57 protein-coding genes (2 of these 57 only partly in view) are annotated in these 55,037 nt (G+C 63.4%); 37 read left to right on the plus strand and 20 right to left on the minus strand.

The genetic code is table 11. The annotated features are described in order from the left end of the window. The 4 genes from GGQ99_RS03910 to GGQ99_RS03925 all read left to right on the plus strand — a co-directional run. Nucleotides 1-438: the 3' end of an MlaE family ABC transporter permease gene (locus GGQ99_RS03910; protein WP_108607943.1), read on the plus strand. Its footprint begins 750 nt before the window's first position; the window shows 438 of its 1,188 coding nt (coding positions 751-1,188); its start codon lies off the left edge, out of view; its stop codon occupies nt 436-438. Nucleotide 439: 1 nt separating this feature from the next. Further along, the gene (locus GGQ99_RS03915) at nt 440-1,261 is read left to right on the plus strand and encodes an ABC transporter ATP-binding protein (protein ID WP_108607944.1); all 822 of its coding nucleotides are present in this window, start codon (nt 440-442) and stop codon (nt 1,259-1,261) included. 14 nt (nt 1,262-1,275) lie between these two features. Continuing rightward, on the plus strand, nt 1,276-2,649 hold the full coding sequence (locus GGQ99_RS03920) for an MlaD family protein (RefSeq protein WP_108607945.1): 1,374 nt from the start codon (nt 1,276-1,278) through the stop codon (nt 2,647-2,649). An 80-nt stretch (nt 2,650-2,729) separates the two neighbouring features. After that, nucleotides 2,730-3,329 (plus strand): ABC-type transport auxiliary lipoprotein family protein, encoded by a 600-nt coding sequence (locus GGQ99_RS03925; protein ID WP_318761539.1) that lies wholly within the window; start codon nt 2,730-2,732, stop codon nt 3,327-3,329. A gap of 248 nt (nt 3,330-3,577) precedes the next feature. On the opposite strand, the gene GGQ99_RS03930 is transcribed toward GGQ99_RS03925, so the two are convergent. Beyond that, on the minus strand, nt 3,578-10,033 hold the full coding sequence (locus tag GGQ99_RS03930) for a kinesin (protein WP_183260807.1): 6,456 nt from the start codon (nt 10,031-10,033) through the stop codon (nt 3,578-3,580). Nucleotides 10,034-10,318: 285 nt separating this feature from the next. Here GGQ99_RS03930 and GGQ99_RS03935 point away from each other — a divergent pair, with 285 nt between their 5' ends. The 3 genes from GGQ99_RS03935 (at nt 10,319) to GGQ99_RS03945 (ending at nt 12,222) form a co-directional block, all read left to right on the plus strand. Beyond that, entirely contained in the window at nt 10,319-10,687 is a 369-nt protein-coding gene (locus GGQ99_RS03935) for an Hpt domain-containing protein (protein WP_406874003.1), read from the plus strand. A gap of 100 nt (nt 10,688-10,787) precedes the next feature. Beyond that, complete coding sequence (locus tag GGQ99_RS03940) at nt 10,788-11,108, plus strand: 2Fe-2S iron-sulfur cluster-binding protein (protein ID WP_183260811.1); 321 nt, start codon at nt 10,788-10,790, stop codon at nt 11,106-11,108. An 85-nt stretch (nt 11,109-11,193) separates the two neighbouring features. Beyond that, on the plus strand, nt 11,194-12,222 hold the full coding sequence (locus GGQ99_RS03945; protein ID WP_183260813.1) for an NAD(P)/FAD-dependent oxidoreductase: 1,029 nt from the start codon (nt 11,194-11,196) through the stop codon (nt 12,220-12,222). An 8-nt stretch (nt 12,223-12,230) separates the two neighbouring features. On the opposite strand, the gene GGQ99_RS03950 is transcribed toward GGQ99_RS03945, so the two are convergent. Continuing rightward, the gene (locus GGQ99_RS03950) at nt 12,231-12,845 is read right to left on the minus strand and encodes a DUF922 domain-containing Zn-dependent protease (RefSeq protein WP_183260816.1); all 615 of its coding nucleotides are present in this window, start codon (nt 12,843-12,845) and stop codon (nt 12,231-12,233) included. A gap of 149 nt (nt 12,846-12,994) precedes the next feature. Between GGQ99_RS03950 and folP the strand changes: the two genes are divergently transcribed. The 3 genes from folP to folK are packed head-to-tail and all read left to right on the plus strand — an operon-like array spanning nt 12,995 to nt 14,716. Further along, nucleotides 12,995-13,843: a dihydropteroate synthase gene (gene folP, locus GGQ99_RS03955; protein ID WP_183260818.1), complete on the plus strand. Its 849-nt coding sequence runs from the start codon at nt 12,995-12,997 to the stop codon at nt 13,841-13,843. 5 nt (nt 13,844-13,848) lie between these two features. Then, a complete protein-coding gene (folB, locus tag GGQ99_RS03960) occupies nt 13,849-14,208 on the plus strand; it encodes a dihydroneopterin aldolase (protein ID WP_108607951.1) in 360 nt (119 codons plus the stop codon). Then, nucleotides 14,192-14,716, plus strand: coding sequence for a 2-amino-4-hydroxy-6-hydroxymethyldihydropteridine diphosphokinase (folK, locus tag GGQ99_RS03965; protein ID WP_108607952.1), 525 nt, complete (start codon nt 14,192-14,194; stop codon nt 14,714-14,716). The genes folB and folK overlap by 17 nt, the downstream gene beginning before the upstream one ends. Nucleotides 14,717-14,725: 9 nt before the next feature. On the opposite strand, the gene GGQ99_RS03970 is transcribed toward folK, so the two are convergent. After that, nucleotides 14,726-15,379, minus strand: coding sequence for a hypothetical protein (locus GGQ99_RS03970; protein ID WP_183260820.1), 654 nt, complete (start codon nt 15,377-15,379; stop codon nt 14,726-14,728). Beyond that, on the minus strand, nt 15,376-15,669 hold the full coding sequence (locus GGQ99_RS03975; protein WP_183260822.1) for a DUF3572 domain-containing protein: 294 nt from the start codon (nt 15,667-15,669) through the stop codon (nt 15,376-15,378). The genes GGQ99_RS03970 and GGQ99_RS03975 overlap by 4 nt, the downstream gene beginning before the upstream one ends. 214 nt (nt 15,670-15,883) lie before the next feature. Between GGQ99_RS03975 and GGQ99_RS03980 the strand changes: the two genes are divergently transcribed. The 3 genes from GGQ99_RS03980 to GGQ99_RS03990 all read left to right on the plus strand — a co-directional run bounded on the left by GGQ99_RS03980 (nt 15,884) and on the right by GGQ99_RS03990 (nt 18,754). Then, nucleotides 15,884-16,255: a response regulator gene (locus tag GGQ99_RS03980; RefSeq protein WP_108607955.1), complete on the plus strand. Its 372-nt coding sequence runs from the start codon at nt 15,884-15,886 to the stop codon at nt 16,253-16,255. Nucleotides 16,256-16,286: 31 nt separating this feature from the next. Further along, nucleotides 16,287-17,660 (plus strand): PleD family two-component system response regulator, encoded by a 1,374-nt coding sequence (locus tag GGQ99_RS03985; protein ID WP_108607956.1) that lies wholly within the window; start codon nt 16,287-16,289, stop codon nt 17,658-17,660. Nucleotides 17,661-18,094: 434 nt separating this feature from the next. Further along, nucleotides 18,095-18,754, plus strand: a complete 660-nt coding sequence (locus GGQ99_RS03990) for an esterase/lipase family protein (RefSeq protein WP_246389501.1) — start codon at nt 18,095-18,097, stop codon at nt 18,752-18,754. 65 nt (nt 18,755-18,819) lie between these two features. On the opposite strand, the gene rpmG is transcribed toward GGQ99_RS03990, so the two are convergent. The 6 genes from rpmG to topA all read right to left on the minus strand — a co-directional run bounded on the left by rpmG (nt 18,820) and on the right by topA (nt 26,488). Next, nucleotides 18,820-18,987 carry a 50S ribosomal protein L33 gene (gene rpmG / locus GGQ99_RS03995; RefSeq protein WP_019173400.1) on the minus strand — a complete coding sequence of 56 codons (168 nt, stop codon included), beginning with the start codon at nt 18,985-18,987 and terminating at the stop codon, nt 18,820-18,822. A gap of 103 nt (nt 18,988-19,090) precedes the next feature. Continuing rightward, nucleotides 19,091-20,287, minus strand: a complete 1,197-nt coding sequence (locus tag GGQ99_RS04000; RefSeq protein ID WP_183260826.1) for an MFS transporter — start codon at nt 20,285-20,287, stop codon at nt 19,091-19,093. 9 nt (nt 20,288-20,296) lie between these two features. Beyond that, a complete protein-coding gene (locus tag GGQ99_RS04005; protein WP_183260827.1) occupies nt 20,297-21,037 on the minus strand; it encodes an NUDIX hydrolase in 741 nt (246 codons plus the stop codon). A gap of 73 nt (nt 21,038-21,110) precedes the next feature. Continuing rightward, complete coding sequence (locus GGQ99_RS04010; protein WP_183260828.1) at nt 21,111-21,548, minus strand: DUF983 domain-containing protein; 438 nt, start codon at nt 21,546-21,548, stop codon at nt 21,111-21,113. 2 nt (nt 21,549-21,550) lie between these two features. Continuing rightward, nucleotides 21,551-23,869: a ribonuclease R gene (gene rnr / locus GGQ99_RS04015; RefSeq protein ID WP_108607962.1), complete on the minus strand. Its 2,319-nt coding sequence runs from the start codon at nt 23,867-23,869 to the stop codon at nt 21,551-21,553. Nucleotides 23,870-23,875: 6 nt separating this feature from the next. Continuing rightward, nucleotides 23,876-26,488, minus strand: a complete 2,613-nt coding sequence (gene topA / locus GGQ99_RS04020) for a type I DNA topoisomerase (protein ID WP_108607963.1) — start codon at nt 26,486-26,488, stop codon at nt 23,876-23,878. A 290-nt stretch (nt 26,489-26,778) separates the two neighbouring features. Between topA and GGQ99_RS04025 the strand changes: the two genes are divergently transcribed. Continuing rightward, the gene (locus GGQ99_RS04025) at nt 26,779-26,985 is read left to right on the plus strand and encodes a hypothetical protein (protein WP_108607964.1); all 207 of its coding nucleotides are present in this window, start codon (nt 26,779-26,781) and stop codon (nt 26,983-26,985) included. Here GGQ99_RS04025 and dprA read toward each other — a convergent pair. The 4 genes from dprA to GGQ99_RS04045 are packed head-to-tail and all read right to left on the minus strand — an operon-like array spanning nt 26,947 to nt 30,964. Further along, nucleotides 26,947-28,080, minus strand: a complete 1,134-nt coding sequence (gene dprA, locus GGQ99_RS04030) for a DNA-processing protein DprA (protein ID WP_183260830.1) — start codon at nt 28,078-28,080, stop codon at nt 26,947-26,949. The two genes, GGQ99_RS04025 and dprA, sit on opposite strands and share 39 nt — an antisense overlap. Next, nucleotides 28,077-28,688, minus strand: a complete 612-nt coding sequence (gene plsY / locus GGQ99_RS04035) for a glycerol-3-phosphate 1-O-acyltransferase PlsY (protein ID WP_108607966.1) — start codon at nt 28,686-28,688, stop codon at nt 28,077-28,079. The genes dprA and plsY overlap by 4 nt, the downstream gene beginning before the upstream one ends. 27 nt (nt 28,689-28,715) lie before the next feature. After that, entirely contained in the window at nt 28,716-30,002 is a 1,287-nt protein-coding gene (locus GGQ99_RS04040; protein WP_183260832.1) for a dihydroorotase, read from the minus strand. Beyond that, nucleotides 29,999-30,964: an aspartate carbamoyltransferase catalytic subunit gene (locus GGQ99_RS04045; protein WP_183260835.1), complete on the minus strand. Its 966-nt coding sequence runs from the start codon at nt 30,962-30,964 to the stop codon at nt 29,999-30,001. The genes GGQ99_RS04040 and GGQ99_RS04045 overlap by 4 nt, the downstream gene beginning before the upstream one ends. A gap of 184 nt (nt 30,965-31,148) precedes the next feature. On the opposite strand from GGQ99_RS04045, the gene GGQ99_RS04050 reads away from it, so the two are divergent. Together GGQ99_RS04050 and GGQ99_RS04055 are read left to right on the plus strand one after the other, a co-directional pair. Then, nucleotides 31,149-32,777 carry an acyl-CoA dehydrogenase family protein gene (locus GGQ99_RS04050; protein ID WP_108609880.1) on the plus strand — a complete coding sequence of 543 codons (1,629 nt, stop codon included), beginning with the start codon at nt 31,149-31,151 and terminating at the stop codon, nt 32,775-32,777. Nucleotides 32,778-32,976: 199 nt separating this feature from the next. Then, entirely contained in the window at nt 32,977-33,288 is a 312-nt protein-coding gene (locus tag GGQ99_RS04055; protein ID WP_183260837.1) for a DUF6105 family protein, read from the plus strand. On the opposite strand, the gene ruvX is transcribed toward GGQ99_RS04055, so the two are convergent. Beyond that, nucleotides 33,255-33,740, minus strand: a complete 486-nt coding sequence (gene ruvX, locus GGQ99_RS04060; RefSeq protein ID WP_183260839.1) for a Holliday junction resolvase RuvX — start codon at nt 33,738-33,740, stop codon at nt 33,255-33,257. The two genes, GGQ99_RS04055 and ruvX, sit on opposite strands and share 34 nt — an antisense overlap. 133 nt (nt 33,741-33,873) lie before the next feature. Here ruvX and GGQ99_RS04065 point away from each other — a divergent pair, with 133 nt between their 5' ends. The 6 genes from GGQ99_RS04065 to GGQ99_RS04090 all read left to right on the plus strand — a co-directional run bounded on the left by GGQ99_RS04065 (nt 33,874) and on the right by GGQ99_RS04090 (nt 38,672). Beyond that, nucleotides 33,874-34,581, plus strand: coding sequence for a metal-dependent hydrolase (locus tag GGQ99_RS04065; protein ID WP_183260841.1), 708 nt, complete (start codon nt 33,874-33,876; stop codon nt 34,579-34,581). 34 nt (nt 34,582-34,615) lie between these two features. Continuing rightward, nucleotides 34,616-35,032 (plus strand): hypothetical protein, encoded by a 417-nt coding sequence (locus tag GGQ99_RS04070; RefSeq protein ID WP_425486790.1) that lies wholly within the window; start codon nt 34,616-34,618, stop codon nt 35,030-35,032. Nucleotides 35,033-35,115: 83 nt separating this feature from the next. Next, nucleotides 35,116-35,403, plus strand: a complete 288-nt coding sequence (gene gatC, locus GGQ99_RS04075; RefSeq protein WP_108607972.1) for an Asp-tRNA(Asn)/Glu-tRNA(Gln) amidotransferase subunit GatC — start codon at nt 35,116-35,118, stop codon at nt 35,401-35,403. A gap of 68 nt (nt 35,404-35,471) precedes the next feature. Beyond that, a complete protein-coding gene (locus GGQ99_RS04080; RefSeq protein ID WP_108607973.1) occupies nt 35,472-37,037 on the plus strand; it encodes an amidase in 1,566 nt (521 codons plus the stop codon). Nucleotides 37,038-37,145: 108 nt separating this feature from the next. Continuing rightward, a complete protein-coding gene (locus tag GGQ99_RS04085) occupies nt 37,146-37,832 on the plus strand; it encodes a YEATS-associated helix-containing protein (RefSeq protein WP_183260845.1) in 687 nt (228 codons plus the stop codon). Nucleotides 37,833-37,874: 42 nt separating this feature from the next. After that, nucleotides 37,875-38,672: a YdcF family protein gene (locus GGQ99_RS04090; RefSeq protein ID WP_183260847.1), complete on the plus strand. Its 798-nt coding sequence runs from the start codon at nt 37,875-37,877 to the stop codon at nt 38,670-38,672. Here GGQ99_RS04090 and GGQ99_RS04095 read toward each other — a convergent pair. Beyond that, nucleotides 38,621-39,376 (minus strand): DUF599 domain-containing protein, encoded by a 756-nt coding sequence (locus tag GGQ99_RS04095; RefSeq protein ID WP_183262347.1) that lies wholly within the window; start codon nt 39,374-39,376, stop codon nt 38,621-38,623. The two genes, GGQ99_RS04090 and GGQ99_RS04095, sit on opposite strands and share 52 nt — an antisense overlap. Nucleotides 39,377-39,667: 291 nt before the next feature. Between GGQ99_RS04095 and GGQ99_RS26270 the strand changes: the two genes are divergently transcribed. From GGQ99_RS26270 to GGQ99_RS04125, 7 genes are all read left to right on the plus strand, one after another. Then, nucleotides 39,668-39,799 carry a hypothetical protein gene (locus GGQ99_RS26270; protein WP_256371676.1) on the plus strand — a complete coding sequence of 44 codons (132 nt, stop codon included), beginning with the start codon at nt 39,668-39,670 and terminating at the stop codon, nt 39,797-39,799. A gap of 197 nt (nt 39,800-39,996) precedes the next feature. Then, on the plus strand, nt 39,997-41,400 hold the full coding sequence (locus tag GGQ99_RS04100) for an L-serine ammonia-lyase (RefSeq protein WP_108607977.1): 1,404 nt from the start codon (nt 39,997-39,999) through the stop codon (nt 41,398-41,400). 54 nt (nt 41,401-41,454) lie between these two features. Continuing rightward, the gene (locus GGQ99_RS04105; RefSeq protein ID WP_210307732.1) at nt 41,455-41,715 is read left to right on the plus strand and encodes a type II toxin-antitoxin system HicA family toxin; all 261 of its coding nucleotides are present in this window, start codon (nt 41,455-41,457) and stop codon (nt 41,713-41,715) included. After that, the gene (locus GGQ99_RS26060; protein WP_183260849.1) at nt 41,712-42,050 is read left to right on the plus strand and encodes a type II toxin-antitoxin system HicB family antitoxin; all 339 of its coding nucleotides are present in this window, start codon (nt 41,712-41,714) and stop codon (nt 42,048-42,050) included. The genes GGQ99_RS04105 and GGQ99_RS26060 overlap by 4 nt, the downstream gene beginning before the upstream one ends. A gap of 67 nt (nt 42,051-42,117) precedes the next feature. Beyond that, a complete protein-coding gene (locus tag GGQ99_RS04115) occupies nt 42,118-42,555 on the plus strand; it encodes a DUF1489 family protein (protein WP_183260851.1) in 438 nt (145 codons plus the stop codon). Nucleotides 42,556-42,621: 66 nt separating this feature from the next. Beyond that, a complete protein-coding gene (locus GGQ99_RS04120; RefSeq protein WP_183260852.1) occupies nt 42,622-43,353 on the plus strand; it encodes a VWA domain-containing protein in 732 nt (243 codons plus the stop codon). Further along, nucleotides 43,350-44,045 carry a DnaJ domain-containing protein gene (locus tag GGQ99_RS04125; RefSeq protein WP_183260854.1) on the plus strand — a complete coding sequence of 232 codons (696 nt, stop codon included), beginning with the start codon at nt 43,350-43,352 and terminating at the stop codon, nt 44,043-44,045. The genes GGQ99_RS04120 and GGQ99_RS04125 overlap by 4 nt, the downstream gene beginning before the upstream one ends. A gap of 43 nt (nt 44,046-44,088) precedes the next feature. Here the strand turns inward: GGQ99_RS04125 and GGQ99_RS04130 are convergent, their stop codons facing one another. Then, the gene (locus tag GGQ99_RS04130) at nt 44,089-45,576 is read right to left on the minus strand and encodes a serine hydrolase (protein WP_183260856.1); all 1,488 of its coding nucleotides are present in this window, start codon (nt 45,574-45,576) and stop codon (nt 44,089-44,091) included. A 269-nt stretch (nt 45,577-45,845) separates the two neighbouring features. Here GGQ99_RS04130 and GGQ99_RS04135 point away from each other — a divergent pair, with 269 nt between their 5' ends. The 3 genes from GGQ99_RS04135 to clpA all read left to right on the plus strand — a co-directional run bounded on the left by GGQ99_RS04135 (nt 45,846) and on the right by clpA (nt 49,260). Beyond that, the gene (locus GGQ99_RS04135; protein ID WP_108607982.1) at nt 45,846-46,175 is read left to right on the plus strand and encodes a phasin family protein; all 330 of its coding nucleotides are present in this window, start codon (nt 45,846-45,848) and stop codon (nt 46,173-46,175) included. A gap of 275 nt (nt 46,176-46,450) precedes the next feature. After that, complete coding sequence (clpS, locus tag GGQ99_RS04140; RefSeq protein WP_055977693.1) at nt 46,451-46,780, plus strand: ATP-dependent Clp protease adapter ClpS; 330 nt, start codon at nt 46,451-46,453, stop codon at nt 46,778-46,780. A gap of 8 nt (nt 46,781-46,788) precedes the next feature. Then, on the plus strand, nt 46,789-49,260 hold the full coding sequence (gene clpA, locus GGQ99_RS04145; protein ID WP_183260858.1) for an ATP-dependent Clp protease ATP-binding subunit ClpA: 2,472 nt from the start codon (nt 46,789-46,791) through the stop codon (nt 49,258-49,260). A gap of 40 nt (nt 49,261-49,300) precedes the next feature. Here clpA and GGQ99_RS04150 read toward each other — a convergent pair whose 3' ends face one another. Continuing rightward, the gene (locus GGQ99_RS04150) at nt 49,301-50,554 is read right to left on the minus strand and encodes a GGDEF domain-containing protein (RefSeq protein ID WP_183260860.1); all 1,254 of its coding nucleotides are present in this window, start codon (nt 50,552-50,554) and stop codon (nt 49,301-49,303) included. 175 nt (nt 50,555-50,729) lie between these two features. On the opposite strand from GGQ99_RS04150, the gene GGQ99_RS04155 reads away from it, so the two are divergent. The 4 genes from GGQ99_RS04155 (at nt 50,730) to GGQ99_RS04170 (ending at nt 54,043) form a co-directional block, all read left to right on the plus strand. Continuing rightward, a complete protein-coding gene (locus GGQ99_RS04155; protein ID WP_246389405.1) occupies nt 50,730-51,476 on the plus strand; it encodes an AzlC family ABC transporter permease in 747 nt (248 codons plus the stop codon). Further along, nucleotides 51,473-51,823, plus strand: a complete 351-nt coding sequence (locus GGQ99_RS04160; protein WP_108607986.1) for an AzlD domain-containing protein — start codon at nt 51,473-51,475, stop codon at nt 51,821-51,823. The genes GGQ99_RS04155 and GGQ99_RS04160 overlap by 4 nt, the downstream gene beginning before the upstream one ends. Before the next feature lie 118 nt (nt 51,824-51,941). Then, entirely contained in the window at nt 51,942-52,910 is a 969-nt protein-coding gene (locus tag GGQ99_RS04165; protein ID WP_183260863.1) for a phosphatase PAP2 family protein, read from the plus strand. Beyond that, nucleotides 52,907-54,043, plus strand: coding sequence for a phosphatase PAP2 family protein (locus GGQ99_RS04170; RefSeq protein ID WP_183260865.1), 1,137 nt, complete (start codon nt 52,907-52,909; stop codon nt 54,041-54,043). The genes GGQ99_RS04165 and GGQ99_RS04170 overlap by 4 nt, the downstream gene beginning before the upstream one ends. 6 nt (nt 54,044-54,049) lie before the next feature. Here the strand turns inward: GGQ99_RS04170 and GGQ99_RS04175 are convergent, their stop codons facing one another. Further along, nucleotides 54,050-54,481: an HIT family protein gene (locus GGQ99_RS04175; protein WP_183260867.1), complete on the minus strand. Its 432-nt coding sequence runs from the start codon at nt 54,479-54,481 to the stop codon at nt 54,050-54,052. Between the two features lie 88 nt (nt 54,482-54,569). On the opposite strand from GGQ99_RS04175, the gene GGQ99_RS04180 reads away from it, so the two are divergent. After that, nucleotides 54,570-54,899, plus strand: a complete 330-nt coding sequence (locus GGQ99_RS04180; RefSeq protein WP_183260869.1) for a DMT family transporter — start codon at nt 54,570-54,572, stop codon at nt 54,897-54,899. Between the two features lie 7 nt (nt 54,900-54,906). Here the strand turns inward: GGQ99_RS04180 and GGQ99_RS04185 are convergent, their stop codons facing one another. Further along, on the minus strand, nt 54,907-55,037 hold the end of the coding sequence (locus GGQ99_RS04185; RefSeq protein ID WP_183260871.1) for a GNAT family N-acetyltransferase. 1,072 nt of this gene lie beyond the right edge of the window; the window shows 131 of its 1,203 coding nt (coding positions 1,073-1,203); its start codon lies beyond the right edge, outside the window — the gene reads right to left on this strand; it ends in the stop codon at nt 54,907-54,909.

The following is a 55,037-nucleotide window of genomic DNA, read 5'->3' on the forward strand; positions in this document are numbered from 1 at the left end:
ACTGCGGAAATCGGCTCGATGAAGATGCGCGAGGAGGTCGATGCGCTGACCGTCATCGGCCTCAACCCAATCGGCGTGCTGGTGTTTCCGCGACTGGTGGCGCTGGTGATTGCGCTGCCGTGCTTGTCGATCCTCGCCAATTTCGCAGCCCTTGGCGGCGGCATGGCCACCGCATGGTTCTATTCGGACATTCCGCCGGCAGCCTTCATCGACCGCCTGCGGGTGGCGATCGACCTCAGCACTATTTTTGCCGGCCTGATCAAGGCGCCGTTCATGGCCATCATCATCGGCACCATCGCTTCCGTCGAAGGCATGAAAGTCGGCGGCAGTGCGGAATCGCTCGGGCGCCACGTCACCGCGTCGGTGGTCAAGGCCATCTTCGTCGTCATCATCCTCGATGGCCTGTTCGCCATGTTCTACGCAGCGATCAATTTCTGACATGGCCAGCCGGACAAAGACCATTCAATCGGAAGGCCAGAGCCTGAATGGCCGGGGCGAGGTCTTGCTGTCGGTGCGGGACCTGACGGTTGCCTTCGAAGAGAAGGTGATCCTCGACAAGCTCGACCTGGACATCAAACGCGGCGAAATCCTCGGCTTCGTCGGTGCGTCCGGTTCGGGCAAATCGGTGCTGTTGCGGACCATACTCGGCCTGATCCGCAAGCGCTCCGGCACGATCAATCTGTTCGGCGTCGATCTCGAGACCGCGAGCGAGGAAGAACGGCTCAGGATCGACATGCGTCTCGGCGTGTTGTTCCAGCACGGCGCGCTGTTTTCGGCGCTGACTGTGCTTGAGAACGTCCAGGTGCCGATGCGCGAGTATCTCGACCTGCCGAGAAAGCTGATGAATGAGCTTGCCATGCTGAAGGTCGAACTGGTCGGCCTGCCGCCGGATGCCGCGAGCAAATATCCGTCCGAGCTTTCCGGCGGCATGATCAAACGCGCCGCACTGGCGCGGGCACTGGCACTGGACCCCGATATCGTCTTCCTCGACGAGCCGACATCCGGTCTCGATCCCATCGGTGCCGCCGAGTTCGACGAGCTGGTCGCCAAGATGCGCGATACGATGGGCCTGACCGTCTACATGGTGACGCACGATCTCGACAGCCTGTTTTCGGTTTGCGACCGGGTCGCCGTGCTCGGCAACAAGAAGGTGCTGGTCGAAGGCACGATCGCGGACATGCTGAAGAGCGAAGAACCATGGGTACGGTCGTATTTCCGCGGAAAACGCGCGCGGCAACTTGATCTTGCCGCAAGGGCATAGAATGGAATGATGTGATGGAGACCAGGGCCAACTACGTCATCGTCGGTATCTTCACGCTGTTTGCGATCCTGGCCGCTTTTGCTTTCGTCTATTGGACGGCTGCGATCGGCGAGCGTGGCGAGACCGCAACGCTGCGCGTGCGCATACCCGGCTCGGCCTCGGGTCTCGCCAGGGGCAGCTTCGTGCTGTTCAACGGAGTCAAGGTCGGCGACGTCCGCCGCGTCTATCTAGACGTCAGCAATCCCCAGGTGGCGATTGCCGACGCGGAGATCGACAGGCTGACGCCGATCACGCAGTCGACGCAGGCGGATATCGGCCTTGCCGGCCTGACCGGGCAGGCCAACATCGAGCTCAAGGGCGCCAACATCAAGGAACCCAATCTGCTCGACAAGGCCGAAGCTGATGGCACTGTTGCCGAGATCGTCGCCAATCCGTCCGCTGTCACCAACCTGCTGCAAACGGCGCAGGACATTTTCAAGCGCGCCGACACCGTGCTGAACAATCTCGAAGGCTTCACCAACGACGTCCGCGGCCCGCTTACCGCAACCGTCGGCAATGCCCAGAAGTTTTCGGAGTCTCTGGCTCGGAATGCCGACGGCGTCGACAAGTTCCTGGCCAGCGTGAGCGCGCTCTCGGAACAGCTTTCCACCGTTTCTGGCAAGCTTGACGGCACCATCGAGGCGGCGGAAGGGCTGCTCAAGTCGGTCGACCGCGACAAGGTGAAGAACATTGTCGCCAGTGTCGACACTTTCACCAAGAACCTCAGCGCCCAGAGCGACCAGATCGACGACATCGTCAAGGGCGTCAACACCACCGTCGCCTCGATCAACGACTTCGCCCAAAAGACACAGCAGACCCTGAGCAAGGTCGACGGCGTGCTCGAAGGGGTGGATGCCGCGAGCGTCAAGGAGTCCCTCGACAACATTCGCAAGGCCAGCGAGAACGCCAACAAGGCAGCGGCCGATGTCGCCAAGGTCACTGACAAATTCGGCGATCGCGCCGACGACATCGATCAGATCGTCTCGGACGCCAAGCAACTGGCGTCGCGCCTCAACCAGGCCTCCGTCCGCGTCGACGGCGTGCTTGCCAAGGTCGACAAGCTGCTGGGCTCGGGCGAGGCCGAAGGCGTGATGTCCGATGCAAGTGCGACGCTGAAGGCGTTCAAGCAGGTTGCCGATACACTCAATGCGCGTCTCGGCACGATCACGGACGGGCTCGCCCGCTTTTCGGGACAGGGCCTGCGCGACGTCGAATCGCTTGTCCAGGACAGCCGCCGCTCGATCACCCGCATCGAGCAGGCGATCTCCGACCTGGAGCGCAATCCGCAGCGCATCATCACCGGAGGCGAGGGCACCGTGCGTGAATTCGACGGACGGGTGCGTCGTTGACATCGTTTGCCTGCCGCACCATGAAGTTGCTTGAGGGTGGTTCGCGCAAGGTGCGAGTGAGTCGTATCCGGGGACAGCATGTGAAGTCTGCTAGATCTACATTGCTGCTTGCTGCAGCGGCGCTAACGCTGTCCGGCTGCGCCTCGCTGTTCGTCAGCACACCGCCGCCGCTGGACACCTACGAACTGACGGCGCCTTCGGTGACGGGCCGCAGCGGTTCGAGCCGCCGCCAGATCCTGATTGCCGAACCCTCGGCGCTCAAGTCGCTCGACGGACAGAGCATCGTCATCAAGCCGTCGCCCGGCTCGATCCAGTTCCTCAAGGGCGCGCAGTGGTCCGACCGGCTGCCGCGCATCTTGCAGGCGAGGCTTGCCGAGACCTTCCAGCGTGCCGGCGGCTATGTCGGAATAGGCAAGCCGGGCGAGGGGCTGGCGATCGACTATCAGGTCATCGTCGAGGTCCGCAGCTTCGAGATCAAGGTCGGTGGCGCTGCCCAGGCCGAGGTCGAGCTGTTCGTCAGGTTGCTGAACGACCGCAACGGCCAGGTCCGTGCCTCGCGCGTCTTCAACGCCACAGCACCGGTTTCCGGCGCCGGCAACGACGACTATGTCGCCGCCCTCGACGCTGCCTTCGGCCAAGCGGCCGCCGACATCGTCAAGTGGACCGAAGGCCTGATCTGAAAAGGTAGTAAGGGAATAGGTTAGCAGGGCCGTAAGGACCTGGCTGATGCGATTCCGTTCGCCGACTTTCGCAACGTCAGACGCTTGTGCAGTCGCTCGCTTGCGCTTCAACCGCCGCGCGACCGCTGGAAGCGCGGCGCATTGCCCGCATCAATCTCCGCAAGTCTTCAGGCCCAGACAGCAAAAGGGCAGCAGGTGCGTACCTGCTGCCCTTTTTGCTCCATGGCCTTGTCGCCCTGCGGACAGCCTTACTTCAGCCGGCCCGCCGCGTGCGCCAGCATGGTGTAGACCTTGCCGGTATCCGAGGTCAGATAGGTCTTGGTCATGATGCTGTCGCGGTCGCTGCGCGAGACATCCTTGAGCAGCTTCTCGAAGTCGTCGCAGTAACGGTCGACGGCCGTGCGGAACTCACCGTCTGACTGATACTTGCGGCGGATTTCGTCGAAGGTCTGCTGGCCCTTCAGCGTGTAGAGCCGGCGGGTGAAGACGTCGCGTTCACCGCGGCGATAGCGATCCCAAAGCTCGATCGAGGCCTCGTGGTCGATGGCGCGGGCGATGTCGACGGACAGCGAGTTGAGCGATTCCACCACATGCATCGGCGAACGCTGTGCAGGCACGGCGCGCGGCTCGGGCTGGGCTGCCGGGCGGGCAGGCTGCTCCTCACGCGAGGCACCGGTCAACAGGTCGCGCACCCATCCACCCTGCTGGCCACGGCCGGCAGGCTCGCGAACCGGTGGCTGCGGCTGGGCAGCCGGACGCTCGATGTCGAGCGTGCCGCGCAGGCCGGTGTTACCGGCCAGCGGTGCCGGCGGCTCGCGACGTTCGGGCTGAGGGGCCGGACGGCGAGGCTGCTGCGCCGGCTGCGTGTTGCGCAGGGTGGCGTCGGAAACGTCCACGCCGCGGCCGGACTTGGCGACGATCGCCGACAGTTCCTTGAGCGCGTTGATCTGCTCGGACACGGCACGACGGATGGCCGTGGTCGATTCCCTGGCCTCTTCCGGCATGTCGAGCACGCCCTTCTTGAGCTCGGCGCGGGTGCTTTCGAGCTCGGTCTTGATGGAGCCGGCGGTGCGGCGCATGTCCTCGGTGGCGTCGGCGAAGCGCTTGGTGGCGGTCTCGACGACATCGGAGATGGCGGCGCGGATCTTTTCTGCCGACTCCATGGTCTTGCCTTCGGCGCTTTCCAGCGTCTGGCCAACGAGGCGCTCGAACGACTGCATGACGCGCTCGAGGTCTTCCGACTTCTTGACCAGCCCAACGGCAAGGTCTTCCAGCGACGACTGGCGCTCAAGCGTGTGCTCGAGGTTGCTCTGCGCCGAGGAAAGCAGGTTGGAAGCGCTCGACAGCAGGCGGCTGTGCTCATCGAACTTGGTGGCGATGGAGGCCACCTCGCGCAGCGTGCTGGACGACAGGTCGGTGAGGCGGTTGGTGTTCGAGTCCACCAGGCGCGCAGCGCTGGCAAAGGTCTGCGCCGCCTTCTCGGTGGTGGCCGAGAAGTTCGTCGTGCTGCCGGTGAGGCGATCGTCGACGGTGGCGAGGTTCTGCGCCGCGCGTTCGATCAATTCGCCGAGCTGGGAGCTCGAAGTCGTCATCCGGCCGATGAGATCGGCCACGCTGTCGGCAAGCGTCGAGCGTGCGCCCTCGACCGCGGACAGCGTCTCGGCGGTGCGGCTGGCGAGCGCGTCGACCAGGGTCGCGTTTTCGGTGCGCAGCTTTTCGGTCGCGCGGGCGGTTGCCTCCTCCATCGAGCGGTGCAGGTCGTTGCCGCTTTCGGCGAAGCGATCGACCAGCGGGCGCGCCGTCTCGTCGAGGATCTTGGCGATCTCGTTCGAGCGTTCAGCCAGCATGGCGTTGAGTTCGCGCGTGTTGGTGCCGATGGTGCGGGCGGCCTCGTTGGTGCTCTGGCCGATATGCTGGCCAACGGCGGTGAAGGTCTCGGCGATCACATTGGCGCGGGCGACGAGTTGCGCTTCAGCCTGGGCAACCTGCTCGTTGAGCTTCTGGCCCATCGATTCCGCGCCATAGGCGAGGCGGTTCTCGGCGCTCGATAGGTGCTCGCCGATGCGGGTCGCCACACCTTCGGCGCCAGCAGCCAGGCGCTCGTCGACGTTGGCCAGCGTTTCTTCGATGGCGCGGGCGCGGGCGTCGAGGTCGGCCGCCGTGCGCTGGGCACGGGCAACGACGCGCTGCTCGGTTTCGGTGAAGGCGCTGGCGATCAACGCTGCATGCTCGCCAATGCCCGAGGTACTCTCGGTGACGCGGGCGGCAAGCTGCTGGCCGGCTTCGTCAAAAGCCTGGCCGATTTCCGAGGCGCGGCCGAGCAGCGACTGCGACGTGAGGTCGACGCGGGCGGTGATCCTGCCGTCGGCTTCCTCGAAGGCGCGGCTGATTTCGGCAGCACGGCCAAGCAGCGATTCCGCCGTCTGGTCGACGCGTGCCGCGATCCGGCTGTCGGCTTCCTCGAAGGCGCGGCCGATTTCGGCGGCACGGCCAGACAGGGTGTCGGCCGTCTGCGCTGCGCGCGCCGCAAGACGTTCGTCGGCTTCCTCGAAGTTGCGGACGATTTCGCCGGCACGGCTGCCGAGCGTGGCCGAACTGTCGGCGACGCGGGCGGCAATGCGCTCGTCGGCGGCGTCGAAGATGCGGCTGAGTTCGCCGGCACGGTCGCCGAGCGAGTCTGCGCCTTCGGCAATGCGCGTGGCGAGCTTCTCGTCGGCAGTGTCGAAGATGCGGCCGAGTTCGGCAGCACGGGCTGCCAGTGCGTCGGCCGATTCGCCGATGCGCAGGCCGAGCCGTTCGTCGGCTGTGTCGAAGTTGCGCAGGATGTCGCCGGCACGGGCCGACAGCGATTCCGCGGTCTCGATGGCACGGGCAATGAGCGAGCGATCGGCTGCGTCGAAGGTCTGGGCGATCTCGCCAGCCTTGGCCGACAGTGTGTCGGCTGTTTCTTCGGCGCGGGCCAGCAACGAACTCGAAGTCTCGTGTGCCCTGGCGGCGAGACGGCCGTCGGCCTCCTCGAACGCACGGGCAATGTCTTCGGCCCGGGCGAGCAGGGCACTCGACGTCTGTTCGGCACGCTCGGCGATGACGCGGTCGGCATCGCTGAAGGCCTGGCCGGCCTGCTCGTGCAGAGCGGCTGTGACTTCCATGACCTTGTCGCGCAGGGCGCCGGCGACAAAGACGGCACTCTTTTCGAGCACGCCGCGGACATTGTCGACGCCGAGCGACAGCGCGCGCTCCATGGTGCCGGTACGCTCTTCGATGACGCCGGTCTGGCGGCGGAAGGCGTCTTCGATCTTTTCGATATCGCCGGCGATCGCGTCGGAGATGTCGACACGGCGGGCGGCGATCTGGTCGATGTGGCCGGAAATGGCGAGGTCGATCTCGCGGCGGGCGTCGCCCAGCTTGCCGAGATCCGCATCCAGCGCGCGGGCAAAGGTGTCGCGGCCTTCGGCGAGCTTGCCGACGTGACCGACCACCATGCCGTCGATGTTGGTACGGCTGTCGTTCAGCAGGGCGAGGTCAGCTTCGAGCGCCCTGGTCAGGGCGTCGCGCCCGGCGGCCAGCTTGTCGACCTGGCCGGCAACGATGCCGTCGAAGTTGGCGCGGCTTTCGTTGAGCATGGCGAGGTCGGCCTCCAGCGCCTTGGTCAGCGCATCGCGGCCGGCGGCCAGCTTGTCGACCTGGCCGAGCATCATGCCGTCGATCTTGGAGAGGTCGGCTTCCAGTGCGCGGCGGAGGATGTCGCGGCCTTCGGCCAGCTTCTCGACCTGGCCGGCAACGAGCCCGTCGATGCCCGAGCGGCTTTCCGCCAGCTTGGCGAGGTCGTCCTCGAGCGCCCTGGACAGGGTGCCACGTTCTGCGACCAGGCGCTCGGCATGGCTCGACACCAGGCCCTTGACGCCGTCGAGGTCGGCTTCGAGCGAACGGGCGAGCATCGCGCGGTCTTCTGCAAGCTTCTCCGACTGGGAGGCGACGGTGCTGCGGATGGTGTTCAGGTCCGATTCGAGCGCACGCTTGAGGATGTCGCGGCCTTCAGCGAGCTTCTCGACCTGGCCTGCGACCAGCCCGTCGATGCCCGAGCGGCTTTCAGCCAGCTTGGCAAGATCGTCTTCCAGTGCCTTGGACAGTGCGCCGCGTTCGGCGACGAGACGTTCGGCATGGCTGGAGACCAGGCCCTTGACGCTGTCGAGATCGGCCTCGAGCGAGCGAGACAGCAAGGAGCGGTCTTCGGCAAGCTTGTCCGACTGCGCAGCGATGGTGCTGCGGATCGCGTTGAGGTCGGTTTCGAGCGCACGCTTGAGGATGTCGCGGCCTTCGGCGAGCTTCTCCACCTGGCCGGCGACCAGACCGTCGATGCCGGCGCGGCTGTCGGCCAGCTTGGCGAGGTCGGATTCCAGCGTCTTCGAGAGCACGGCGCGTTCTTCGGCAAGCTTGCCGGCATGGCCTTCAATCAGGCCGTGGATGTTCGAGATGTCGGACTCGAGGCTGCGCGACAGTTCGGCGCGGTCGATCGCGATCTTCGACGCATGTCCGTCGACAAGCGCCTTGATGCCGTCGAGATCGGTTTCGAGTGCCTTGGCCAGGATGGCGCGGCCTTCGGCGATCTTCTCGACCTGACCGGCGACCAGTCCGTCGATGCTGCTGCGGCTGTCGGAGAGCTTGTTGAGGTCGGCTTCCAGCGCGCGCGTCAGGATACCGCGGCCTTCGGCCAGCTTGCCGACATGACCGGCAACCATTTCGTCAATGTTCGTACGGGCTTGGACAAGTCTCTCAGAGTCTTCGACGAGCGCCTGGGCGAGCTGCTCGCGGCCCTGGGCGAGCTGGCGGAACTGGCCGGTGAGGGTTTCGTCGATTGCCTGGCGCGACTGGTCCAGCTTGCGCATGTCGTCGTCGAGGGCCCGGGTGATCAGGCTGCGGCCTTCGGCGAGCTTCTGCACCTGGAAGCCGACGGCGGCCTCGATGCTGGCGCGGCCTTCGGCGAACTTGCTGAGGTCGTCCTTGAGGGCCGCGGCCATGCGGTCGCGGGCGTCGGAGAGCTTGCGGGTATGGTCTTCGACCGCCTGCTCGATGCCGACGCGGGCGTCCGAAAGGCGCTGGATGTCGCCGTCGAAGGCACGAGACACCTGGTGACGGGCAGCCTCCATGCGGCCGGCGAAATCGGTCGCGCGGGCTTCGAGCATGGTCGAGGTCGAGGTGATGATATCGGCGAGGTCGGTGCCGATCTGGGTCTTGCCCTGGTCGATCATCGCCGACAGCGAATCGCGGCCCTCGACGAAGGTCGTGGCGATCTCGCGGGCACGTTCGACCAGCGTCTCGTTGATCTGGCGGGCGCGGGCTTCGAGCGCGGCGTTGAGCTTTGCCGTGCCGGTGTCGAGTGCTTCGGCGCGCGTCTGGAACTCACCGATGAGCGCCTGGCCGCGTTCGGCCAGAGTGCGTTCGATGCCATGCAGGCTCGCCTCGAACTCGGAATTGATCGTCTTGGCGGCGCCGCCAAGCAGCGAGACCATGCCCGAGGTGCGGTCGTCGAGCATGTCGGTCAGCGACCGGGTAACCTCGTCGGTGCTCTGGGTCAGCTTGGCGATGCGCGTGTCGAGCAGGCTGGCGAATGCCTCGCCCGAGGTGGACAGGCGGTCGCTGATCGAATCCATGCGGTTGTCGATCGCTTCGAACAGGCCCATGCCGCCTTCGTTGATGCGGTCGATCAGCGTGTCGCCGGAATTGGTGATCGTCATCGACAGCTTGGTCGATGCGTTGAGGATGCTGTCGCGGATGATGTCGCTTGCCGAGCCGAGCTCGTCGCGCAGCGTCTCATGCGCTCCGGCAATGGAGGCACGGACGCGTTCGGCGTGCGACACCACGGCTTCGCGCTCGCTGCCGAGACCATCGACCAGCGAACGGATGCGGGCGGAGTTTTCCGAATAGGAGCGCTCGATCTGGTTGACTTCGGTGTGAACGAGCGTTTCGAGCTCGACGGCACGAGCCAGAGTGCGCTCGATGCCTTCGCCCATGGCGGCCACTTCGCGGCGCACGGCCTGGCCGACCATCATGACGCGATCCTGTGCCATGTTTTCGGGTTCGGCGAGGCGGAAGGCCACTTCGGTCATCGATTGGGCTGCAATGCGCATTTCCTGGGCGCGGCGGATCATCGCGGCAAAGGCCCAGAACAGGGCGATAGGCACAATGGTGGCGACCAGCAGCATCAGCAGGCCTGGACGCGCGAAGGCGTCGTCGATCGAGCGGATGGTCCAGATGCTGGGGCTGACGACTCGATCGGCGAGGGCTACGGCGCCGGCGACCCAGGCGACCGAGACAAGGCCGACCATCCAGTAGATGGTGCTGGATGCACGGCGGTTGAGGCTGTGAAGCAGCGACTTGTAGTCTTTCTGGCGATCGTCATTGGCCGGCTTGAAGCCTTCGGGCTGCAGCGGGCGGGTTTCGACAGGGCGCAACTGGGTCGGCGGCTCGGCCGCGGCACGTGCCGCCGGCGCAGGTTCCGGCTTAGGCGCTGCCGGCTTCTTGTTGCCGCTTTCACGCGCCAGTTCCTCGGCCGCCTTGGAAATCTGTGCTTCGAGATCGTCCATCGATGCGGCCATGTCGAGGCCGCCGTCATCGGCGCTGCTCAAGTCCAGATCGAGCGCCTGCTCGAGCTCCTTGGCTACGTCGAGATCGAGGTTTTTGGTCGGAGTGGATTTCTTCGCCATGCCTTCGCTACCCTGTACTAAAGACGCGGAATCTCTGGACTTTTTGTCCTATTTTTGACCGCGTCCGAGGCTCAATATGGACCGCCCGTATCGTAGTGACACAATCGGGTAAAGAAAACATGCATTCGCCCCGATACGTAAAAGTTTAAATATAAGGTTAACACTGGAGTGATTATTGGCCGCGGCGCCATGGGTTTGCTGGGGTTGCCGGGTTAACGGGTTATCCACATGGTCGCCCTAGGTTACCAACCCATGGGCGAGTGGCGAGGCAGGGGTTGAATGGTAATGCGCGAAACCGGTTCGGTGGCCTTCGGCATGCCGGGGGGCGAATCTTCTGGCGCCTCACATGGCCGTCCCATCGACCTCGAACACCTGTCGCGCCAGACCATCGGCGACCGCGACGTCGAGCGCGAAGTGCTCGACATGTTCGTCCATCAGGCGCTTTCCGTTCGCGATTCTATGTCCTCGGCTGACCTGGCCGAGCGCCTTAGGCTGTCCCATGCCCTCAAGGGGGCGGCGCGTGGCGTCGGTGCGTTTCCAATCGCCGATTGCGTCGCCGAGCTGGAGGCGCGTCCGGACGATGCCAGGCTGGTCAAGCGCCTTGCCGGACTGATCGACGAAGTGCGCGACTTCATCGCCGCGATCAGCCGCTAGGGCTCCCATCTCGATCCCGACACGATGCGGCGCGTTCGCGCCGCAGTTGACTTGCTCGGTGGAGTGATTATCTGCCGGGTGATCTTTCTTAGGAACGAGCATGACCAAGCTTACCTACATCGCCCATGACGGCACGCGTTTCGAAGTCGAAGCCGAAAACGGCTCGACGGTGATGGAAAATGCCATCCGCAATGCGGTTCCCGGCATCGAGGCCGAATGTGGCGGTGCCTGCGCCTGCGCGACCTGCCATGTCTATGTCGATGATGCTTGGACTGCTCTCGTCGGCGAGCCCGAGGCAATGGAAGAAGACATGCTCGACTTCGCCTACGAAGTGCAGCCGAATTCGCGCCTGTCGTGCCAGATCAAGGTCAGGGACGAACTCGACGGCCTGGTCGTCACCGTTCCCGAGCGCCAGGGCTAAGCCTCCCGATCCGTGCCTCGCTTGGCATGGCACTCCATCTCATGCACATTCCTTATATGTGCATGCGTGAGCGGCGAGGGCGGCTTTGAGCGACATTACCCATACTGACGTCCTGATCATCGGTGCCGGTCCCATCGGGCTGTTCGCCGTATTCGAGCTCGGCCTGTTCGACATGCGCTGCCACCTGATCGACATCCTCGACCGGCCGGGTGGGCAATGCGCCGAGCTTTATCCGGAAAAGCCGATCTACGATATTCCGGGCTATCCCGTCGTCGGAGCGCAGGAGCTGGTCGACAAGCTGCTGCAGCAGATTGCGCCGTTCAAGCCGGGCTTCACCTTCAACCGCATGGTGACGGCACTGGAGCGCCTGGAAGGCGGTGGTTTTCGCGTCACCACCGACGAGAACGAGGTATTCGAGGCCAAGGTGGTGGTGATTGCTGCGGGTGGCGGTTCGTTCCAGCCCAAGCGCCCGCCGATCCCCGGTATCGAAGCCTATGAAGGATCGAGCGTCAGCTATTCGGTCCGCTGCATGGAAGAGTTCCGCGGCCACGACGTCGTCGTGGTCGGCGGTGGGGATTCGGCACTCGACTGGAGCCTCAATCTCCAGCCCATCGCAAGACGGGTCACCCTTGTCCACCGCCGGCCGGAATTCCGTGCGGCGCCCGACAATGTCAACAAGATGCATGCGCTCCAGGAAGCTGGTGCGCTCGATCTGGTGATCGGCCAAGTATCGGCGCTTTCCGGCGAAGGCGGTAAACTCAGTTCGATCACCGTCAAGGGGCCGGAAAGCGAAGTCGTCGTTCCCTGCACGCGTCTGTTGCCGTTCTTCGGCCTTACGATGAAGCTCGGGCCGGTAGCCGAATGGGGCCTTCACCTCCACGAAAACCAGATCCCGGTCGATACCGAAAAATTCGAGACCTCGGAGCCGGGTATCTTCGCCATCGGCGACATCAACTGGTACCCCGGCAAGCTGAAGCTGATCCTGTCGGGCTTTCACGAGGCGGCGCTGATGGCCCAGGCGGCCAAGCACGTCATCAGCCCCAAGGAGCGGATCGTGTTCCAGTACACGACGTCGTCGACGAGCCTGCACAAGAAACTTGGCGTCCCGGACTAGGGCGCCGCTCAGCCCTTGATCTTGCCGGCGTCGATGCGCTCCAGGCGATAGCGCAGCAGCCTGATGATCCGGCTCTCGAAATTGATGCCCTCGATGCGATCGAACTCTTCCTGCGCACGGTCATGGGCGCCGAGGATGCGATCGCTGGTGGCCTTGGCCTTGGCAGCGGCGAGCTCGCACGTCTTCTGCTTGCCGACCGCCTTCAGCGCCTGTTCCAGCTCACGGGCGTGGTTCTTGGCGATCACGACATGGCTTTCTTCGTGCCGCTTGATGTCGGAGGAAAGCGTATTCCAGATCAGCTTGACGTCCTGGGCCGTCTTGCCGTTCTGTCGCCAGCGCGGCAGGATCACCTTGGCCTTGACGGTGACCTGGGCCGAGACGATGGCGCAGCCGCCCTTGACCTCGGCGTAGCCGATGCGGCTGGTGAACTCCATTTGCGTCGCACCGGGATGCCTGCCGCCGGTGCTCTTGACCTCGGGGCCGCGCGTCATCAGCTGCTGTTCGATTTCGTCGAGCGTTTTGCCGGTGATGGTGAAATAGCTGTAGGATTTCGACACGGTTGCCGCCTGAACGGGTAGGCAAATGCCTCCAGCGAGCAGGGCGGCGAGGAAGAGTTGCTTCATTAGTTGCCTCTTGGCCTACCTTGCGTTAGGGGCGTTGGCGGCGCAATGGAAATCGGTGCCGCAAGAAGTGGCCGCACGGCGAGTTGATGCTGCAAGCGTTGATATTTCGTGACGCGGTCTGTGCTCTGGAGTTCTTTTGTGGCGACGGCATGACCGGCAAACGATGGCAACTGGCGCATGGACGCCACGTCGATCTTGGCGACAGGGCGCTTGTCATGGGCATCCTTAACGTCACGCCTGACAGTTTTTCCGATGGCGGCGCCTTCGACGCGCCCGCGCGGGCGATCGAACAGGCCAGGCGCATGGTGGCGGAAGGCGCCGTCATCGTCGATGTCGGCGGTGAATCGACGCGGCCAGGGGCTGCGCCGGTTTCGCCCGCCGAGGAACAGGACCGTGTCCTTCCCGTCATTTCCCAGCTTGCCAGTTCAGGCGACGTGTTGATTTCGGTCGATACCTATCGCGAGGAGACGGCGCGCCTTGCCGTGGCCGCCGGCGCTCATGTCGTCAACGACGTATGGGGCGTGCAGCGCGAGCCCGGCATCGCAAGGGTCGCCGCCGAGACCGGAGCAGGGCTCGTCATCATGCATACAGGCCGTGGCCGCGCCAAGCTGGCCGACGTGATCGACGATCAGTTTGCCTTCTTGCGCCGCTCGCTGGAGATCGCGCGCGAGGCCGGCGTGCGCGACGAGCAGATCATGCTCGATCCGGGCTTCGGCTTTGCAAAGGACGAAAACGAGAATCTCGAGCTGATGGCGCGCTTTTCGGAGCTTTGCGAGCTTGGATATCCGCTGCTTGCCGGCACGTCGCGCAAGCGTTTCGTCGGCCATGTGACCGGACGCGAAGCTGCCGACCGCGATGCGGGAACGGCGGCGACAAGCGTCATTCTCCGCATGAAGGGCGCGCAGATCTTCCGCGTCCACAATGTCGCAATCAACGTGGACGCACTGGCATTCGCGGATGCTATGCTGGCGCGCCAGACCAACCTGCCGGGACACTGACCTCGATGTACCTCATCCGAATGAAAAACTGCGCCTTCTTTGCCCGGCACGGCCTGTTCGACGAAGAAGAGACCCTTGGCCAGCGCTTCTATGTCGATGCCGAGCTGACGGTCGATCCCTCGCTTCCGTTGGAGGACGATTCGATGGAGAGCACCGTCGACTACGGCGTTGCCTTCCAGGTCATCGAAGCGATCATCACCGGCGAACGGCGTTTCCTCATCGAAGCGCTGGCGCAGGAATGCGGCAGGGCCTTGGCTGAGCGTTTCCCGCAGATCAAGAAGGCGGAGATCACCGTTCGCAAGCCGAATGCGCCGGTGCCTGGCGTCCTGGACTATGTAGAGGTGACCGTTGTCTGGCCAGGCTGAGGAGCGGGCGTTTCTCAGTCTCGGCGGCAACCTTGGCGATCCGGCGAAATCTATGGCCGCGGCGCTGCACATGCTGGATGCCAGCGGCCAGACGCGCGTGGTGACGGTTTCGTCGCTGCACCGCACGCCGCCCTGGGGCAAGGTCGACCAACCCGATTTTCTCAACGTCACCGCCGAGGTTGCGACGTCGCTGTCGCCGCTCGACCTCCTGGAGCTTTGCCTGGAGGTGGAGCGCAGGCTCAAGCGGGTGCGCGTCGAGCGCTGGGGCCCACGGCTGATCGACATTGACGTGCTTTTGCACGGAGAAAGCAATGTCAGCGACGTCGGGTTGGAAATTCCGCATCCGCGCATGCTCGACCGGGCTTTCGTCATGGTGCCGCTGGCGGAAATCGCGCCGGAACTCGTTCTGGCGGGCAAGTCGTCGGCCGAATGGGCGACAGCACTCGACAGCGCCGGCATCGAAAGGCTCGATTCAGGGCGCGATTGGTGGCGCAATCTGGAGGATTAGCCTGAAAGGCTAGAGGCCCAGGGCCGCGGCGATCTTCGGCGCGGCCTCGGCCCAGTCATCCGCCACCACGATGCCGTCCGGCATGGGTGGCATCAGCAAGCGCATTTCGCGGTAGGACATCAGGTTGAACAGATACGCGTCGGAGACGGAGTCGCGTACCGAAACCAGATTGTAGGGAATGTCGTCGACAAAGGCGACCGGGCGGGCGCTTTCGCCTCTCAGTTGCCTGAGGGCCGGTCCCTTTGCCGCTTCCGTGGTCAGCAGTGGGTAGGGAAAGCCGAGCGCGTCGAGATGCAGCCGCCTGACGTCGCGATGCCGGTGCGGCATGGCCGTCAGCATGACCACTTCGGCTCCGCCGGCGAGGTTTGCCACGGCGTCCGCCGCCCCTTGTGCCGCGGTCTGCCATTCGCGCTGCGCAAAGAAGAAACCGTCGAGCAGCCCTGATACCGCAGCCTGGTCCAGCGGGGTTTGCGTTTTCCGGTCGACGATGTTGCCAGTCAGCCTGAACGACTTGGCCAGGAACACCAGCCCCTGCGCGTCGAGGAAGCGCATGAAGGGCACCATGAATTCCAGCAGCACCTCGTCGACGTCGAGCACCAGCAGCGGGCGGGTGTCGCGGGCAAGCTCCGCGATCTGGCGCGCGGTCTCCGGGTCTTCGCTCATGACGAACGTTCGTGGTCGTCATTGCCCAATGGCAGGGCGGCGATGCCGACTTCTCCCGGCGCTATGCCTGCTTCTTGCGAAAACCGCAGCAGTGTCGGCTCGTGGGCGAGGATGAAGTGCAGCACGCCTGCCAGGAATCCCGGCTCCTGGGCCGCGCGGCGAATTTGTTGCGCTTCGATGCCGGTAATGGCGAGAAAGCGCGGCAGAAGCTCCGGATCGGATGCGACGAAAGCCAGCGCCTGGACCGCCAGCGCCTCGGCGCTTTCCTGATTTTTCTGGCTCTTTTGCATCGACATTTCCGTTCGTTCCGGCTTGCCAAGGGAGTAGCTGCAAGCGCGCCTTGCGGCAACCGCTAAAGCGGTGGCGGCCGATCCGTGACTTGGCAGGGGTGTTTTACGTTTCGTAATGTTCTTGAGTTAAGGTTGGATTCGGGGTTGGTGTGCGCATCCGGCGCGCATGATGATTGCCGCCGACATCTGGTGTGCAATCGGGGCGGAAAATTCGATGGCTAAGAAGGTGATGATCGTCGAGGACAACGAGCTCAACATGAAGCTCTTTCGCGACCTCATCGAGGCGAGCGGATACGAGACCGTGCGCACGCGCAACGGCCTCGAGGCGCTTGATCTTGCCCGCAAGCACCGGCCGGACCTCATTCTGATGGACATCCAACTGCCTGAGGTCTCGGGCCTCGAAGTCACCAAATGGCTGAAGGAGGACGATGACCTCCACACGATCCCGGTCATTGCCGTTACCGCCTTTGCCATGAAGGGCGACGAGGAGCGGATCAGGCAGGGCGGCTGCGAAGCCTACATCTCCAAGCCGATCTCGGTGCCACGGTTCATCGAGACGATCAAATCCTACCTCGGTGATGCCTGATGCGCTCGCCGGGTTCGCACGAGGTACTGGCATGACCGCGCGCATCCTTGTCGTCGACGACATCCCGGCCAATGTGAAGCTGCTCGAAGTCAGGCTGCTCGCCGAATATTTCGAAGTACAGACCGCCTACAATGGGCCGGACGCCATCGCTGCCTGCGAGGACGGCAAGGTCGACGTCGTGCTGCTCGACATCATGATGCCTGGCATGGACGGCTTCGAGGTCTGCCGTCGGCTGAAGGCCGATCCCGCGACCGCCCACATCCCCGTCGTCATGGTCACTGCCCTCGACCACGTCACCGATCGCGTGCGCGGGCTCGAGGTGGGAGCCGACGACTTCCTCACCAAGCCGGTCAACGACCTGCAACTGATCACGCGCGTGAAGAGCTTGGTTCGGCTCAAGGTCCTGACCGACGAGCTCAGGCTGCGCGCCTCGACCACGCACAGCATTGGCCTGGACGAGCTATTGTCGCGATCCGAGTTGCTGCAGGAAACGATGCCGAAGGTGCTGCTGATCGACGAGCAGACGTCGTCGGCGGCCCATATCTGTGCGCTGCTGGACGGCGCTGCAGACGTGCAGATCGCCGCCGACCCGCAGTCGGGGCTCTTCAATGCCGCCGAAGGCAGCTATGAATGCGTCATCGTGTCGACCGGATTTTCCGAGTTCGATCCGTTGCGGTTGTGCTCGCAACTGCGATCGCTCGACCGCACGCGGTCGCTGCCGATCGTGCTTCTGGTCCGCAAGGAAGAGGACGACCGCATCATTCGCGGGCTCGAACTCGGCATCAACGATTATCTGGTGCGGCCGCTCGACCGTGAAGAGCTGATTGCACGGCTGCGCACACAGGTGCGCCGCAAGCGCTACAATGACGAACTGCGGCAGAGCGTCAGCCAGACCATCGAGATGGCCGTGACGGACGGCCTGACGGGCCTGCACAACCGCCGCTACCTCGACAGTCACCTGCCGCGCCTGTTCGACCGCGCCGTCGCCCGGCACAGGCCGCTTTCGCTGATGATCACCGACCTAGACCGCTTCAAGCGGATCAACGACACGTTTGGTCATGATGGCGGCGACGAGGTGCTGCGCGAGTTTGCGCGGCGCGTGAAGAAGAGCGTTCGCGGCATTGACCTCGCTTGCCGATTCGGCGGCGAGGAGTTCGTCGTGGTGATGCCCGATACCGACGCGGCGCTGGCCGAGATGGTCGCCGAGCGCATTCGCGCGGAGGTCGCCCAGACGCCATTTGCAATCAGCGGAGCGGGCAAGGGCGTATCGGTTACGGTCAGCGTCGGCGTGTCGTCGCTGCTCGCCAAAGGCGACACGGTTGCCGGCCTGATGAAGCGTGCAGACCTCGCGCTCTACGATGCCAAGACCCGCGGCCGCAACCGCGTGGTCGCGCGTGCGGCCTGACGCCGACAAGGGTCGGATAGTCAAGCGCGTTAAGCTCAATCGTTTACCTTAACCCAAGCGATTCGCGAGCCGTGGTTAAGAAAGTGTTGATTTTCAAGTAATCTTGCGCGACTGTGGAGTGGAGAAGAAGGACGGGCGTCGGCACGAGGAGCACAGGCCGGAAGCCCAATTGATACCCCATGATGCTCAGGTCCGCCGCATCTCCTGGGTCCGTGGGGTCGGCCGGCCGGCACTGGCACATAGTGGCCTCCTCGTACCGCTGCCAGCAGCCGACCGGCCCCCTGTTTTCCTTTTCGAAAGCACTTCGGTTTGTCTGTCCGTTGCGTCGGCTTGAGCCGGGCCGGGCATTCGGACTAGTGTTTTCGATGCGTATTCTTGCTGCTCTTTTGTTCATGACATTTTCGACCGCGGCATCTGCGCGGGAATGCGTCGTGATGCTCCATGGCCTGGCGCGCACGGACGCATCCCTGATGCTGATGGAAGAGACGCTCGGCTCGTTCGACTACGCTGTCGTCAACGACGCCTATCCGTCGACCGATGTTCCCATCGACCAGTTGATCGCATATGTCGATGCGTCGGTGGCCAAGTGCGGCGAGGCCGGCCCGGTTCACTTCGTGACCCATTCCATGGGCGGCATCCTGGTACGGGCTTGGCTCACGCAGAACCGCCCCGAAAATCTCGGTCGCGTCGTCATGCTCGCGCCACCCAATCATGGTTCCGAACTGGTCGACACCTTGGGTGGTCTCAAGCTGTTCGAAATCGTCAATGGCCCGGCCGGCGGTCAGCTGGGTACGGGGCCGGACAGCGTTCCCAATGAACTCGGGCCTGCTCGGTTCGAGCTAGGCATCATCGCCGGCGACCGGTCGCTCAACCCGTTCTTGTCCGGCATGTTCAAGGGCCCGAACGACGGCAAGGTCTCGGTGGAAAGCACCAAGCTTGAAGGCATGAAGGACCACATCGTCCTGCCTGCGACGCATACCTTCATGATGAACAATCCGCTTGTCATCGCGCAGACGCTGAATTTTCTGCGCGACGGGCACTTCGATCACGAACTGACGTTCCGTGAACTGATGCGGCGTGCTTTCGGGAACTGATCTAACCCCCAAAACAAAAACGCCGCCCACTGGGCGGCGTTTCGGAATTCCGGGCGAAAACCAGATTACTTGATCTTGGTTTCCTTGAATTCAACGTGCTTCTTGGCAACCGGGTCGTACTTGCGGAACGACAGCTTCTCAGTCTTCGTGCGGCTGTTCTTGCTCGTCACGTAGAAGAAACCGGTGTCGGCGGTCGACAGAAGCTTGATCTTGATGTTTGCAGCCTTGGCCATGATTCTCGTCCGTTAATTGTCTGGAGTTGCACCCGCCTCAGGACGGGAAAACAACCCGGACGCGGAAAACCTGGCGGGACACATAAAGATCGTGCCTGGAAAGTCAAGCCTCGGAGCGCGAAAGCCCGGATTTCGCGGCAATTCGGCCCAGGCCGATGGCCATATATCCGCCGAAGAACAGCGCCAGCGCCCAGCCGAATCCATTTGGCCCGAAGATATCCATGAAGATGCCGATCACCTGCGGGCCGAGAATCATGCCGATGCCGTAGCAGAAGATGAAGGCCGCATTGGCCGAGGCGAGGTCGCGGCCGGAAAGCTGTGCGCCAAGATGGGCGAGGCCGATGGTGTAGAGGGCCGCCACCACGCCGCCCCAGACGAACAGCAGGCCGGCCATGACGTGCCAGTTGCCGGCGAGGACAGGCATGGCGAGGGTGCCTATCAAGCCGGTAGCAGCGCAAATCAGCAGCAGCCAGCGCCGGTCGGCGATGCGGTCGCTGATCATGCCGAACGGGATCTGAAGCATGACGTTGCCGAGGCCGATCATGGTGAGCAGCAGCGCCGCGTCGGCCTCGGAATAGCCGATCCGCTGGCCATAGATCGGGAACAGGGCGAAGCCGCCCGTCTCGACGGCACCGAAGACAAGCACGGCTGCCGTCGCAGTCGGAACCATCCAGATGTAGCGGAAGAAGCCACCCTTGCCGCCTTCGGAGACGATCTTGGGGCTCTCGCTGCGCGCCAGAACGACGGGAATCGCGGCGATCATGACGAGACAGAAGGTGAGGCCGAACGGCAGCAGGCCGGTGCTGCCGATCTGGGAGAACAGCCACGGGCCGGCAGCGAAGCCGAGCGACAGTACCGTGGCGTAGATGCCAAGCACCAGGCCGCGCCGATGCGGCGGCGCGCAGGTGCTGATCCAGAATTCCGACAGGATGAACAGCACCGTCAGGGCGAAATGCAATACCGCCCGCAGCGGAAACCACATCCAGAACGACGGCGCGAAATAGAACCCGACGAAAGCCACCGCACCGGCGATGATCATTGCGAACATCGTCCAGACGACGCCGAACCGCATCGCGATCGGGGTTGCCAGCGGTGCCGCGCAAATCGATGCAATGCCGGCCACTGCCGTATTGAGCCCGATCATCGAGGGTGAGTAGCCGCGCGATTCAAGGATCACGCTGAGCAGCGGTATGCCCAGACCGATGGCGATGCCGACAACGCTGATCGAGGCGATCGCGGCGGAAATCGAGCGCCAGTGCACGCGTTCGACGGTTTCGGCTTCCTGGATGGTCTCGTGCATATGTGAGGCCTAAAGGATGTCGCGCCGAAAGCGTTGGTTGAACATGCGGTAGAACGGCACTTCGCCGCCTGGCCTGAGCCCGGGATCGCTTGCCAGCCGTTGCCGGAGGTCGCCGAGAACTGATTTCGTGATGGCCGGAATGTCGGCCTCCACGGCGTCGGCCAGCGGCAGCCAGACAAGTTCCTCGAGCTCGTTTGTCGGTCCGCCGTCGGGCAGCTCGACGGCCACGTCGCTGCGCCAGGCCGACAAGAATCGGGTGTCGAAGCGGCGAACGCGTCCCGGAGGTGTTATGGCGCGCGCAATGAAGCGCAGCGAGGCAAGGCTGGGCTCCACGCCATGTTCGGCGAATCCCTGCCAATCGGCCTTGGTGGTCGAGAACGCCCCGCGTCGACCGATCAACAGGCCTGCTTCTTCGTAGGTCTCGCGAACCGCCGACAGCGCGATCGCGCGGGCGCGAGCGATGCTGACGCTGCCCGTGCCGGCACGCAGCTTGGTCTCTTCGTCCGGATGAAGTTCGTCGGCAACCTTGATGCGGCTGTCGGCCGGGTCGGTGCGGCCGCCCGGGAAGACGAATTTGCCGGGCATGAAGGCATGCTTCATGTGCCGCCGGCCCATCAGCACCAGCACATCGTCGCCGCTTCGGTCGAGCAGGATCAGCGTCGCCGCGTCGCGCGGACGCAAGGGGGCGGCGTTTTTCACCAGTTCCCTGGCTTCGAGCCTGTCGAGTTCTGTCTTGCTGATGCCATCCATCGCGGCTGTCCTAACGGAATGTCGGGGTGGAAGGAAGCGCTTGGATGCGACTTGGCATTGCGCCAGCGTCCGGTCAGGCCCCCGGGGGCGCGTCGACAGCGTCTTCTTCGCCGCCGAAGCCATGCATGTAGAGCGCCCATTGCATGCCGACCACGCCACCCTTCATGGGGCGAAGCAGCGCAAGAGCGGACACGATCGTCAGCGGCACCCAGATCAGCAGGTGCTGCCACAGTGCAAGCGTGACGTTGGCTTCGACGGCCATGAAGGCGCCGACGACGATATGGCCGACGAGGACGACGACGAGATAGGCGGGCAGGTCGTCAGCGCGGTGATGGAATATCTCTTCGTGGCAGACGCTGCAGCGGTCGACAGTCTTGACGAAGGACGCAAAGAGCTTGCCTTCGCCGCATTTCGGGCATTTGCAGAACAGGCCGCGCTTGATCGCCGGCCAGACGGGCCGTGCCTCGCGGGCGACCTGCTGGTGGCCGTCACCGAATACCTGTTCTTCCATCGTCATCTCCTGCCGCGCGGACCTCGCCGCGGTTGGGAGGCACGGGCACGCGTTCTTTGCCCCTTGGTCTTGTGGAACGACCGTTTCGAACCGGGCAGGGGCTTCGGTTCGGTCAGCATTTCGAAGCGCATGGCGCCAGCCAGCGGGGCGATCTCGACAAGCCGCACTTCAACGCGGTCAGCGAGTTGGTAGCCCTTGCCGCTGCGCTCCCCGAAGAGGGCGCGGGCGGCTTCGTCGAAGTGGTAATAATCGTCACCCAAGGATGACACGGGGATGAAACCATCCGCGCCATATTGCGGCAATTGGACAAATAGTCCCGCCTTGACCACGCCCGAGATGCGGGCCTCGAAAGTCTCGTCGAGCCGTTCGGACAGGAAGCCGGCGACCAGCCGATCGACGGTCTCCCTTTCGGCTGCCATGGCGCGGCGTTCGGTCTGCGAAATGAGGCCGGCGATTTCTTCCAGGCGTGCTTCTTCCGACGGCGTCAGGCCACCGGCGCCCAAGCCCAGCGAGGCGATCAGGGCACGATGGACGATGAGGTCGGCATAGCGGCGGATCGGCGAGGTGAAATGGGCGTAGCGGCGCAGATTGAGGCCGAAGTGCCCGATATTGTCGGGATTGTACTCGGCCTGGCTCTGCGAGCGCAGCACCACCTCGTTGACAAGTTGCTCGTTGTCCTCGCCGCGCACACGCTCGAGGATTCCGTTGAACTGGGCTGGCCGCATCTCGGCGCCACGCGCCAATGACAGACCGATCGTTTGCAGGAACTCGCGCAGCGATTCCTGCTTGGCAAGCGAGGGGCCGTCATGGATGCGGTAGACGAGTTTCTGCTTTTTGTTTTCCAGGGTTTCGGCCGCCGCGACGTTGGCCTGGATCATGAACTCCTCGATCAGCTTGTGGGCGTCGAGGCGATCGGGAACGATGACGCGGTCAACCGTGCCGTCGGGCTTGAGCAGGATCTTTCTTTCGGGGAGGTCGAGTTCGAGCGGCTGGCGGCTGTCGCGGCCGCGCTTGAGCACGTCGTAGGCCGCCCACAGTGGCTTGAGGATGGTCTCCAGGATCGGCCCGGTCTTGTCGTCGGGCACGCCGTCGATGGCGGCCTGCGCCTGCGGATAGGCGAGGCGGGCCGACGAGCGCATCATGATGCGGTGGAAGGAGTGCCTGACCTTGCGGCCTTCGGCCGAAAACGTCATGCGCACGGCAAGTGCCGGCCGGTCGACGCCTTCGCGCAGCGAGCACAAATCGTTGGAGATGCGTTCGGGCAGCATCGGCACGACGCGGTCGGGGAAATAGACCGAGTTGCCGCGCTTCAGTGCCTCTTGGTCCAGAGCGGTGCCGGGGCGGACATAGGCCGCGACGTCGGCGATGGCGACGGTGGCGATAAAGCCGCCCGGGTTTTTTTCATCCGTATCCGGCTCGGCATAGACGGCGTCGTCATGGTCCTTGGCGTCCGCCGGATCGATGGTGACCAGCGGCAGCTCGCGCCAGTCCTCGCGCTTGCCGTCGAGCGTCGCCGGTTTGACTGCTTCAGCCTCGGCGATCACCTCGGCAGGGAAGATGTGCGGAATCTCGTGGGCATGGATGGCGATCATCGAGACAGCCTTCTCATTGGTCAGCGAGCCAAGCACCGAGACCACCTTGGCGCGCGGCAGCCCATATCGGCTGGCGCGCTCTGGCACCACTTCCACAAGGTCGCCATCCTTGGCGCCGTTCTGGGAGTCCTTGTCGACCACCAGTTCGGGCTGGCGGCGCTCGACCGGCTCGATGCGGAACGTGCCGTCCTTGAGGATGCGGAAGATGCCGAGCGCGGTATCGCTGCGCTTTTCGAACACCTTCATGATACGGGCGGTATAAGCCGGCACGTTTTCGTCGCCGAGATACCCCTCGACCGGGAAGGTCTTCGCCAGCACACGGTCGCCGACGCCGGGCGTCGGTCCGTTGCTCGTGCGTGATGTCTTGACGGCAACGATGGGACCGTCCGGCTGCTCGGAAGCACGCGCCAGGAGCGTGCCCTCGGTGTCGCGGCCGAAGATGTCGAGCACGGCGACATGGGGCAGGGCGCCGACCCGGCTCAGGCGCTTGCGGCTCTTCTCAAGCAGGCCCTCGTCCTGGAGTTCGCGCAACAGCTCTTTCAGCCAGATGCGGTCTTCGTTCTTGAGCGCAAAGGCCTTGGCAATGTCCCGCTTGCCGCTGCGATCGGGATTCTCCGCGATGTAGCGCAGAATCTCGTCACGCGAGGGGCGATAGACGTCCTTGCCGCGGACCTCGTCGCTTGCGGCGCGTCTGGTGCCGGCGTTTCGTCCGGAAATCTTTCGCGCCAAGGTCGGTCAGTCCTTCTTTTTGGCCTTGCTGGCGGCTGGCTTCTTGGTCGCGCTGCCGGCTGCCTTCTTGGCCCCGCCGCGGGCCGGCTTCTTGCCGCCTCCGCCTTTCGCTTCCTTTTCAGCGATCAGCGCAAGCGCGTCCTCGACGGTCACGGTGGCGGGGTCCTTGCCCTTCGGCAGGGTAGCATTGACCTTGCCGAAATTGACATAGGGACCGTACTTGCCGTCGCGCACGGTGATGTTGCCGCCGCCGGCGGGGTGCTCGCCAAGATCCTTGAGTGCGGCCGGCGTGCTGCCGCGTCCACCCTTGCCCTTGGCCTGCTTCTCGGCAAGCACGGTGACAGCGCGGTTGAGGCCGATCGAGAACACGTCCTCGATGCTTTCGAGATTGGCGTAGGTACCTTCGTGCAGCACGAACGGGCCGTAGCGACCAAGACCTGCCGAGATCATCTTGCCCGATTCCGGGTGCTGGCCGACATCGCGTGGCAGTGCCAGCAGGGCAAGCGCCTTTTCGTGGTCGATGGATGCCGCCGACCAGCCCTTGGGCAGGCTGGAGCGCTTGGCTTCCTTGCCGTCACCGCGCTGGATGTAGGGGCCGAAGCGGCCGCTGCGCAGGGTGATCTCCTCATTGGTGTAGGGATCGGTGCCCAGCACCTTGGTGCCGTCTTCCAGGCCGCCATTCTCGCCATTGCCGCCGGGGCCGTCGAGCTGGCGGGTAAAGCCGCATTCGGGATAGTTCGAACAGCCGACGAAGGCACCGTATTTCCCGAGCTTGAGCGACAGGTTGCCGGTGCCGCATTTCGGGCAGATGCGCGGGTTCGAGCCGTCCTCGCGCTCGGGGAAGACGAGCGGGGCGAGTTCCTCGTTCAGCGCATCGAGCACTTCGGTGACGCGCAGTTCCTTGATGTCATCAACGGCGCCGGAAAAGTCCTTCCAGAAATCGCGCAGCACGTCGCGCCAGGCGAGCTTGCCGTCGGAAACCTCGTCGAGCTTCTCTTCCAGCGAGGCGGTGAAGTCGTACTCCACATAATGCTGGAAGAAGCTCTCCATGAAGGCGGTCACGAGCCGCCCCTTGGGCTCCGGAATGAGCTTTCTGTTCTCGATCTTTACATAGTCGCGCTCTTCGAGCGTCTTCAGCGTCGCGACATAAGTCGAGGGACGGCCAATGCCAAGCTCTTCCATCTTCTTGATGAAGCTCGCCTCGGAATAGCGGGGCGGAGGCTCGGTGGTGTGGTGGCTGGCGTTGACGGATTCGCGCTTGAGCGTCTCGTCGGCACGGATCTCGGGCAGGCGACGGCTTTCCTCGTCTTCCGAATCCTCGTCCTTCTGCTCAGTGTAGGCGGCGATGAAGCCGTCGAACCGGGTGACGGAGCCCACGGCGCGCAGGCCGGCCGTCTTGGCGCCATTGCGCGCCTCGATCTCGACGGTGGTGCGCTCGATCTCGGCCGGCTGCATCTGGCTGGCAATCGCCCGCTTCCAGATGATCTCATAGAGACGGGCCTGGTCCGCATCGAGGAACTTGCGCATTTCGGTCGGCGTGCGCGAGAAATCGGTCGGCCGGATGGCTTCGTGCGCTTCCTGGGCGTTCTTGGCCTTGGTCGTATACTGGCGCGGTTTCTCGGGCAGGTATTTTGTACCGAACTCCTTGCCGATCGCTTCGCGCGCGGCCTCGATCGCCTCGGGTGCCATCTGCACGCCGTCGGTACGCATATAGGTGATCAGGCCGGCCGTCTCGCCACCGATCTCCATGCCTTCGTAGAGGCGCTGGGCGACCTGCATGGTGCGGCTCGCGGAAAAGCCGAGGCTCGAGGATGCCGCCTGCTGCAAGGTCGAGGTGGTGAAAGGGGCGCTCGGATTGCGCCTGGTCGGCTTGGCTTCGACCGACAGTGCCTTGAAGGTTGCCCCCTCCAGCATCGCCTTGATGTCATCGGCCATCGCCTGCGAAGAGATGTCGAGCTTCTGCAGCTTCTTGCCGTCATAGACGGTGAGCCTTGCCTCGAAATTTTCCGCGCGCGGCGTGCCGAGAATAGCTGCGATCTGCCAGTACTCTTCGCGCACGAAACGCTCGATCTCGGCCTCGCGGTCGCAGACGAAGCGCAGCGCCACCGACTGGACGCGACCGGCCGAGCGGGCGCCCGGCAGCTTGCGCCAGAGCACGGGAGAAAGAGTGAAGCCGACGAGATAGTCGAGCGCCCGGCGTGCCAGATAGGCGTCCACCAGCGGCGGGTCGATCTCGCGCGGATTGGCGATTGCCTCGAGAACCGCCTGCTTGGTGATCGAGTTGAAGGCGACGCGCTTGATGGTCTTGTCCTTGAGGACGCGCTTCTGCTTCAGCACTTCGAGCACGTGCCAGGCGATGGCTTCTCCCTCGCGATCCGGATCGGTTGCGAGGATCAGGCCATCGGCTTCCTTGACCGCCTTGGCGATTTCGGTGAGCCGCTTCGCCGACGCGGTGTCGACAGCCCAGGACATGGCGAAATCGTCATCCGGCTTGACCGAGCCATCCTTGGCCGGCAGATCGCGGACATGGCCGAACGAGGCCAGAACCTTGTAGTTCTTGCCCAGATACTTGTTGATGCTTTTCACCTTGTTCGGTGACTCGACGACAACGACGTCCATATGTGGCTGATTTTCCAGTGAAGCGCCAAAACAACGGCAACGGCGCGTGGCGAAGAATTTTCAATTCGCACGTCACATGGCCGCCCTTTTCAGTCTGGTCAAGGGGACGGGGCCAAAAACGCCGGCTGACATCGGCAATACAACCTAAGGTATATTAATCGGCGCTATTGCAATTGTTAGTAGATTTGCTACGCTTCTGCCATTGCCGGTTGGGCCTGTTTCTCGCGTGGAGATAGGCACCGAATCCTGTGCTCAACACCGGGCGGCAAGACAAAAGGAAAGCCAATTCTATGCACAAGCCGCCGCCAACACGTAGGCGAGCCGAAACGCTGGACTATATCCAGTCGATGCTGGGGCAACTCCGCATCATGGCGGAAGCCGAGCGCTGCGGCATGCTCGCCTATCTGATCGAGATGGCCTATGTCGAGGCTGGAGATGTGATACGCGGTGATCGGCCGTCAAACATCGGGATCAACAAGCGAAACACGTCCGCCTGAGTGGCGCTCGAGCCGTCCGGCAAGATCCAGTTCCAGCAGGATCATGAAGATTTGCGCCGGGTGAAGTCCGGTATGACGGATCAGTTCATCGACTTCGACCGGTACCGGCCCCAAAACTTCGATCACCCGGGCGCGGTCGCTGTCGGCGGGCGGTGGCGTGGCGCTGAAATCCGGCGGCTCTTCCATGCTGGCTGCGATGTAGGACTGGCCCCCGACCAATGGCGCCAATGCCTCGAGTATGTCGCCGACCTCGGTCACCAGCGTCGCACCGTCCTTCAGCAGGCCATTGGTGCCGGCGGCGCGCGGGTCGAGCGGCGAGCCGGGCACGGCGAAAACCAGCCGTCCCATATCGCCGGCCAGCCGCGCGCTGATCAGCGAACCCGAGCGTTTTGCCGCTTCGACGACCACCAGTCCGAGGACAAGGCCTGCGACGATGCGGTTGCGACGCGGAAAGTCCTGCGCGCGGGGCTCCCAGCCGAACGGCATTTCCGATACGACCGCGCCGCGCTCGGCGATCTCGTCGCAAAGGCCGATATTCTCGGACGGGTAGGGACGGTCGAGCCCGCCCGCCAGCACTCCTACCGTTCCGGTATCCAGGCTGCCCTGGTGGGCGGCGGTGTCGATTCCGCGCGCCAGGCCTGAAATCACCGCATAGCCGTTGCGGCCGAGTTCCGCGGCCAGCGTCCGCGCCATCTTGATGCCGGCGAGTGAGGCGTTGCGCGCGCCCACGATCGCCACCGGCGGCAGGGCGAAGACCGCGCCAGTGCCCTTGACGGCGAGCAGCGGCGGGGGATGGTCCATGCGTTTGAGGATCTGGGGGTAGTCCGGCTCGCCAAGCGCCACGAAACGCGCCCCGCATTGGCGCGCTGCCTGCATTTCCGCTTCAGCCTCAGCGACGGAAGGAACCTTGACCAGCCGGTTGGCGCCGCCCGCCATCATGATCTCGGGCAGCATCTCGATCGCGGTTTCGGCCGAGCCGAAGCGGTTGATCAGGTCGCGAAAACTGGCCGGGCCGACATTCGGGGTGCGGATTAGGCGCAGCCAGTGGAGCCGCTGCCGGTCGCTGAGATGCGGCCCGGCGGCGGGTTGGTTCATCCCTTGGATCCGATCCGCGATTCGGTGCCGGCGAGCAGGCGCGAGATGTTGGCGCGGTGGCGGATGAAGACGATGACGCTCATCAGCGCAAGCAGGCCGGCTGCCTTGGGCATGTCAGTCATATAAAGTGCGATCGGTACCACAACCGCAGCCGTCAGCGCTGCAAGCGACGAATAGCGGCTGACGAAGGCGACGAGCAGCCAGGTGACGGCAAAGGCCAGGGCGCCGAGCCCCGAAAGGCCGAACAGGACGCCGAGATAGGTCGCCACACCCTTGCCACCCTTGAAGCCGAGCCAGATCGGGTAGAGGTGGCCGATGAAGGCGCCGAGGCCGGCGGCAAGCGCTGCGTCATGGCTCCAGCGCGCTGCGATGACCACGGCCACGGTGCCCTTGAGCGCATCGAGCAGCAGCGTTGCTGCCGCCAGTTTCTTGTTGCCCGTGCGCAGCACATTGGTGGCGCCGATGTTGCCCGAGCCGATCTTGCGCACGTCGCCCAGGCCGGCCGCACGCGTGAGCAGCAGCCCGAATGGAATCGAGCCCAGGAGATAGCCGAATACGGCGGCTGCAACGAGCACGTGTAGAGCCGTCGGAAAAATGTCATCCGGCATCAAGGTATTTCTTCTCCCCCGTGGCCGTCAGGCCGAGAACACTGTGCGTCCGGCGACCAAGGTTTTCAAGACCTTGCCCTGAAGGCGCGCGCCTTCGAAGCAGGTGTTCTTGGAGCGCGAGCGGATGTCGGCCTCGCGCACCACCCACGGCTCGCCGAGGTCGACGAGCGCCAGATCCGCAACCGCACCCGGCTTCAGCGTGCCGCCTGGCAGGCCGAACAGTCGTGCCGGAGCGGTCGAAAGCGTATCGATGATACGCAGCAGCGGGACATCGTCGTTGTGATGCAGGCGCAATGCGACGGCGAGCAGCGTCTCCAGCCCGATCGCGCCCGCGGCGGCATCTGCGAAGGGCAGGCGCTTGGTGTCGACGTCCTGCGGGTCATGCGACGACACGATCACGTCGATGGTGCCGTCCTTCAGGGCCTCGACCATGGCGAGGCGGTCTTCCTCGGCGCGCAGCGGTGGCGCCAGCCGGAAGAAGGTGCGGTACTCGCCGACGTCGTTTTCGTTGAGCGACAGGCTGTTGATCGAAACACCCGCCGTCACCTTGGCGCCGTCCGCCTTGGCGCGCGAAACGGCGCTGGCTGCCATGGCCGTCGAGATCTTGGCAGCGTGATAGCGGCCGCGTGTCAGGCGCGCGAGCGCGAGGTCGCGTTCGAGCGGGATGGTCTCGGCTTCGCGCGGAATGCCCGAAAGCCCCAGCCAGCTGGCGTAGAGCCCTTCGTTCATCACCCCCGACGAGGCGAGGTCGGCATCCTGCGTCTCATGCGCGATCACGGCATCGAAATCGCGGGCATAGGTCAGCGCCCGGCGCATCATCAGCGAATTGGCAATGGTGTGGCGTCCATCGGTGAAGGCAACAGCACCCGCTTCGCGCAGCAGGCCGAACTCGGTCATCTCGTGGCCTTCGAGGCCCTTGGTGATGGCTGCGGCAGGGAAGACGTTGACCGATGCGGTTTCCTTGGCGGTCCGCAGCACGAATTCGACGAGGGCCACGTTATCGATCACCGGATCGGTGTCGGGCATCATGACGATCGAGGTGACGCCGCCGGCAGCAGCGGCAACGCTTGCCGAGGCGATCGTTTCACGATGCTCGCCGCCGGGTTCGCCGATGAAGACGCGGCCGTCGACCAGGCCGGGGATGATCGTCTTGCCGGCGCAATCAATGACTTCGGCGCCGCCGGGAATGCCCTGGTTGAGCGCGTCGGCACCTGCTGCGACGATTTTCTTGCCGTCGACGATGACCGAACCGGTCGCATCGACGCCGCGCGAGGGGTCGACGATGCGGGCGCGCTGGAAAACCGTGATGCTCATGCGTTCTGTCCATCGCGATTGCGGCGCGGGTCGAGCAGCGCTTCCATCACCGCCATGCGCACGGCGACGCCCATTTCCACCTGTTCCTGGATGACGCTTTGCGGCCCATCGGCGATCTCGGAGGCGATTTCGACCCCACGGTTCATCGGGCCGGGATGCATCACCAGCGCGTCGGGCTTGGCCGCCTTCAGTTTTTCGGCGTCGAGGCCGTAGTAGCGGAAATATTCGCGCACCGAAGGCACGAAGGCGCCGGCCATGCGCTCGCGCTGCAGGCGCAGCATCATGACGACGTCGGCGTCCTTGAGGCCATCGGCCATCGACTGCGTTACCTCGACTCCCATCTGGTCGATGCCCGATGGAAGTAGTGTCGAAGGCGCCACGACACGGACGCGCGCGCCGAGCGCGTTGAGCAACAGGATATTGGAGCGCGCAACGCGCGAATGTAGGATGTCGCCGCAGATCGCCACCGTCAGCCGGGCGATGCTGCCCTTGGCGCGGCGGATCGTCAGGGCGTCGAGCAGCGCCTGCGTTGGGTGTTCATGTGCGCCGTCGCCGGCATTGACCACCGAGCAGCCGACCTTCTGTGCAAGCAGGGCGGCGGCACCGGCCGACTGATGGCGGATGATGAGGATGTCGGGCCGCATCGCATTCAGCGTCATCGCCGTATCGATCAGCGTTTCGCCCTTCTTCACCGAAGAGCTTGCCACCGACATGTTCATGACGTCGGCGCCGAGGCGCTTTCCGGCGAGCTCGAACGACGACTGCGTGCGCGTCGAGGCTTCGTAGAACAGGTTGATCTGGGTGCGCCCGCGCAGCGTCGAGGTCTTTTTCTCCGACTGACGCGAAATCGACACCGCGGCATCGGCCCGGTCGAGCAGCAATTCGATGTCGAATGGAGAAAGGTCGCGGATGCCAAGAAGATGGCGGTGCGGGTAGGGCGGCAGGGACGAAAGGTCTGTCATCTCAAGGCGCTGCTATAGGCTGTGCTTAAGTGACCCGCAAGCCGGCATTTCGATGATGAAAGTTCTCCCACGGGATTTTCGTCGCGGGCAAGCTGCGCCATAAGCTATCGCTAAGCATTTCGGCTATAAAGCCGGCCATGGCTGCGGATTCGTGCCCGTCGCCCACACCGATGAAGGACAAGGCGTGACGCAGGACGTGCCGAACCAGCCCCCTCCGCTGACGGGCAGCAATGCCTGGCGCGGAGATCCGCTGCTGATCCAGATTGCAGAGAGCTTTTCCGAGCCGGTCCGTCGCGACCTCGACGGCCTCGGCCGCTTCGTGCTGAACCAGGAAGCGCAGGACCTGGCGCGGCTCGCCAACAGCGAGGTACCGAAGCTCAGGACACACGACCGACAGGGCCGACGCATCGACCAAGTCGAGTTTCATCCGGCCTATCATGCGCTGATGCGCCGTTCGGTCGCCGGCGGGCTGCATTCTTCCGTCTGGGAAAATGGCGGCACGGAAACCGGCCGGCGGCACCAGGTGCGAGCCGCACGCTTTTATCTTACCGCGCAACTCGAATGCGGGCATCTGTGCCCGATCACCATGACCAACGCTTCGCTGGCAGCCCTGATGGCGAGCCCGAAGCTGTTCCGCGAATGGGCACCGCGCGTCACCACCCGCAAATACGATCAGGCGCAGAAGCCGCCGGTCGAGAAGGCCGGCCTGACGCTCGGCATGGGGATGACCGAGAGGCAGGGCGGCACCGACGTGCGTGCCAACACCACCAGGGCCGAACGTGCCGGTGGCAGCTTCTATCGGCTCAACGGCCACAAGTGGTTCATGTCGGCGCCGATGTCGGACGCCTTCCTGATGCTGGCGCAGGCGCCGGAGGGGCTGTCCTGTTTCCTGGTTCCGCGCATCCTGAGCGACGGTTCGGCCAACGGGCTGCAGTTCCAGCGCCTCAAGGACAAGCTCGGCAACCGTTCCAATGCCTCGTCCGAGGTCGAGATCCAGGGCGCCATCGGCGACCTGGTCGGCGAGCCCGGCGGCGGCGTCAAGACGATCATGGACATGGTGACGCTGACGCGCCTCGATTGTGCCGTGGCGTCCTCGGCAATCATGCGGGCGGGGTTGGCGGAAGCCGTGCACCACACCCGCCACCGCCAGGTTTTCGGCGCCAATCTCGTCGACCAGCCGCTGATGCAGCGCGTGCTGGCCGACATGGCGCTTGATGTCGCCGGTGCTACCGCACTCGCCTTCCGCCTGGCGCGCTCCTTCGACGAAGCGGCATCGGACCGCGGCGAGGCGGCCTTTGCGCGTGCCATGACCCCGGTCGTCAAATACTGGGTCTGCAAGATCGCACCGCCGCTCCTCTACGAGGCAATGGAATGCCTCGGCGGCAATGGCTATGTCGAGGAAGCGCCGCTCGCGCGCTACTATCGCGAGGCGCCGGTCAACGCGATCTGGGAAGGCTCCGGCAACGTCATGGCGCTGGACGTGCTGCGCGTGCTGGGCCGGGCACCGGGACTGTTTGATGACGTGCTTGCGAGCATCGAGCGCGATCTGGGCCCGGGCGGACGCAGCATCCTGGGGGTACTCAGGGCGGCGATGCAGGTCGCGAGCTCCGACGAAGGCTCCGCACGCATCCTGACCGAGCAACTGGCGATTTCGGCTGCAGCAGCGGAGTTGCGCCGGATGGGGGCAGGGCGCATCGCCGATGCCTTCATCGAGACCCGGCTCGCCGGACAATGGCGCGGTACCTACGGCATGCTCGACGCACGACACGATTCGCGGCTGATCATCGATACTCTCTATCCGCAGGCCGGCTGAACCGCGGCGCTGCCGGGTTTGCGGTGGCTCCGGGCCACGTCAGCCCGCCGGTCGTTAACCTTAATGAATGGTTTACGTTGCACGGCGCATCCGCCGGGCCCACTGTATTCTGCAAAGAAGCGGGATTCCCGATGCGGGCCTTTTTGAACCAGTTGCCAGACATTGACGCCGCCGGGCCATGTGCGCGGGGGCACGCCTGATGCGCTACATCTTTGCCATATGGGCCGCGCCGCTGGTGCTTTTCTGGGGCTGGTACCTCCTGTCGATCTACGACATGCATTTCGGCTACTGGATGCTGTCGCGCCGGTTCAACCTTGCCATCTTCGAGCTCTATGGCGAAATACTCGGTATCGATCCCGCGACGATCCCGTGGTTGATGGCCAAGGCCTTCTTCTTCGATACGTTGGTCATTCTGGCGATCTGGGCGTTCCGTCGCCGCAAGCAGATCGCTGAAAGAGTGAGAGTGCTGCGGGCGCGCTATTCTTCCGCGGAATCGGCGCCCAGCGTCTGAAGCCTGTCCAATACGCCTTGCAGGATAAAGGCAGCGGCGGCCGAATCGATGCGTCCTTCGCGCTTCTTGCGCGACACGTCCATCTCGATCAGTGCGCGTTCCGCTGCCACCGTCGACAGCCGCTCGTCCCAGAAAATGAAGGGCAATTCGGTCAGGTTGGCCGCATTGCGCACGAAGGCACGCGATTTCTGGGCGCGCGGGCCCTCGGAACCGTCCATGTTGATGGGTAGGCCAATCACGATCGCGCCGGTATTTTCCTTGGCCAGCATGGCAAGCAGGGCTGCGAGATCGAGCGTGAACTTCTTGCGGATGATCACCGGGCGCGGATGCGAGAACGACAGGCCGCGATCGGACACGGCAACGCCGATCGTCTTGTCGCCGAGATCGAGGCCGGCCAGCGTCTTGCCACCGGCCAGCAGCTCAGGCAGTTGTTCAATCGTAGCGATGGCCAAGCGGCTTTCCTTATGACTTGAGGTGCGCATCCGGTGGAAGTGCTAACACCTTGAATTTGCGTATCGGCCCCTTTGAAAGGAGCTTGGTGCGTTCTATCCTTTGGCCAACGAAATTGCGAGGAATGCCGAAACGATGAAACTGACCTGGTATGGACATTCGGCATTCCGCATCGAAGTGGCAGGCGCCACGATCCTGATCGACCCGTTCCTGAGCGGCAATCCCTCCTGGGGCAAGTCGTGGGAAGCGGCGGCGGAAGGCGTCACCCATGTGCTCCTGACCCATGGGCATGACGATCATATCGGCGACGCCGCCGCCATCCTGAAAAAGACGGGCGCCATGCTCGTCGCCAATTTCGAGATCTGCATGTTTCTGGTGGGCCAGGGCGTCAGCGACAAGGTGATCAATCCCGGCAACATCGGCGGTACCGTCGATTGCGGCGGCTTTACCACCACCTTCGTTACTGCGCTGCATTCGTCTTCCGCGGGCGGGCCTGGCGGCACCAATACCTATCTCGGCAATCCCGGCGGGCTGGTGTTGCATTTCGCCGACGAGCGTACGCTCTACCACATGGGCGATACCGACATCTTCTCCGACATGGCCTTGATCAACGAGCTGCACGAGCCGGCTATCGGCTTGGTGCCTGTCGGCGACCGCTTCACCATGGGCGGTGCGGTGGCGGCTCTCGCCTGCCGGCGCTTCTTCAAGTTCGAGACGGTGGTGCCATGCCACTTCGCTACCTTCCCGATCATCGACCAGACGGCAGAAAGCTTCGTCGATGGCCTCGAAGGCTCGGGCGTCGAAGTGATGCTGCCGAAAGTGGGCGTAGCCATAGACATTTGATCGGGTGCGATCTGTGCGATTGGGGTGAGCGATGATGAACTGGAGAAATTTGGCGACGGTTTCCCTGCTCTGGCTCGGCGTTTGCGAGGCATCGGCTGAGGACTTTATCAAGGGCGTCTATCTCCAGTCCGAAGAACTCTGCGCCCAGGCCAAGAAGGATACGCTTCAGACGGTGGTCGACGCCGGAGGCCTGGTCCTGTCCGCGAGCGGAATCGAAAGCGTCGAGTACAATTGCGAATTCCTCAACGTCACGCGGGCTACGCGTGCGCCGGCATGGGCCGTGACGGCTCTCTGCCAGGAGCCCGGCCACCTGTTCCCCGACACGCTTTCCATCCTCGAATTGAGCCCGACGCAACTCGATCTCGTCTCTGTCCGCACAGTCGATGCCGAGGGCGGCCAGACCAACAATGCCGGCACCTACTATCTGTGCGACGGCGTCACCATGCCGTGAGCCCGATCATCGATGTTGCGCCGCGCGCGCGGCGCCGTTATAGCCCGACCTGACCATTTTCCCGGCTTTCCGGAGTTTTTTCGATGTCCGTTGATCTCAAGACAGTCAAGCGCGTCGCGCATCTCGCCCGCATCGCGGTGAGCGAAGACGACGCCCAGCGCATGACCGGCGAATTGAACGCAATCCTCGGCTTTGTCGAGCAACTCAACGAGGTCGATGTCTCGGGCGTGGAGCCGATGACGTCGGTCACGCCGATGGAGATGAAGAAGCGCGTCGACGCCGTCACCGACGGCGGCAAGGCAGCCGACATCGTCGCTAATGCGCCGGCCACCGACGAGAATTTCTTCCTCGTGCCGAAAGTGGTGGAATAGGCCTTGGCCGCCCGTTCCGCATTCCATCAAAAGCAGCTTTCGGCTGCCTGACCCGAAGTGATTTCGCCATGACCGACCTGACCCGACTGACGATTGCCGAAGCGCGCGAAAAGCTGCGCGGCAAGGAGATCACCGCCTCCGAGCTGACCAACGCCTATGTCTCGGCCATCGAGCAAGCCAATCCGACCTTCAACGCCTATGTCGCCACCACGCCCGACAAGGCGCGCGAGATGGCCAAGGCTTCCGACGCAAAGCTCGCCAAGGGCGAGGGCGGGGCGCTCGAAGGCATTCCACTTGGCATCAAGGACCTGTTCGCTACCGAAGGCGTGCACACCCAGGCCTGCAGCCATGTGCTCGACGGTTTCGAGCCACGCTACGAATCGACCGTGACGGCCAATCTCTGGGCCGATGGCGCGGTGATGCTCGGCAAGCTCAACATGGACGAATTCGCCATGGGCTCGTCGAACGAGACGTCCTATTACGGCCCGGTGGTCAACCCGTGGCGGCGCTCGCGCGTGCAGACCACGGTCAAGCCGACCTTCCATGACGGCGGCAGCGGTTTCGTGCGGCCCGGCGGCGTCGAGGAGAGCCGCAGCTACGACAACATGCAGCTGGTGCCTGGCGGTTCTTCAGGCGGTTCAGCCGCGGCCGTCTCGGCCTTCCTGTGTGCCGGCGCAACTGCCACCGACACCGGCGGTTCGATCCGCCAGCCTGCCGCCTTCACCGGCACAGTCGGCATCAAGCCGACCTATGGCCGCGTTTCGCGCTGGGGCACGGTTGCCTTCGCTTCGTCGCTCGACCAGGCCGGCCCGATCGCCCGTGACGTGCGCGATGCCGCGATCCTGCTCAAGTCGATGGCGTCGGTCGATGCCAAGGACACCACCTCCGTCGATCTGCCGGTGCCGGACTACGAGGCGGCGATCGGCAAGTCGGTCAAGGGCATGAAGATCGGCATTCCCAGGGAATACCGCGTCGACGGCATGCCCGACGACATCGAGGCGCTGTGGCAGAAGGGTATTGCCTGGCTCAAGGACGCGGGCGCCGAGATCGTCGACATCTCGCTGCCGCACACCAAATACGCACTGCCTGCCTATTACATCGTGGCACCCGCCGAGGCGTCTTCGAATCTCGCCCGCTACGACGGCGTCCGCTACGGCTTGCGCGTGCCGGGCAAGGACATCATCGAGATGTACGAAAACACCCGCGCCGCCGGTTTCGGTCGTGAGGTCAAGCGCCGCATCATGATCGGTACCTACGTGCTGTCGGCCGGCTACTACGACGCCTATTACCTGCAGGCGCAGAAGGTGCGCACGCTGATCAAGCGCGACTTCGAGCTGGCCTTCGCCGCCGGCGTCGACGTCATCCTGACGCCGGCAACGCCTTCGGCCGCCTTCGGTATCGCCGACCAGGACATGGCCGCAGATCCGGTCAAGATGTACCTCAACGACATCTTCACGGTGACGGTCAACATGGCCGGCCTGCCGGGCATCGCCGTACCTGCCGGGCTTGACGGCCATGGCCTGCCGCTCGGACTGCAACTCATCGGCCGGCCGTTCGACGAGGAAACGCTGTTCCAGACCGCGCATGTCATCGAGCAGGCGGCGGGCCGCTTCCAGCCGGAAAAGTGGTGGTAGGCACATAGGGACGGTCGAAACGACCGTCCCTATGGCAATTCAACCGAAAGTAGATCGTTGAATTTTGCACAACTTCCGATATGCTGATGGCATTTCGGGAGGGTGGCGATGCTCTTCAGTTTGGTCATTGCGATGCTCGCGTCCGGCTGGCTGGGATGCTGCGCCCGGTACGCCGTCAATTTCGAGACGGCGAAGGAAACTGAAGTCCCTGCGCGACCCTGGGATCTCAACACCGTCTGGTCCGTGCTGGTCCTCGGGGCGGCGGCAGCGCTCGTAGTTCCGCTGTTCCTGTCGATCGCCAACAACAACATCATGACCGACATCCTGGCGGCGCAGTCGTTTTCATCGGTCGCCAGCAAGATTCTCATCGTCGCCGGCTTTTGCGTCCTGGCCGGAGCAACTGCCCCCAATTTCATCGAGAGCCTGGCGCAAAAGGCGCTGAACCTCGCCAAGAAGAATGAATCGAAGATCGAGAAGGTCAACGAAAAGGCCGATAGCAATCTGGAACTGATCTCCGAGCAGATCGAGGCCGGCGACCAGGGCGTGCCGGGTGCGAAGATCCAGGCCGTCAAGCCGCCGGCGGACCTGCCGCCGATGTCCGCGGACGAAAAGCAGGTCGTGGTGTCCCTCAACAACATGGCCTACCGGCGCCGCACGATCACCGGAATCTCCAAGGAGACCGGCATGAGCAAGGTGAGGGTAAGGGAACTGCTTGCGGCCCTGGCGCAGGCAGGACACGTGACGCAGTTGAAGTCGTCCAGGACCGGGGTCGTGCTTTACGAACTCGCGATGTAATAAATTTGCCGTCGAGACTCACAACACAGGCGGCAATCCGGTTTGTTTTTCTATCTTTCCAAGGTCTTCTGGTTCTTCGCCCAACCGCTCAATTTTGCGATTCTTCTGCTGTTGGCCGGGCTGGTCGCTAGCTTCTTCGGGCGGCGGCGCCTGTTCCGCGCTGCGGCGCTGCTGGCCACGCTGGTCCTTGCGACAGCTGCCTGGACGTCGTTTGGCGCGCTGATGCTCAACCCGCTCGAAGAGAGATTTCCGCACCCGCCGGCACCCGGAAAGGTTGACGGTATCGTCGTGCTCGGCGGTGGTTTCGAGGGGGCGATCAACCTGGCGCGCGGCGGCTACGAACTCAACAGCGGCGGTGACCGCTTCGTCGAGACCGCCATACTGGCCCGTCGCTATCCCGACGCCAGGGTTGTTGTATCCGGTGGCAGCGGCGCGCTGATGCTGGAGGGCGAGGGCGACGCTGACACGGCACCGCGCCTACTCGAGGCGCTCGGTGTATCGCTCGATCGGCTGATCCTGGAGAACCGTTCGCGCAACACTTACGAGAATGCGCTGTTCTCGAAAGAACTGGTCACGCCCAAACCTGGCGAAACCTGGCTGCTGGTTACATCGGCATTCCACATGCCGCGGTCGATGGCGCTGTTTGCCAAGGCGGGATTTGCTGTCGTTGCATGGCCGGTCGACTATCGCACGTCGGGCGAGGAGGGCATCGGCCTGTTTACCGACAATCCCGCCGATTCGTTGCAGAACACGACGATGGCCGTGCGCGAGTGGGTCGGGCTTGTGGCCTATTGGCTGTCCGGCCGGATCGACAGCCCGTTGCCCGGCCCGGAGTCTTGAACCAGCACCGCCTTGCGCGCCTCTGAGAAGAACTGGCGCCGTATCAGCACGCCCAGCAGGATGACCGTGGTGAGGAAAAAGACGCGCGGGTCGATGAACCAGCCGAGATAGCCGATCGAGAAGAAAACCCCGCGCAGGCCGGCGTTGAAATGCTTGCCGGCCAGCTGGTTCATGCGCGTCGCCCGCAATACCGCGGTTTCGATGGCGGCATCAGGCTCGCTGCGGGAGCCGAGTTGGGGCACCGCGCCAATCAGAATCGAGCAGTAGTTGAACAGCCTGTAAGCCCAGCCGAACTTGAAGAACGAATAGGCCAGGATGATGATCAGGCCGATGACCTTGATCTCGAACAGCGGACGCGCGGTGGCGCCTGCCAGGGGCACGTCGCTCAATATGGCCAGCACGCGGTCGGAGGCGCCGAGCAGGGCGAAGCAGCCGCCGACGGCGATCAGCGAGCTCGAGGCAAAAAAGGCGGTGCCCTGCTGCAACCCGTTCATGATCGAGGTGTCGACGATCCTGACCTCGCGCCGGGCCATCGTCGCCATCCAGGCGGCGCGCTGCGCGTTCATCGCCCGCGTCAGCGACAGGCGCCTGACGATATGCCCCTCGGCGCCAAGCGCATGGAAGATCCAGCCGGCGAGGAAGAACGCCAGTGCCGCAATGTCGAGACCGCTCAGAGGGCCGGTCATGGAGAAGGAATCGCCGATCATTGGTCTCAAACTAGCATGGCCGTTAGCCGGAATTCGAGTGCGCCCGTTCGCCGTGGTGTCGTCACAGGTGTTTAAGATCCGTGAACGGCCAATTTGGCATAAGTAACTGATTTAATTAAAATTGGATTGATATGTGCATGGCTGCCATGCACATATCGCCACGCTTTGGCCATTTTTTGCAGTTGCGAACATGCCGGCAAAGTCGTATCCAGCAGTCCCACTCGGGACGAGCTGGAATGGCGGGAAGCACCGCCTGCTCGCCGAACGAAAAGGGTCTTGCGATACATCATGGATGACGGCGTTCAGAAATCCTGCTGGGGCCTTACGGCCAAGGCAGTGGTTGGCTTTGCGGTTTTTCTCCTTCTTGCCTGGCTTGTCAGCGGCGGCGCCGAAAAGGCGGCAGTCGTGGCAGGCGGCTGATCTCTTACCCTCAGGATTGGATACAAAAAGCGCGGCCTGGCCGCGCTTTTTGCGTTAGGGCCTTGCGTAAAGCTCATCGATTTTCCAAATGTCGCGCGCTGAGCACGCAGCGTCGGATCGCGCCTAGCTCAGCACGTGAAAAGGGCGGAATGATCGTATACATATGCGACTGAAGCCGCCGTCGCAGGGAGTGAGATTTGTTTCTTTCGGTATTCGACCTGTTCAAGATCGGCATTGGTCCGTCGAGTTCGCACACGATGGGGCCGATGACGGCCGCAGCGCGCTTCCTTGATGAGATTTTGAGTGGCGACTGGCCGCGCCCGGCAGGCGCCAAGGTCGACCGCGTCGGTGCGAGCCTGCATGGCTCGCTGGCCTATACCGGCGTCGGCCATGGCACCGACCGCGCCGTCATGCTGGGCCTTTTCGGCCTGACGCCCGTCACGGTGGATCCCGATCAGACCGACGCCATCGTCGAGCAGATTACTGGCGACAAGCGGGTCTCGCCGCCCGGACATCCGTCCTATCGCTTCGACCCGGCCGTCGACCTCGTGCTCGACAAGAAGACGCCGCTGCTCGGCCATGCCAACGGAATGGCCTTCTATGCCTATGATGGCGGCGACCGGCTGCTGCTCAAGCGCATCTACTACTCGATCGGCGGCGGCTTCGTCGTCTCCGAGGAAGAACTGCAGCGCATGAAGGCCAAGACCGCGGCTCCCGCTGCGGGCAAGCGCGTGCCTTATCCATTTGCCAATGCCGTCGACATGCTGGCCATGGCGTCGCGCAGCGGGCTTTCCATCGCCGAGATGAAGCGGGCCAATGAAGAAACCCATATGGCGCGCGCCGACCTTGACGCCGGCCTGGATGCGGTCTGGGACGCGATGAGCCGCTGCATCGACCGGGGCCTGTCGCAGGACGGCATCATGCCCGGCGGGCTGAAAGTCCGCCGCCGCGCCCGCCAGCTACACGAGAAGCTGCAGGAGCAGTGGAGCCAGAACCGGCCCAATCCGCTGCTCGCCAACGACTGGCTGTCGATCTACGCCATGGCCGTCAACGAGGAGAACGCCGCCGGTGGTCGCGTCGTCACGGCACCTACCAATGGTGCTGCAGGCACCTTGCCCGCCGTGCTGCGCTACTGGCTGCATTTCCATGTCGAGGCCGACAAGGATAGCATCCGCGACTTCCTGCTGACTGCGGCTGCCGTCGGCGGCATCATCAAGACCAATGCTTCGATCTCCGGCGCCGAAGTCGGATGCCAGGGCGAGGTGGGCTCGGCTTCGGCGATGGCCGCGGCAGGTCTGTGCGCCGTCATGGGTGGAACACCGGAGCAAGTGGAGAACGCTGCCGAAATCGCGCTCGAGCACCATCTTGGCATGACCTGCGACCCGGTTGGCGGCCTCGTCCAGGTACCGTGCATCGAGCGCAACGCGCTTGGCGCGGTCAAGGCGGTCACGGCAGCGTCGCTCGCCATCAAGGGCGACGGCAAGCACTTCGTGCCGCTGGATGCTGCCATCGAGACGATGCGCCAGACCGGCATGGACATGAGCGAAAAGTACAAGGAAACCAGCCTCGGCGGTCTCGCAGTCAACGTCGTCGAGTGCTGACCGCCAACTAGTACCAAAATTTGCATCCGGTACTGGTTTTTGGTACTATTCGCCATGGCGTTGAAGCGGCGGCATCAAGCAACGTTGGAGCAGGTATTTGCACGGCCCGTCAGCGGGTCGGTGAGGTGGTCCGACGTCGAAGCGCTCTTTGTCGCCCTTGGTGCCGAAGTAAGTGAACGAGAAGGTTCGCGCGTCGGCGTTTTCCTGTTTGGCGAGGTGCGAGTATTTCACCGCCCGCACCCGACGCCCGACACGGATAAGGGTGCTCTCGCCAGTATCAGGAAATGGCTTGAGAGCCATGGAGTGAAGCCATGAAGAATGTCCTGGAGATCGACGGTCACAAGGCCGTGCTGTCGTTCGATCCCGAGATCGGCATGATCCGGGGGGAGTTTCTGGGGTTGTCAGGTGGCGCCGACTTCTATGCCGGCAGCGTTGAACAGCTTGAATTGGAGGGACGGAAGTCTCTGGAGGTGTTCCTGGAGATGTGCCGCGAGAAAGGTATAGAGCCATTCCGCGAGTTTTCGGGCCGGTTCAATGTCCGTCTCGACCCCAAGATGCATGAGGCAGCAGTGGTGGCGGCTGCCGCAGAGAACAAGAGCTTGAACGAGTGGGTTGCCGAGGCAATTGAACGTGCCGCTGACGCCGCCTGACGGTTCCGCCTGTGCAAAACCGTAGCCGGCGTTGAATGCGCCGGCTGGAGCCGCTAGTTTTCGAGCCATGTCACTGAACCTGATCAAGCTCTGCGTCGGCTGCGACAGCGTCGAGGACCTCGAAGAATGGATCGCCTTCCGCCTCGATGAGCGCCGCCGCGCCGGCGAACCGGTCGAGCAGTTCCACACCACCCGCATGGTGCCGACGCGCGCCGCCGAACTCACCCAAGGCGGATCGCTGTACTGGGTCATCAAGGGCAACGTACAGTGCCGCCAGCGCCTGCTCGAGATCCGCCCCTTCACCGATTCCGAGGGCATTGGCCGCTGCCACCTCATCCTTGAGCCGACCGTCGTGCGTACCGACTGGCAGCCGCGCCGCGCGTTCCAGGGCTGGCGCTACCTCAAGCTAGCCGATGCGCCGGTGGATCTTGGCCAGGGCAATGCCGCGCTCGCCGAAATGCCGCCAAAGCTGCGCCTGGAGCTGGCGGAACTCGGCCTGCTTTAGCTCAGGCACGGCATCTCGCAACGACGGGCTTGCAAGCAATCGCGCGCCGCCACATCTTCTTTGCAAATGAGCGACGAAAACAAGCCCCCGGTTACGTCCGCCAATCGTCCACCGGCAGAGCGCCGTTCGGATGCTGCAGCCATCGACGCGTTTGTTCGCCAGGCGCGCGCGCTTGCTCCGGGCAAGGCTGGCGGCCGGCTTATCCTGGCGCTCGACGCGACGATGAGCCGGCAACCGACCTGGGACCTCGCCTGCGAGCTTCAGGGCCAGATGTTCGATGCCGTCGGCAAGACCGGCAGGCTGAACGTGCAGCTGGTCTACTTTCGCGGGTTGGGTGAATGCCGGGCGTCGAAATTCGTGGCGGAGACGGGCTCCCTCAAGAACCTCATGACCTCGATCCAGTGCCGCAGCGGCCAGACACAGGTGGGCAAGGTGCTTGCCCATGCGCTCAAGGAAACCTCCACCGTCAAGGTCGATGCGCTGGTCTATATCGGCGATGCGATGGAAGAAAACATCGACGAACTGGCCGAGAAGGCCGGACGGCTGGGCCTGCACGGTGTGCCGGCCTTTGTCTTCCAGGAGGGGCACGACGCCGAGGCTGAGCGCGCCTTCAAGGAGATTGCCCGGCTTTCCAAGGGGGCGTGGTTCCGATTCGACAGCAAGGCGGCTGCGACCTTGTTGAAACTGCTGTCGGCCGTGGCTGTCTTTGCTACCGGTGGAATCAAGGCGCTCGAGGCGAGGGGGCGCCCCGAGGACATACTGATGATCGAGCATTTGAGGAGCGGCAAGGCACCATGACAGTCTTTGCCGTAATCGCAGCCATCCTGATTTTTGCCGGCCTTGTGACCACTGCTTTCCTGCGTGCCGACGCCAGCCAACTCGCGCGGGTGCTGAAGCTGGCAGGGCCGCTCGTGCTGGGGCTCGTCGGCGTGGTGCTGCTGCTGCTCGGGCGAGCGGCTATCGGTGGCGGGCTGATCTCGGCGGCCCTGGCCTGGTATGCAGCGGGGGGCCGGGGGCGTTCAGCCGGCAAGACGCCGGGGCGGCGCTCGACCGTGCGTACGGCAGCTCTCGAAATGGAGCTGGACCACGACACCGGCGGCTTGCAGGGCGTCGTGTTGGCCGGCCGCGAAGAGGGCAAATCGCTGTCTTCGCTAGGCCTCGTCGAACTCAAGGCGCTTTGCAGGGAGCTTTCCGGGGATCCGGAAAGCCTCCAGCTACTTGAGACCTACCTTGACGGCAGGTTTCCCGCCTGGCGCGAAGACGCGAAGCCTGACGGTGACGACGGGCTGCGTGTTCCGCCAGGTTCTGGCGCCATGACTAAGGAGGAGGCCTACAAGGTCCTTGGTCTTGAAGCGGGGGCCGCCGCGGCGGATGTCCGCAAGGCGCATCGACGACTGATTCAGCGCTTGCATCCCGACCTGGGTGGCTCGTCGTTCCTCGCGGCGAGGATCAACGAAGCCAAGGACGTCCTTCTCTCCGATCATCACTAACTCTCCTTCGACACACAACTTTTCCAGGAGGTTGGCAGGGCGCCTACTGCGCGACGGCGTAGCAGGCGATCTTCTTCTTCTTCAGCGCGTTGCAGGCGTTCCAGGCGGAATCCTTGGATTCGAAGCCGGCAAAGCGGGCACGGAAGTAGGTCACGCCGCCCTTTTCGAAGGGCACGGTATAGGCGGATGCGTCGGCGAGAACCTGCGGCACCCGCTTGGCGGTCTTGTCGAGGATTGCGCGCGCTTCGCCGTCGCTCGGGGAGGAGGCAACCTGGATGGCCCAGCCGGATGGAATCGACGCGGTCTTCATCTGGTCCAGTGCCGCCACGGCAGGGGCCGGCTCGGCATAGGCCTGCTCGACAGCTTCCGCTGCCGGGGCGCGGTCCTTCGGCTTGCGGATCTGGAAAGGAATGTTGGCGCCGAAGCGCTCGGCCGAGGCCATGGCGATCTTGGGCTTGCTGGCGAGTCCGATGGTCGGCTTGGGGGCAGGCACCGCGGCTGTCACGACTTCTTCCTCGACTGCCATTTCATCGTCGGAGATGGCTTCCGCGACTTCGACCTGTTCGGCCATGGGACGGGTATCGGGCGTCGGTACGTTGCGCTTGGGCAATGCGACACTGGCCGTCTTCACTTCCGGCATTGGAGTGTCGGTCTTGGCGATCAGGTCGCCACCGCCGCGCCTGGAGGCCTGCGGCATGTAGGTCTTGATCAGTTCCGCCATCTTGTTGTCGCGGCTGGCACCGCTGGTGCCGCCGAGAACCACGGCCACCAGGCTGCGATTGCCGTCCTGGACCGACGAAACGAGGTTGAAGCCGGACGCGCGGGTGTAGCCTGTCTTGATGCCATCGACGCCCTTCACGCGGCCGAGAAGCCGATTGTGGTTGGCAATGCGCTGGCGACCGAAGGCGAAGCTGCGGGTCGAGAAGTAGCCGTAGTACTGCGGATAATGCTCGCGCAGCGCGATGCCGAGCTTGGCCATGTCGCGCGCGGTGGTGAACTGCGCGGTGTTTGGCAAGCCGTTGGCGTTGCGGAAAACGGTGCCCTTCATGCCGAGGCTGCGTGCCTTGGCGGTCATCATCCGCGCGAAATTCTCCTCGGAGCCGCCGATCATCTCGCCAAGCGCGGTCGAGGCGTCATTGGCCGAGCGCGTGATCAGCGACAGGATGGCCGCTTCGACGGTAATGGAACCGCCTGCCTTGACGCCGATCTTGGTCGGCGGCTCGGCTGCGGCGTTCTTTGAGAACACGACCTTGCTGTCCTTCTTGATACGGCCTTTCGAAAGGGCCTCGAAGGTCAGGTAGAGCGTCATCATCTTGGTCAGCGACGCAGGATAACGGCGCGAATCCGCGCTCGACGAGTGGAGCGTCTCGCCGGTGTTCGCATCGATGACGATCGCCGCGTAGCGACTGTCTTTTGCAGCGGAGGCTGGCGCCGCCGAACTCAGGCCGATGGCCGCCGCGATGGTGAAAACCACGAATGATTTTAAGGAGAAGGCTGTCTTTTTGACTTTGCCCGGCAACGCTTGACGCACTGTTACACCCTTGAATTATTGTTGCATTAGGGCGGCAAAGGTTCCTCCCCGTATCGACGCAACGTAGGGCTACAGCGTTACCAATCCGTTTATGGTAACCGGCTCGTTCACACTTTTGATCGGGCTTTAGTCTAGTTTTAGGAAATCAGGTCGGTGCAGCGCGCCGTAGAAATGACGTCGGGTCAGTTGACATATTGTGCGCTGCACAATATCTAGGCTGCATCGCACAATCGCATAGCGCAGCGCTCCCAACCCGAAAGGATGTAGCGATGACCCAGACCTATGAAGATTTCAGCAAATACGGCAAGGAATTCGTCGACACCGGCCTGAAGAGCTTTGCTTCGCTCTCCAAGGGCGCGCAGGCGATCGCCACCGAGTCGACCGACTACACTAAGAAGAGCTTCGAGGCCGGTGCGGCTACCTTCGAAAAGCTGCTCGGCGTGAAGTCGATCGAGAAGGCCGTCGAGATCCAGACCGACTATGCCAAGCAGGCCTATGAAGGCTTCGTGGCTGAAGCGACCAAGCTTGGCGAGCTCTATGCCGAGCTGGCCAAGGACGCCTACAAGCCGTTTGAGTCGCTCGTCGCCAAGGCGAAGTGACAGGCTGACACCTGATTTCAGGTAGGCAGGTCGAAAGATCCGCCCGACTAGACCCGGTTGCGTCCGCGCAGCCGGGTTTTTTGTTTGTCTTTTGTGCCGGCAATTCACGTTTCTGGCAATTCGGGCCCGCTAGCCGCTGTCGCCATATTGTCAGCACGTCAGAAGGGCTTAAAATCCTCGCCGTGACACCTACATGACGAAGTGTGTCGGAATTGATGAAGGGCAGGATCAGATTGACGATTGGCTTGGATGCCACGAAGCTCGACGTGGCGCGGATGCAGAACGGTGACGAGGGAGGCAACGGTCCAGGCCGAGGCACGGCTGTCATCACCCGTACGAAGACCAAGACCAAACGGCCGAGCCTCTATCGCGTGCTTATCCTCAACGACGACTACACCCCGATGGAATTCGTCGTGCATGTGCTCGAACGCTTTTTCCAGAAGGACAGGGAGGCCGCTACCCGTATCATGTTGCATGTCCATAACCATGGCGTCGGCGAATGCGGGATCTACACGTTCGAAGTGGCCGAGACCAAAGTGTCCCAGGTCATGGACTTCGCCAGACAGAATCAGCATCCGCTGCAATGCGTGATGGAGAAGAAGTGAGGTATTGAATGCCGGCTTTCTCCCAAGGCCTCGAAAAGGCGCTGCACCAGGCGCTAACGCTCGCCAATGAGCGGCACCACGAATATGCAACGCTCGAGCATCTGCTGCTCGCACTTATCGACGACGCCGAAGCAGCCGCCGTCATGCGCGCCTGCAACGTCGACCTCGACGAGCTCAAGCAGACCGTACTTACCTATATCGATACCGAGCTGGACAATCTCGTCACCGGCTACGACGAGGATTCCAAGCCGACCGCCGGCTTCCAGCGCGTCATCCAGCGCGCGGTGATCCACGTGCAGTCGTCCGGCCGCGAAGAGGTGTCCGGCGCCAACGTGCTCGTCGCGATCTTCGCCGAGCGCGAGAGCCATGCCGCCTATTTCCTGCAGGAACAGCAGATGACCCGTTACGACGCGGTCAACTACATCTCGCACGGTATCGCCAAGCGTCCCGGCGCCACCGAAACCCGCGCGCCGCGCGGAGCGGACGAGGAGCAGCATGGCTCGAACGGCGAGGCAGGCGAGGAGACCGGCAAGGGCAAGAAGCAGCAGGACGCCTTGACGGCCTATTGCGTCAACCTCAACACCAAGGCACGCGCCGGTAAGATCGATCCGCTGATCGGCCGCGAGTCGGAAATCAACCGCACCATCCAGGTGCTGTGCCGCCGTTCGAAGAACAATCCGCTCTATGTCGGCGACCCTGGCGTAGGCAAGACGGCGATCGCAGAGGGCCTGGCCAAGCGCATCGTCGAAGGCGATGTGCCCGAGGTCCTCGAGGATGCCACCATCTTCGCGCTCGACATGGGCACGCTTTTGGCCGGAACGCGCTATCGCGGCGACTTCGAGGAACGGCTGAAGCAGGTCGTCAAGGAGCTCGAGGAATATCCTGGTGCGGTGCTGTTCATCGACGAGATCCACACGGTGATCGGCGCTGGCGCGACTTCCGGCGGTGCGATGGACGCCTCCAACCTGCTCAAGCCGGCGCTGTCGTCGGGTGCGATCCGCTGCATCGGCTCGACCACCTACAAGGAGTTCCGCCAGTTCTTCGAGAAGGACCGGGCGCTCGTCCGTCGCTTCCAGAAGATCGACGTCAACGAGCCGACGGTCGACGACGCCATCGAGATCATGAAGGGCCTCAAGCCCTATTATGAGGACTTCCACAAGGTGAAGTTCACCAACGAGGCGATCAAGGCCGCGGTGGAGCTCTCGGCGCGCTACATCAACGACCGCAAGCTGCCGGACAAGGCGATCGACGTGATCGACGAGACCGGCGCTTCGCAGATGCTGCTGCCCGAAAACAAGCGCAAGAAGACCATCGGCATCAGGGAGATCGAGGCGACGATCGCCACTATGGCGCGCATCCCGCCGAAGACGGTGTCGGCCGACGACGAGAAGGTGCTGGCCGGCCTCGAGATCGAGCTCAAGCGTGTCGTTTATGGCCAGGATACGGCGATCACGGCACTCGCCTCGGCGATCAAGCTGGCGCGTGCCGGCCTGCGCGAACCGGAGAAGCCGATCGGCTCCTACCTGTTCTCCGGCCCGACCGGCGTCGGCAAGACCGAGGTGGCAAAGCAGCTCGCGTTGTCGCTCGGCGTCGAGCTGATCCGCTTCGACATGTCGGAATACATGGAGCGCCACACGGTCAGCCGCCTGATCGGCGCGCCTCCCGGATATGTCGGCTTCGACCAGGGCGGCCTCCTGACCGACGGTGTCGATCAGCATCCGCACTGCGTGCTGCTGCTCGACGAGGTCGAGAAGGCCCATCCGGACCTGTTCAACATCCTGTTGCAGGTCATGGACCACGGCAAGCTGACCGACCACAACGGCAAGCAGATCGACTTCCGCAACGTGATCCTGATCATGACCACGAATGCGGGTGCCTCCGACATGGCAAGGGCGGCCATCGGCTTCGGCTCGTCCAAGCGCGAAGGCGACGACATGGAAGCGATCAATCGGCTGTTCTCGCCGGAGTTCCGCAACCGTCTCGATGCCATCATCCCATTCGGCTCGCTGCCGGTGCCGGTGGTGCATCAGGTCGTGCAGAAGTTCGTCATGCAGCTGGAAACCCAGCTCTCCGAGCGTGGCGTCACCTTCGACCTGTCGGAAGAAGCGGTCGCCTGGCTTGCCGAGAAGGGTTACGACGAGCGCATGGGCGCGCGTCCGCTCGGCCGTGTCATCCAGGAGCACATCAAGAAGCCGCTGGCCGACGAGGTTCTGTTCGGCAAGCTTCGCAAGGGTGGCACGGTGCGCGTCACCGTCGAGAAGAAGGATACCGGCGAGACCGGCCTGAAGCTCGAGACGCTGGCCGATGAACTGCCGGTCAAACCCAAGAAGGAAGAGCCGGCCGATCGTCCGAAGCTCAAGAAGGCGGCGGCCAAGAAGCCGGTGGCCAAGAAGGCCCTGGCGGCAAAGACGAAGTCCGACCCCAAGGGCAAGGATGGCGGCAAGCGCAGCCTGGTTCCACAACTGCCCCGAAAGGGTTGATTACAAACGAAGAAGCCCCGGAAACGGGGCTTCTTTCTTATCAGGCGACAGGCGCGCTTTCCACGCGGTTTCGTCCCAGTCTCTTGGCGCTGTAGAGGCGCGCGTCGGCATCCCTGATCATCTGCTCCGTCGAAACCGGTCCGGCATCTGCTGTGGTTACGCCGATGCTGACGGTGGCGCGCACGCCAGGCTCGACAAAGGTGGTGGCCTCGACATTAGCGCGCAGGCGCTCGGCGAGGGTTGCCGCATCAGCTCTGTCCAGATCGTGGCAGATGGCGACGAATTCCTCGCCGCCGTAGCGGAACAGCCTGTCGCCGCTGCGCAGCGAGCTTCCCAGCGAGCGGGCGACATCCTTCAGCACGTTGTCGCCCGTCACATGCCCGTGCTGGTCGTTGATGTTCTTGAAATGATCGATGTCGATCATCAAAAGGCTGACAGGCTTGCGGTCGGCCAGGGCCTGATCGATCAGCGACTGGGCGACGGCTTCGAACTGCCCACGGTCGCTGGTGCCGGTCAGCATGTCCTTGCCGGTCTTCTGCAGCAGGTCCTCGTAGCGGTGGCGGAATGTAAGCCGGTCGAAGACCTGGAGCAGGGGTTCGGGCCCGGCCAATGTGGGCTTGTTGGTCTCGACATAGCGGAGATAGCCGACGAGCAGCGCGCTGTAGAGTGCTGCAGCTGCCATCTTGGCGATCCAGCCGCCATACAGCGCGCTGATCGGCACGCCGGAGACCAGGTGCAGCCCAATGAAGAACATCAGCTGGTCGAAGGTGAGCACGATCGCTGCGCTGAGGAAGATACGCTTGAGCAGCGTGTTGGCGATGCGCTGGCCGAGCTTTTCGTAGATCAGGATGAGGGCGATGCTGTCGAAGAACAGCAGCGCCGTGCCCCAGATCATCAGGATCCCCATGTCGTCGAGGAAGGTGAGGTTGGGCCGGTACCCCGGAAGCTCGGCGACGCTGCTGTAGAGCCGCAGGATCAGCGCCAGGACCACCATCAGACAGTTGCCGACGAGCAGCCCATAGATGGGTTGCCGTACGGTTTCTGCGTCCTCCTTGATGTAGAGCAGCAGGAAAATCATCAGCTTGCCGGAAAACATCACCGTGGAGCCCGGCGAAATCAGCCCGAACGGCAGTTGGACGAAAAAGACTGCAGCGAGATAGGTCTCGAGGAAGTGCATCACCCCCAGAACGCAGACAAAGATGCCGATGCCGAATTGGTGCCGGGAACGGAACACCGCGGCCATGGTGACGAAGTAAATGACCGCCTGCAGTATGAGCAGAAGTGCACCCGTCATGGTCCGGCAATTCCCCACGCCTGTATGGAGGTTAGCTACACATTCGCCGGTGGCTAAATGGTTAAGGAGCATGCGCGCGTCCGCCGGATCGCTATCCCGGTCCGGCGGCTCCAGAGATGCATCTGGTCGCCGCGGGGACTGACTTGGCCGGATTGCCATGCTATCCGCATCGTCAATGCCCACTGACGATGCATCCCCCGATCCGGATTTTTCGATACGCCGCCTCTGGTACCTGCGTGGTGTCCGGGCCGCATTCTCCGTTCCCGGGCTTATTCTCGCCAGCGCCTTCATCGGCTTTGCCGGCCTTGCCAAGGAGGCGGGGCTGACGCTGGTGCAGACGGTATTCATGGTCGGAATGGTCTGGGCATTGCCGGCCAAGGTGGTGCTCGTCGGCGCCATCCTGTCGGGGACATCGCTGCCGGCTGCCGCCTTTGCCGTGGCACTGTCGTCCATCCGGCTGGCGCCGATGGTGGTGGCGCTGGTGCCGGAAATGCGCGGGACTAGAACACCGCGCTGGGTGCTCTATTTCCTGTCGCATTTTGTGGCGGTCACCTCCTGGGTGCTCGCCATGGAGCGGCTGCGCGGTATCCCGCGCGACCTGCGCACCAGCTATTATGCCGGGCTCGGCTCGACGCTGGTGCTCGTCAATATGGTCGTCGTGGGCGTTGTCTATGTCCTGGCCGACAGCCTGCCGCCGGTGGTTTCGGCAGCCCTTTTCCTGCTCACGCCGATGTATTTCCTCACTTCATTGTGGGGATCGGCACGCGAGCGGGCAGGGCATGTGGCGATGGCGATCGGCCTCGTCCTTGGACCCTTGCTGCATCTCGTCGTCCCCGGTTTCGACCTGCTCGGCGCCGGCCTGATCGGCGGTGGCATCGCGTTTGCTTTCCACCTGCTGTCGCGCCGGAGAGTGAAGTCATGACCTTCGATGCGCTCGACACCTGGTGGTGGCCGTTCCTGTTTATCCTGGTCGGTGGCTGGCTTGCCACCGACGCCTGGCGCTTCCTCGGCGTCTATCTCGGCGATCGCATTTCCGACGATTCCGACCTACTGGTGCTGGTCCGTGCCCTGGCCACGGCGTTGGTCGCCGCCGTCATCGGCAATCTGATCGTCTTCCCGAGCGGGGCGCTGGCCGACACGTCGCTTGCACTGCGCCTCGGCGCTGCCGCCGGCGGCTTCCTTGCCTACCTCTGCCTTGGTCGAAAGGTGCTGGTGGGGATCGTTGCGGCGGAGGTGATCCTGTTGCTCGGGTTGTGGCTTGCAAGCTGAAAGTCTCCGTCCGCGACTGCAGCGCGATGCGCGGTCGTCGACTGCGACGGATTGTGGATTCACGTCAACTTAACTGCTGTTTCCTAACCTGCCGGCTTGCCGTTTCAGGGGTGAGGGCATGGCTGAAGTTCACGCGACATCGACACATATGCCATCGCTGGCTGCGGGGCTTGATAGGCAGCTCGCAATGAAGGCCGCAATCATCGTTGCGATCTTGGTCATCGATTTCGCGTGGATTGCCGGGACCGACTTTGAGTTTGACGTGGCCAGCGCCGCCAAGGCTGCCATCGTCACCGTGGTGCTTGTTGCGGTCGGATGGTTCTACCGGGTCAAGCGCCCGATGAAGCGGTTCGAGGTGCTCTGTTCTGAAACCGCTGTCTTGTTGGTGTTTTCGACCTCGGCCGCTGTCCTCAGCACGTTGATGACGTCGACAAACCTGCCGATGATCGACGATCGATTGATCGCCTTCGATACCGCCGTCGGTTTTGACTGGCTGTCCTATGTCGGCTTTGTCAATGAGCGGCCGTGGCTCGGTACACTGTCGTCGATCGTCTACATCACGACGTTGACCCAGGTCGCGCTGACGGTGGTTGCCCTTGGCCTGATGGGCGAGGTTGTGCGTGTTCAGCGGTTCGTCCTCGCCGTGATGCTGGGCGCGCTGACCTGCATCGTGATTTCTGCGATCCTGCCGGCGGCCGGTGCGCTTGGCACCATTCGTCCACCGGTCGAATTCACGATGATGAACAATCCGATCGTGGACCTCGAATACAAGCAGGCGTTTTTCGATCTCCGAAATGGCCTGGCGCGCTTTATCTCTCTTGATGAGCCGCGTGGTCTGATCGCCTTCCCGTCCTACCATGGCACGCTTTCGGTACTGATCATCCTGGCTTTTGCCCGAGCCCGATTCTGGTTCTGGCCCGTATTTGTCCTCAACATTGCGGTGATCCTGTCGACCCCTGTCGACGGCGGCCACCACCTCGCCGACATCATCGGCGGGATTGTCGTGGCCTTTGTTGCCTGGTGGGCTGCCGACAAACTGCTGGACCTCGCCGGTGCGCGGCGTGTTGTTGCCGAGCCCCTCTCATGAGCGAGAAACCCCGCACTCTGGATGTGTTGCCCGAAGGCGGCGCCTTGGCTGCTCCTGCGATCCGCACCGGGGCAGGCATCGACCGGCTGGCCGACTTCCTGAAGGCGAACTGGCGCGCTCAAGGGGTGTTTCTTCTGGCCGCGGCACTGGTTGTTGTAGCTCGCTTCGAACTGCTGCCGGATCCGGCGACGGTGATCGCCATGACTTGGTTCCAGAGCCTGGCCACGTTCGTCGCATCATGGGCCATAGCGCTGAGCTGCTATCTTGTTTTCGAAACCGTTCGGACCAGATCGCTCTCCGCGAGCTTCAGCTATCTCTGGTCCGAAATATTCACCTGGAAAAATGCTGCTGTCGCGGTTCCCGCCGCCGTTGCCATGAGCATGGTGATGAACTCATACAGCGATTTCAAATCGAACATCGCTGTGTTTCATCCATATCAACTGGATGTCGTTTTTCAGGAAGTCGATCGCCTGTTGCATTTCGGCGTGCAGCCGTGGGTCTTGATCGAGAGAGTTATCGGCTATGGCAGCGCCACGGCGATCCTCGACAAGATTTACTATCTCTGGTTTTTCGCTGTTTTCGTGCCGACAGCCGTTCTCATCGGCATGCCCGACCGCTTCGGCATTCGCCATCAGTTCCTGCTGAGCTACGTTTTTGTCTGGGGCATCCTCGGCATCGTCTGCGCGACTGCCCTGTCTTCTGTCGGGCCGATCTACTATGACAGGGTCTATGGCGGCCCGTCGCGCTTCACCGATCTGGTGCAAAAGCTGGAGCAGGCCGACAGCGCCTGGGGCCTGACCACGATGCAGGTACGGGAGGGGCTCTGGGGCGCCTATGTCAACGATGCCGCGACGATCGTTTCCGGCATTTCTGCGATGCCATCCATCCACAATGCCATGTGCGTGCTGCTGTTTCTGGCAGCACGTCACGTCAACCGCTGGCTGGCCGCGGCGGCCGCGGTGTTTGGATTGACCATTTTTGTCGGATCGATCCATCTGGGCTGGCACTACGCCATCGACGCATATGTCTCGGCGATCGGCGTTGTCTTGCTCTGGAAACTTGCAGGCTATCTGACCGGAAGCAAGGCTATGCGGCGCACCAAAGGGCCCGCGACGGCGAGCACCTTGTCGTAGCAAGTCTCATCCAGCCAGCGCAGCCCTGACCTTCTCCGCGTTCGCCGCCAGCACTTCCGGCTTCTCCATTACGCCGCTGTGCGGCTTGAGGGCCACGCCCTCGAAGCGCGGGACGATGTGGACGTGCAGGTGGAAGACGGTCTGCCCGGCTACCTCCTCGTTGAACTGGGTCACGATCACGCCGTCGGCGGCAAACGCCGACATGACTGCCCGCGCAACCTTCTGGACGGCGGCCATGAGCTTGCCGAGCGTCGCCGGGTCAGCGTCAAGCAGGTTGCGCGACGGCGATTTCGGCACCACCAGCGTATGGCCGGTGCCTTGCGGCATCACGTCCATGAAGGCGATGACGTCGTCGTCTTCGTAGACACGGTGCGAAGGGATTTCGCCGCGCAGTATCTTGGCAAAGATGTTGTTTGGATCGTATTCGACGCTCGACATGGCCTATCCCGTTTGATGCGGTTTCGTGGTGGATGTTTCGGCGCTGGTGTCGCGAACGTCAAGCCGCGAGCGACCGAGAGGAGTTGAGTTGACCTACATCTATCTGATTGTTGCGGTGGCCTTCGAGGTCGTCGCCACCACCGCACTCAAGGAAACAAACGGGTTTACCAGGCTGCTGCCATCGCTCGTCACGGTCGCAGGCTATGCCGCCGCGTTCTATTTCCTGTCCCTGGTGCTGCGCACGGTGCCTGTCGGTGTCGTCTATGCGCTGTGGTGCGGCGCCGGCATCGTCTTCATCACCGCGATCGCCTGGGTCTGGTTTCGCCAGGCGCTCGACCTGCCGGCGCTGCTGGGCATCGGCCTGATCATGGCCGGGGTGGTCGTCATCAACCTGTTTTCGAAGTCAGTGGTGCATTGACCCGCGGCTAGCCGCGACGGAACGGGCCGTGCTCGTCGAGGAATTCGCCGATCTCTGCCACTTCCCGCCGTTCACGGCCGAGATAGTCGGCAATCGCCCGCCGGAGACCTGGGTGGACGATGTAGTGGGCCGACTGCG

It is taken from the genome of Aminobacter niigataensis, assembly GCF_014200015.1.
Classification (GTDB): domain Bacteria; phylum Pseudomonadota; class Alphaproteobacteria; order Rhizobiales; family Rhizobiaceae; genus Aminobacter; species Aminobacter niigataensis.

Coding starts and splice junctions, on each gene's coding strand:
- GGQ99_RS03915 (WP_108607944.1), top strand. CDS start 440: ATGGCCAGCCGGACAAAGACCATTCAATCGGAAGGCCAGAGCCTGAAT.
- GGQ99_RS03920 (WP_108607945.1), top strand. CDS start 1,276: ATGGAGACCAGGGCCAACTACGTCATCGTCGGTATCTTCACGCTGTTT.
- GGQ99_RS03930 (WP_183260807.1), bottom strand. CDS start 10,033: ATGGCGAAGAAATCCACTCCGACCAAAAACCTCGATCTCGACGTAGCC.
- GGQ99_RS03935 (WP_406874003.1), top strand. CDS start 10,319: ATGCGCGAAACCGGTTCGGTGGCCTTCGGCATGCCGGGGGGCGAATCT.
- GGQ99_RS03940 (WP_183260811.1), top strand. CDS start 10,788: ATGACCAAGCTTACCTACATCGCCCATGACGGCACGCGTTTCGAAGTC.
- GGQ99_RS03950 (WP_183260816.1), bottom strand. CDS start 12,845: ATGAAGCAACTCTTCCTCGCCGCCCTGCTCGCTGGAGGCATTTGCCTA.
- folP (WP_183260818.1), top strand. CDS start 12,995: ATGACCGGCAAACGATGGCAACTGGCGCATGGACGCCACGTCGATCTT.
- folB (WP_108607951.1), top strand. CDS start 13,849: ATGTACCTCATCCGAATGAAAAACTGCGCCTTCTTTGCCCGGCACGGC.
- GGQ99_RS03970 (WP_183260820.1), bottom strand. CDS start 15,379: ATGAGCGAAGACCCGGAGACCGCGCGCCAGATCGCGGAGCTTGCCCGC.
- GGQ99_RS03975 (WP_183260822.1), bottom strand. CDS start 15,669: ATGCAAAAGAGCCAGAAAAATCAGGAAAGCGCCGAGGCGCTGGCGGTC.
- GGQ99_RS03980 (WP_108607955.1), top strand. CDS start 15,884: ATGGCTAAGAAGGTGATGATCGTCGAGGACAACGAGCTCAACATGAAG.
- GGQ99_RS03985 (WP_108607956.1), top strand. CDS start 16,287: ATGACCGCGCGCATCCTTGTCGTCGACGACATCCCGGCCAATGTGAAG.
- GGQ99_RS03990 (WP_246389501.1), top strand. CDS start 18,095: ATGCTCCATGGCCTGGCGCGCACGGACGCATCCCTGATGCTGATGGAA.
- rpmG (WP_019173400.1), bottom strand. CDS start 18,987: ATGGCCAAGGCTGCAAACATCAAGATCAAGCTTCTGTCGACCGCCGAC.
- GGQ99_RS04000 (WP_183260826.1), bottom strand. CDS start 20,287: ATGCACGAGACCATCCAGGAAGCCGAAACCGTCGAACGCGTGCACTGG.
- GGQ99_RS04005 (WP_183260827.1), bottom strand. CDS start 21,037: ATGGATGGCATCAGCAAGACAGAACTCGACAGGCTCGAAGCCAGGGAA.
- GGQ99_RS04010 (WP_183260828.1), bottom strand. CDS start 21,548: ATGGAAGAACAGGTATTCGGTGACGGCCACCAGCAGGTCGCCCGCGAG.
- topA (WP_108607963.1), bottom strand. CDS start 26,488: ATGGACGTCGTTGTCGTCGAGTCACCGAACAAGGTGAAAAGCATCAAC.
- GGQ99_RS04025 (WP_108607964.1), top strand. CDS start 26,779: ATGCACAAGCCGCCGCCAACACGTAGGCGAGCCGAAACGCTGGACTAT.
- dprA (WP_183260830.1), bottom strand. CDS start 28,080: ATGAACCAACCCGCCGCCGGGCCGCATCTCAGCGACCGGCAGCGGCTC.
- plsY (WP_108607966.1), bottom strand. CDS start 28,688: ATGCCGGATGACATTTTTCCGACGGCTCTACACGTGCTCGTTGCAGCC.
- GGQ99_RS04040 (WP_183260832.1), bottom strand. CDS start 30,002: ATGAGCATCACGGTTTTCCAGCGCGCCCGCATCGTCGACCCCTCGCGC.
- GGQ99_RS04045 (WP_183260835.1), bottom strand. CDS start 30,964: ATGACAGACCTTTCGTCCCTGCCGCCCTACCCGCACCGCCATCTTCTT.
- GGQ99_RS04055 (WP_183260837.1), top strand. CDS start 32,977: ATGCGCTACATCTTTGCCATATGGGCCGCGCCGCTGGTGCTTTTCTGG.
- GGQ99_RS04065 (WP_183260841.1), top strand. CDS start 33,874: ATGAAACTGACCTGGTATGGACATTCGGCATTCCGCATCGAAGTGGCA.
- GGQ99_RS04070 (WP_425486790.1), top strand. CDS start 34,616: ATGAACTGGAGAAATTTGGCGACGGTTTCCCTGCTCTGGCTCGGCGTT.
- gatC (WP_108607972.1), top strand. CDS start 35,116: ATGTCCGTTGATCTCAAGACAGTCAAGCGCGTCGCGCATCTCGCCCGC.
- GGQ99_RS04080 (WP_108607973.1), top strand. CDS start 35,472: ATGACCGACCTGACCCGACTGACGATTGCCGAAGCGCGCGAAAAGCTG.
- GGQ99_RS04085 (WP_183260845.1), top strand. CDS start 37,146: ATGCTCTTCAGTTTGGTCATTGCGATGCTCGCGTCCGGCTGGCTGGGA.
- GGQ99_RS26270 (WP_256371676.1), top strand. CDS start 39,668: ATGGATGACGGCGTTCAGAAATCCTGCTGGGGCCTTACGGCCAAGGCA.
- GGQ99_RS04105 (WP_210307732.1), top strand. CDS start 41,455: ATGGCGTTGAAGCGGCGGCATCAAGCAACGTTGGAGCAGGTATTTGCA.
- GGQ99_RS26060 (WP_183260849.1), top strand. CDS start 41,712: ATGAAGAATGTCCTGGAGATCGACGGTCACAAGGCCGTGCTGTCGTTC.
- GGQ99_RS04115 (WP_183260851.1), top strand. CDS start 42,118: ATGTCACTGAACCTGATCAAGCTCTGCGTCGGCTGCGACAGCGTCGAG.
- GGQ99_RS04120 (WP_183260852.1), top strand. CDS start 42,622: ATGAGCGACGAAAACAAGCCCCCGGTTACGTCCGCCAATCGTCCACCG.
- GGQ99_RS04125 (WP_183260854.1), top strand. CDS start 43,350: ATGACAGTCTTTGCCGTAATCGCAGCCATCCTGATTTTTGCCGGCCTT.
- GGQ99_RS04135 (WP_108607982.1), top strand. CDS start 45,846: ATGACCCAGACCTATGAAGATTTCAGCAAATACGGCAAGGAATTCGTC.
- clpS (WP_055977693.1), top strand. CDS start 46,451: ATGCAGAACGGTGACGAGGGAGGCAACGGTCCAGGCCGAGGCACGGCT.
- clpA (WP_183260858.1), top strand. CDS start 46,789: ATGCCGGCTTTCTCCCAAGGCCTCGAAAAGGCGCTGCACCAGGCGCTA.
- GGQ99_RS04150 (WP_183260860.1), bottom strand. CDS start 50,554: ATGACGGGTGCACTTCTGCTCATACTGCAGGCGGTCATTTACTTCGTC.
- GGQ99_RS04155 (WP_246389405.1), top strand. CDS start 50,730: ATGCCCACTGACGATGCATCCCCCGATCCGGATTTTTCGATACGCCGC.
- GGQ99_RS04160 (WP_108607986.1), top strand. CDS start 51,473: ATGACCTTCGATGCGCTCGACACCTGGTGGTGGCCGTTCCTGTTTATC.
- GGQ99_RS04165 (WP_183260863.1), top strand. CDS start 51,942: ATGGCTGAAGTTCACGCGACATCGACACATATGCCATCGCTGGCTGCG.
- GGQ99_RS04170 (WP_183260865.1), top strand. CDS start 52,907: ATGAGCGAGAAACCCCGCACTCTGGATGTGTTGCCCGAAGGCGGCGCC.
- GGQ99_RS04175 (WP_183260867.1), bottom strand. CDS start 54,481: ATGTCGAGCGTCGAATACGATCCAAACAACATCTTTGCCAAGATACTG.